This is a genomic window from Streptomyces sp. WAC05374 (assembly GCF_004353505.1).
Classification (GTDB): Bacteria; Actinomycetota; Actinomycetes; order Streptomycetales; family Streptomycetaceae; genus Streptomyces.
In genome coordinates, this window is the sequence record NZ_SMNQ01000025.1 from 1 (window position 1) to 56,889 (window position 56,889).

47 protein-coding genes (1 of these 47 only partly in view) are annotated in these 56,889 nt (G+C 74.2%); 14 read left to right on the plus strand and 33 right to left on the minus strand.

Going from position 1 to position 56,889, the window contains the following annotated elements; all coding sequences use genetic code 11:
- Positions 1-155 precede the first annotated feature (155 nt).
- A complete protein-coding gene (locus E2B92_RS30080; RefSeq protein ID WP_126889014.1) occupies positions 156-578 on the plus strand; it encodes a cobalamin B12-binding domain-containing protein in 423 nt (140 codons plus the stop codon).
- 85 nt (positions 579-663) lie between these two features.
- A complete protein-coding gene (locus E2B92_RS30085) occupies positions 664-1,263 on the plus strand; it encodes an HD domain-containing protein (protein WP_126889013.1) in 600 nt (199 codons plus the stop codon).
- Here E2B92_RS30085 and E2B92_RS30090 read toward each other — a convergent pair.
- The 3 genes from E2B92_RS30090 to E2B92_RS33895 all read right to left on the minus strand — a co-directional run bounded on the left by E2B92_RS30090 (position 1,260) and on the right by E2B92_RS33895 (position 6,595).
- On the minus strand, positions 1,260-3,773 hold the full coding sequence (locus E2B92_RS30090; protein WP_126889012.1) for a DEAD/DEAH box helicase: 2,514 nt from the start codon (positions 3,771-3,773) through the stop codon (positions 1,260-1,262). The two genes, E2B92_RS30085 and E2B92_RS30090, sit on opposite strands and share 4 nt — an antisense overlap.
- Before the next feature lie 408 nt (positions 3,774-4,181).
- Positions 4,182-4,826, minus strand: a complete 645-nt coding sequence (locus E2B92_RS30095; RefSeq protein ID WP_312846105.1) for a response regulator transcription factor — start codon at positions 4,824-4,826, stop codon at positions 4,182-4,184.
- Positions 4,817-6,595, minus strand: a complete 1,779-nt coding sequence (locus E2B92_RS33895) for a sensor histidine kinase (protein WP_268825571.1) — start codon at positions 6,593-6,595, stop codon at positions 4,817-4,819. Before E2B92_RS33895 ends, E2B92_RS30095 begins: the two co-directional genes overlap by 10 nt.
- Positions 6,596-6,702: 107 nt before the next feature.
- Here E2B92_RS33895 and E2B92_RS30105 point away from each other — a divergent pair, with 107 nt between their 5' ends.
- Together E2B92_RS30105 and E2B92_RS30110 are read left to right on the plus strand one after the other, a co-directional pair.
- Positions 6,703-7,149 (plus strand): hypothetical protein, encoded by a 447-nt coding sequence (locus E2B92_RS30105; protein ID WP_126889011.1) that lies wholly within the window; start codon positions 6,703-6,705, stop codon positions 7,147-7,149.
- A complete protein-coding gene (locus tag E2B92_RS30110) occupies positions 7,142-7,912 on the plus strand; it encodes a DUF2637 domain-containing protein (protein WP_133087769.1) in 771 nt (256 codons plus the stop codon). Before E2B92_RS30105 ends, E2B92_RS30110 begins: the two co-directional genes overlap by 8 nt.
- Before the next feature lie 131 nt (positions 7,913-8,043).
- On the opposite strand, the gene E2B92_RS30115 is transcribed toward E2B92_RS30110, so the two are convergent.
- Positions 8,044-8,277, minus strand: a complete 234-nt coding sequence (locus tag E2B92_RS30115) for a hypothetical protein (protein WP_126883319.1) — start codon at positions 8,275-8,277, stop codon at positions 8,044-8,046.
- Positions 8,278-8,564: 287 nt separating this feature from the next.
- Here E2B92_RS30115 and E2B92_RS30120 point away from each other — a divergent pair, with 287 nt between their 5' ends.
- Positions 8,565-8,957 carry a hypothetical protein gene (locus tag E2B92_RS30120; protein ID WP_126883318.1) on the plus strand — a complete coding sequence of 131 codons (393 nt, stop codon included), beginning with the start codon at positions 8,565-8,567 and terminating at the stop codon, positions 8,955-8,957.
- A 7-nt stretch (positions 8,958-8,964) separates the two neighbouring features.
- Here E2B92_RS30120 and E2B92_RS30125 read toward each other — a convergent pair whose 3' ends face one another.
- Both E2B92_RS30125 and E2B92_RS30130 read right to left on the minus strand, forming a co-directional pair.
- Entirely contained in the window at positions 8,965-10,428 is a 1,464-nt protein-coding gene (locus tag E2B92_RS30125) for an esterase/lipase family protein (protein WP_126883317.1), read from the minus strand.
- Positions 10,425-14,927, minus strand: coding sequence for an AAA family ATPase (locus E2B92_RS30130; RefSeq protein WP_133087770.1), 4,503 nt, complete (start codon positions 14,925-14,927; stop codon positions 10,425-10,427). The genes E2B92_RS30125 and E2B92_RS30130 overlap by 4 nt, the downstream gene beginning before the upstream one ends.
- Before the next feature lie 495 nt (positions 14,928-15,422).
- Between E2B92_RS30130 and E2B92_RS30135 the strand changes: the two genes are divergently transcribed.
- The gene (locus E2B92_RS30135) at positions 15,423-16,985 is read left to right on the plus strand and encodes a serine/threonine-protein kinase (protein WP_133087771.1); all 1,563 of its coding nucleotides are present in this window, start codon (positions 15,423-15,425) and stop codon (positions 16,983-16,985) included.
- 34 nt (positions 16,986-17,019) lie between these two features.
- On the opposite strand, the gene E2B92_RS30140 is transcribed toward E2B92_RS30135, so the two are convergent.
- The 3 genes from E2B92_RS30140 to E2B92_RS30150 all read right to left on the minus strand — a co-directional run bounded on the left by E2B92_RS30140 (position 17,020) and on the right by E2B92_RS30150 (position 19,030).
- A complete protein-coding gene (locus tag E2B92_RS30140; protein WP_126883314.1) occupies positions 17,020-17,433 on the minus strand; it encodes a RidA family protein in 414 nt (137 codons plus the stop codon).
- A 109-nt stretch (positions 17,434-17,542) separates the two neighbouring features.
- Positions 17,543-18,268 (minus strand): alpha/beta fold hydrolase, encoded by a 726-nt coding sequence (locus E2B92_RS30145; RefSeq protein ID WP_126883313.1) that lies wholly within the window; start codon positions 18,266-18,268, stop codon positions 17,543-17,545.
- A gap of 54 nt (positions 18,269-18,322) precedes the next feature.
- Positions 18,323-19,030 (minus strand): GNAT family N-acetyltransferase, encoded by a 708-nt coding sequence (locus E2B92_RS30150; RefSeq protein WP_126883312.1) that lies wholly within the window; start codon positions 19,028-19,030, stop codon positions 18,323-18,325.
- A 301-nt stretch (positions 19,031-19,331) separates the two neighbouring features.
- Between E2B92_RS30150 and E2B92_RS30155 the strand changes: the two genes are divergently transcribed.
- A complete protein-coding gene (locus E2B92_RS30155) occupies positions 19,332-20,453 on the plus strand; it encodes an ABC transporter substrate-binding protein (protein ID WP_126883311.1) in 1,122 nt (373 codons plus the stop codon).
- 59 nt (positions 20,454-20,512) lie between these two features.
- Positions 20,513-21,070: a hypothetical protein gene (locus E2B92_RS30160; protein ID WP_126883310.1), complete on the plus strand. Its 558-nt coding sequence runs from the start codon at positions 20,513-20,515 to the stop codon at positions 21,068-21,070.
- A 13-nt stretch (positions 21,071-21,083) separates the two neighbouring features.
- Here the strand turns inward: E2B92_RS30160 and E2B92_RS30165 are convergent, their stop codons facing one another.
- Positions 21,084-22,154: a ferritin-like domain-containing protein gene (locus E2B92_RS30165; RefSeq protein ID WP_126883309.1), complete on the minus strand. Its 1,071-nt coding sequence runs from the start codon at positions 22,152-22,154 to the stop codon at positions 21,084-21,086.
- A 163-nt stretch (positions 22,155-22,317) separates the two neighbouring features.
- On the minus strand, positions 22,318-23,874 hold the full coding sequence (locus tag E2B92_RS30170; RefSeq protein ID WP_126883308.1) for an alpha/beta hydrolase: 1,557 nt from the start codon (positions 23,872-23,874) through the stop codon (positions 22,318-22,320).
- A 127-nt stretch (positions 23,875-24,001) separates the two neighbouring features.
- Between E2B92_RS30170 and E2B92_RS30175 the strand changes: the two genes are divergently transcribed.
- Positions 24,002-24,940: a helix-turn-helix domain-containing protein gene (locus E2B92_RS30175; RefSeq protein ID WP_126883307.1), complete on the plus strand. Its 939-nt coding sequence runs from the start codon at positions 24,002-24,004 to the stop codon at positions 24,938-24,940.
- 51 nt (positions 24,941-24,991) lie between these two features.
- On the opposite strand, the gene E2B92_RS30180 is transcribed toward E2B92_RS30175, so the two are convergent.
- Entirely contained in the window at positions 24,992-25,948 is a 957-nt protein-coding gene (locus E2B92_RS30180) for a GlxA family transcriptional regulator (RefSeq protein ID WP_126883306.1), read from the minus strand.
- A 110-nt stretch (positions 25,949-26,058) separates the two neighbouring features.
- On the opposite strand from E2B92_RS30180, the gene E2B92_RS30185 reads away from it, so the two are divergent.
- Together E2B92_RS30185 and E2B92_RS30190 are read left to right on the plus strand one after the other, a co-directional pair.
- A complete protein-coding gene (locus E2B92_RS30185) occupies positions 26,059-26,991 on the plus strand; it encodes an NADP-dependent oxidoreductase (protein WP_126883305.1) in 933 nt (310 codons plus the stop codon).
- Positions 26,992-27,005: 14 nt separating this feature from the next.
- On the plus strand, positions 27,006-27,680 hold the full coding sequence (locus E2B92_RS30190) for an alpha/beta fold hydrolase (protein WP_126883304.1): 675 nt from the start codon (positions 27,006-27,008) through the stop codon (positions 27,678-27,680).
- Here the strand turns inward: E2B92_RS30190 and E2B92_RS33900 are convergent.
- The 20 genes from E2B92_RS33900 to E2B92_RS30290 all read right to left on the minus strand — a co-directional run bounded on the left by E2B92_RS33900 (position 27,649) and on the right by E2B92_RS30290 (position 53,056).
- Positions 27,649-28,383 (minus strand): 4'-phosphopantetheinyl transferase family protein, encoded by a 735-nt coding sequence (locus E2B92_RS33900; protein ID WP_126883303.1) that lies wholly within the window; start codon positions 28,381-28,383, stop codon positions 27,649-27,651. The two genes, E2B92_RS30190 and E2B92_RS33900, sit on opposite strands and share 32 nt — an antisense overlap.
- Positions 28,380-29,432, minus strand: coding sequence for a C45 family autoproteolytic acyltransferase/hydolase (locus E2B92_RS30200; RefSeq protein ID WP_126883302.1), 1,053 nt, complete (start codon positions 29,430-29,432; stop codon positions 28,380-28,382). The genes E2B92_RS33900 and E2B92_RS30200 overlap by 4 nt, the downstream gene beginning before the upstream one ends.
- Positions 29,429-30,055: a GNAT family N-acetyltransferase gene (locus E2B92_RS30205; protein ID WP_126883301.1), complete on the minus strand. Its 627-nt coding sequence runs from the start codon at positions 30,053-30,055 to the stop codon at positions 29,429-29,431. The genes E2B92_RS30200 and E2B92_RS30205 overlap by 4 nt, the downstream gene beginning before the upstream one ends.
- A gap of 3 nt (positions 30,056-30,058) precedes the next feature.
- Positions 30,059-30,340, minus strand: a complete 282-nt coding sequence (locus E2B92_RS30210) for an acyl carrier protein (RefSeq protein WP_126883300.1) — start codon at positions 30,338-30,340, stop codon at positions 30,059-30,061.
- Positions 30,330-31,865: an AMP-binding protein gene (locus E2B92_RS30215; RefSeq protein WP_126883299.1), complete on the minus strand. Its 1,536-nt coding sequence runs from the start codon at positions 31,863-31,865 to the stop codon at positions 30,330-30,332. The genes E2B92_RS30210 and E2B92_RS30215 overlap by 11 nt, the downstream gene beginning before the upstream one ends.
- Before the next feature lie 14 nt (positions 31,866-31,879).
- The gene (locus tag E2B92_RS30220) at positions 31,880-35,218 is read right to left on the minus strand and encodes a non-ribosomal peptide synthetase (RefSeq protein WP_126883298.1); all 3,339 of its coding nucleotides are present in this window, start codon (positions 35,216-35,218) and stop codon (positions 31,880-31,882) included.
- Entirely contained in the window at positions 35,218-37,488 is a 2,271-nt protein-coding gene (locus E2B92_RS30225; protein WP_126883297.1) for a class I tRNA ligase family protein, read from the minus strand. Before E2B92_RS30225 ends, E2B92_RS30220 begins: the two co-directional genes overlap by 1 nt.
- The gene (locus E2B92_RS30230; RefSeq protein WP_126883296.1) at positions 37,485-38,585 is read right to left on the minus strand and encodes an NAD(P)/FAD-dependent oxidoreductase; all 1,101 of its coding nucleotides are present in this window, start codon (positions 38,583-38,585) and stop codon (positions 37,485-37,487) included. The genes E2B92_RS30225 and E2B92_RS30230 overlap by 4 nt, the downstream gene beginning before the upstream one ends.
- Entirely contained in the window at positions 38,585-39,910 is a 1,326-nt protein-coding gene (locus E2B92_RS30235) for a lysine N(6)-hydroxylase/L-ornithine N(5)-oxygenase family protein (RefSeq protein WP_126883295.1), read from the minus strand. The genes E2B92_RS30230 and E2B92_RS30235 overlap by 1 nt, the downstream gene beginning before the upstream one ends.
- Positions 39,911-40,105: 195 nt before the next feature.
- Positions 40,106-41,530 carry an MFS transporter gene (locus tag E2B92_RS30240; RefSeq protein WP_126883294.1) on the minus strand — a complete coding sequence of 475 codons (1,425 nt, stop codon included), beginning with the start codon at positions 41,528-41,530 and terminating at the stop codon, positions 40,106-40,108.
- The gene (locus E2B92_RS30245) at positions 41,520-42,935 is read right to left on the minus strand and encodes an ATP-grasp domain-containing protein (RefSeq protein WP_126883293.1); all 1,416 of its coding nucleotides are present in this window, start codon (positions 42,933-42,935) and stop codon (positions 41,520-41,522) included. Before E2B92_RS30245 ends, E2B92_RS30240 begins: the two co-directional genes overlap by 11 nt.
- Positions 42,932-44,119 (minus strand): saccharopine dehydrogenase C-terminal domain-containing protein, encoded by a 1,188-nt coding sequence (locus tag E2B92_RS30250; RefSeq protein ID WP_126883292.1) that lies wholly within the window; start codon positions 44,117-44,119, stop codon positions 42,932-42,934. The genes E2B92_RS30245 and E2B92_RS30250 overlap by 4 nt, the downstream gene beginning before the upstream one ends.
- Positions 44,116-45,267 carry a saccharopine dehydrogenase gene (locus E2B92_RS30255; protein ID WP_126883291.1) on the minus strand — a complete coding sequence of 384 codons (1,152 nt, stop codon included), beginning with the start codon at positions 45,265-45,267 and terminating at the stop codon, positions 44,116-44,118. The genes E2B92_RS30250 and E2B92_RS30255 overlap by 4 nt, the downstream gene beginning before the upstream one ends.
- A 58-nt stretch (positions 45,268-45,325) precedes the next feature.
- Entirely contained in the window at positions 45,326-46,465 is a 1,140-nt protein-coding gene (locus E2B92_RS30260) for a cytochrome P450 (protein ID WP_126883290.1), read from the minus strand.
- A 29-nt stretch (positions 46,466-46,494) separates the two neighbouring features.
- Positions 46,495-47,712 carry an acyl-CoA dehydrogenase family protein gene (locus E2B92_RS30265; RefSeq protein WP_126883289.1) on the minus strand — a complete coding sequence of 406 codons (1,218 nt, stop codon included), beginning with the start codon at positions 47,710-47,712 and terminating at the stop codon, positions 46,495-46,497.
- Between the two features lie 56 nt (positions 47,713-47,768).
- A complete protein-coding gene (locus E2B92_RS30270) occupies positions 47,769-50,099 on the minus strand; it encodes an iron-containing redox enzyme family protein (RefSeq protein WP_126883288.1) in 2,331 nt (776 codons plus the stop codon).
- Entirely contained in the window at positions 50,096-51,118 is a 1,023-nt protein-coding gene (locus E2B92_RS30275) for a 3-oxoacyl-ACP synthase (protein WP_200836980.1), read from the minus strand. The genes E2B92_RS30270 and E2B92_RS30275 overlap by 4 nt, the downstream gene beginning before the upstream one ends.
- Positions 51,119-51,127: 9 nt before the next feature.
- Complete coding sequence (locus tag E2B92_RS30280; protein ID WP_126883287.1) at positions 51,128-51,964, minus strand: isocitrate lyase/PEP mutase family protein; 837 nt, start codon at positions 51,962-51,964, stop codon at positions 51,128-51,130.
- 37 nt (positions 51,965-52,001) lie between these two features.
- Positions 52,002-52,826 carry a thioesterase II family protein gene (locus E2B92_RS30285; RefSeq protein WP_235024048.1) on the minus strand — a complete coding sequence of 275 codons (825 nt, stop codon included), beginning with the start codon at positions 52,824-52,826 and terminating at the stop codon, positions 52,002-52,004.
- Positions 52,827-52,870: 44 nt separating this feature from the next.
- Positions 52,871-53,056: a hypothetical protein gene (locus E2B92_RS30290; protein ID WP_126883285.1), complete on the minus strand. Its 186-nt coding sequence runs from the start codon at positions 53,054-53,056 to the stop codon at positions 52,871-52,873.
- A 366-nt stretch (positions 53,057-53,422) separates the two neighbouring features.
- Here E2B92_RS30290 and E2B92_RS30295 point away from each other — a divergent pair, with 366 nt between their 5' ends.
- On the plus strand, positions 53,423-54,169 hold the full coding sequence (locus E2B92_RS30295) for a LuxR C-terminal-related transcriptional regulator (protein WP_160159802.1): 747 nt from the start codon (positions 53,423-53,425) through the stop codon (positions 54,167-54,169).
- Positions 54,170-54,231: 62 nt separating this feature from the next.
- Here the strand turns inward: E2B92_RS30295 and E2B92_RS30300 are convergent, their stop codons facing one another.
- Positions 54,232-55,209 (minus strand): DMT family transporter, encoded by a 978-nt coding sequence (locus E2B92_RS30300; protein WP_126883283.1) that lies wholly within the window; start codon positions 55,207-55,209, stop codon positions 54,232-54,234.
- A gap of 249 nt (positions 55,210-55,458) precedes the next feature.
- On the opposite strand from E2B92_RS30300, the gene E2B92_RS30305 reads away from it, so the two are divergent.
- Positions 55,459-55,872: a YciI family protein gene (locus E2B92_RS30305; RefSeq protein WP_126883282.1), complete on the plus strand. Its 414-nt coding sequence runs from the start codon at positions 55,459-55,461 to the stop codon at positions 55,870-55,872.
- Positions 55,872-56,889: the 5' portion of an RNA polymerase sigma factor gene (locus E2B92_RS30310; protein WP_126883281.1), read on the plus strand. 128 nt of this gene lie beyond the right edge of the window; only the first 1,018 of its 1,146 coding nucleotides appear in the window; the start codon lies at positions 55,872-55,874; the stop codon falls past the right edge of the window. The genes E2B92_RS30305 and E2B92_RS30310 overlap by 1 nt, the downstream gene beginning before the upstream one ends.

The window sequence follows — 56,889 nt, forward strand, 5'->3', positions numbered from 1 at the left end:
CGCCGAAGGCACCGACAACGTCCTCTACCCGATGAAGGACGCCCTCAAGGCCCGCGCCACCGTCGGCGAGGTCTGCAACGCCCTGCGCGAGGTGTGGGGCACCTACGTCCCCACCGACGCCTTCTGACCACCCGCACGCACCCCGAGGACGAACCATGCCGTCAGACACCGCTCCACCGCTCCGCGTGGTGATCGCCAAGCCCGGGCTCGACGGCCACGACCGGGGGGCCAAGGTCATCGCCCGCGCCCTGCGCGACGCGGGGGTCGAGGTCATCTACACCGGGCTCCACCAGACACCACGTCAGATCGTCGACACCGCCGTCCAGGAGGACGCCGACGGCATCGGCCTGTCGGTGCTCTCCGGCGCCCACATGACCCTCTTCGCCGAGGTCCTGTCGGTCCTCGCGGAGCAGGACGCCCGGGACATCACCGTCTTCGGCGGCGGGATCATCCCCGAGACCGACATCCCGGAGCTGCTGGACCTGGGCGTGGCCGCCCTGTTCACCCCGGGCACGCCCACGCGCGCCATCACGGAGTGGGTACGGACCCACGTACGCTCCCTCTCCGCCCTGTCCTAGGGGCGGCCCCGTACCCCTGGAGGACCGGCAGGGCGCCGCTCGAGACACGCGGCGCCCGGTCCCGAGGCGGGAAAGACTCCCCGGCATGGACCTCGACGACCTGAAGGCGCCCGCCACCCCCGCCTGCGCCACCGCCCTGGAAGTGGCCACCGCGTACTGCACGCCCGCGCTGCTGAACCACAGCGTGCGCGCCTACATCTGGGCGGCCGCCCACGGCACGGCGCGCGGCATCGCCTACGACCCCGAGCTGCTGTGGGTGGCGGCGATGTTCCACGACATCGCGCTCATGCCCGAGTTCGACAGCCACACCGTCGGCTTCGACGACGCCTCCGGACACGTGGCGTGGGTGTTCGCCGCCGGCGCGGGCTGGCCCGTGCCCCGCCGCCGGCGGCTGGTGGAGGCCGTCGTCGCGCACATGCTGGACGAGGTCGACGTACGCCGTGACCCCGAGGGCTACCTGCTGGAGCGCTCCACCAGCCTGGACATCTCCGGCCGGCACATGGACGACTTCACCGACGCGTTCAGGGCCGGGGTCCTCGCCCGCCACCCCCGGCTCGGCATCGCCGAGGAGTTCCTCGCCTGCTTCCGCGACCAGGCGGACCGCAAGCCGGACAGCTCACCGGCCGCCGCCCTGCGCAACGACATCGCCGGCCGCATCCTCACCAACCGGCTGGACACTCCCTAGTCCCACATCCCGAGCGCGGACAGTTGCGCCACCCGCTCCGGCGACAGGGACGCCGCCCGGGAGCGCTGGTTGCTCACCCACGTCCCCAGCCGGACACGGTGCTCGCGGACACCGTTCGCGTCCTCCACCATGACCGTCTCCACGTGTGTGCGGGGCACCCGCAGGTGCCCCTCGCGCTCGTGGAAGCGGGTCGCCGCGGCGAGGTTGACGGCCCATTTGTCGGCCTGGGAGCGGCGCGGCGCGGGCTTCTCGTCCTCGGCGGCCGGCTCCATGCCGAGGACCTGCTCGCACATCCAGCGCTGCACCGTGCTCAGGGCGTCCCAGCCCAGCCGCTGGGCCACGACCCACCGGCCGAGGTCCTCGCCCTGCCGGACGGTCTCGCCCGCCCGGGTCGGCAGCGTGCCGCCCGCCTCCAGGTGCTTCCACGTCAGGTGGAAGCACCGCTGCCACGTCACCGGCCACGCCGGGCACCACGAGGGGTCGATGTCCTCCAGTTGTTCACGCCGCTCGGCGGACAGGACCGTGGCGCGGGTCCGCAGCGGCGGCAGCCCCGCGGCGGCCCGCTGCTCGTTCTCCACCGCCCTGCGTGCGGCGGCCCGCGCGTTCTTCAGCCAGATGCCGACCGGCGCGCCCTGGTGGGTGGCGTCCAGCGGCGCCAGCAGGTGGCCCTTCTCCGCCGCCCACGCCCGGGCCGCGGCGAGCCCCTCCTCCCAAGCGACGTCGTGGTGCGACCACACCATGTCCAGTTGCTCGAGCTGCGCCACCCGCTCCTGAGCGAGGCGGCCCCGGGCGTGGGCCCGCCGTGCGTCGGCGATCCACTGCCCCAGCGGGAACCCCGTGAGCGGGACGGGCCACCCCTCCACCTCCGCCCCCTCCCCGGTGGGCACCCGGTAGGTGAACGGCACCCGCAGGTCGCCGTGGAGCCGGCGGTACAGGTGGGCCGCCTCGACACCGCGCCGCCAGTGCCGGTGCTCAGGGTTGAGGACGCGCAGGCTGATGAACGCGGCCAGGGCGGCCGGGTCGCGCGGCGTCGAGAACCGCAGCAGCCGCCGGGCCGGTGCGCTCACGCCCGCCCACGGCCCGTGCTCCTCCTCGCCCTCGGGGCCCGTCTCCCGGCCCTTGGGGGAGCGGCTGGGCGCCTGCCGCTCGGCGAGCTGCTCCACGATGCGCGCGTCGTGGGCGCGCAGGGCCTCCAGCAGCTTGGCGAGACCGCCGTACGCCCGTGACGTCAGCATCGTGTCCGGTGTCTCGCCCGGCCCGAGCAGCACGGGCACCACCAGCGCGGCCGTCTTGCCCTCGCCGGGCCGCATCCGCAGCGCGCGCCCCACCGCCTGCACCAGGTCGGGCATGGAGCCGCGCACGTCCGCCCAGTACACCGAGTCGCAGGCACGGGTGTCGACGCCCTCCCCGAGCACCCGCACGGAGCCCAGGAAGCTCTTGTCCGCCACCGTGCCGTCCGCCGCGACGCCCTCGGCGAACTCGGCGAGCACCCGCCTGCGGTGCGGCGCCTTGTGCTCGCCGCACAGCCAGTCGGCCCACACCCTGCCCGGGTACCGCTCCGGGGCGTCGGCCCGCAGCTTGGCGGCCACCTCCGGCAGGCCCGCCGCGAAGGCCTCCGCCTCCCGCACCATGTGGTGGAAGACCAGCGTGCGCCGGAACCCCTCCTCGGCGGACGCCTTCACCAGCGCCGTCTGGAGGGCCGCCAGCCGCGCCCCGCGCACCTCGTCCGTACGCCCGTCGGCCCCCAGCAGCACGGCGGCCTGGAACCGCGCGTCGGCCACGTCCACGCACACCACCTGGTACGGCGCGCAGATGCCCCGGTCGATCGCCTCCGACAGCGTGAGCGTGTAGCAGCGCGCGCCGAACGGCCCGTCCGGGTCGTCCTCCATGCTCGCCACCAGCTCACCCGGCGCGCCCGGCTCCTGGCCCTCCTCGTCCCCGAGCTGCCACAGCCGGGGCGTCGCGGTCATGTAGAGGCGGCGCAGCGCCGGCACGCGCGTGTTGTCGTGGACGACCGCCCACGGCTTGCCGATCCGTCCCGAGGTGCGGTGCGCCTCGTCCACCACGATCAGGTCCCAGCCGGCCAGGCCCGCCCGGTGCGCCCGCTCCAGCGTGCCGAGCCCGAGCGAGGCGTACGTGGCGAACACCGTGCACCGCGCGAGGCCCCGGGTCCACTCGACCAGTTCCTCGGCGCTCGTGGTGTTGGGGAACGGCACGTCCCCGGCGCGCAGCGAGGAGACGCCGATCACCGGCCCCGTACGGCCGCCCTCGCGCCAGGCGGCCTCCGTCTGCGCCAGCAGGTCCAGCGAGGGCACGAGCACCAGGACCCGGCCCGCCCGCAGCTCCTGTGCGCACGCCACCGCGACGAGGGTCTTGCCCGACCCGGTCGCCATGATCACCTGCGTACGCAGCCCGCGTTCGGGCACGAGCGGCGGCGCGGGGGACTCGAAGGCCCGCAGTACGGCGTCGACGGCCTCCTTCTGGTGGGGCCGGAGCGTCTTCCTCGTCACCGGAGCACCTTCTCACGCACGCCTCGCCTCCATGGTGGCCGAGGCGGCGGGGGGCCGGCGACCCCCATGCACGACGTCCGCGGCGGCCCCCGCCGGACGCCGGGCCCTGGCGGAGCCCGCAGGTTCCTCGGGGAGAACCTGCGGGCACCGCACCTCCCACACGCGCCGGCCACGGCTGGAGGCGACCATCACCGGCAGACCGCGTCTGCCCCCGCCACCCGCCCGCACACTGCGCCGTCCGGGTGATCGTGCGGGGGAGGCGCCGACGGGTCTCAGGGTCAGCCCTGATGTGCCCCGCGCCGGCCGTCCCTAGGGTGGCCGTACGGGGCCAGGACACGGGGGAACGACGGGGGACGTTGTCCTGGGGGATGCGACCGGCTTCCGCCCGCCCGGGCGGGAGCCGGTCCCTCACGACCGGAGGTAGGTGAGCACGGCGAGGACCCTGCGGTTGTCCATCAGGCCGGGTTCCAGGCGCAGTTTGGTGAACACGCTGCGGATGTGGGTCTCCAGCGTCTTCGCGCTGACGCCCAGCCGCCCGCTGATGGCCTCGTTCGAACGGCCCTCCGCCATCAGGGCCAGCACCTGGAGCTCCCGCGCGGTCAGGCCGTCCAGGAGACTGTCGGCACGCCGGCGGGCCAGCAGCCGGGCGACGATGTCCGGGTCGATGGCGGACTGCCCGGCGGCCACCCTTTTCAGCGCGCCGTACAGCTCGTCCGCGTCGGCCACCCGCTCCTTCAGCAGGTACCCGAACCCGCGGGGCTCGCGCGCCAGGACCTCGACGGCCGCGCTGGTCTCGACGTACTGGGACAGCAGGAGCACCCCCGTGGCGGGGTGCCGGGCCAGGATCGCCCGGGCGGCCCGGACGCCCTCGTCGGTGTGGGTCGGCGGCATGCGGATGTCGAGGAGCACGGCGTCCGGCGCGTGCGCGGCCACCAGTTCCGGCAGGCCCTGCGCGTCACCGACCTGCGCGACCACCTCCACGCCGAGGTCCTCCAGCAGCCGGACCAGTCCCTGCCGCAGCAGCGGGGCGTCCTCCGCCACGATCACGCGCACGGCAGCTCCGCCCGGATCAGGGTGCCCTCGCCGCGGGGGCTGTCGACCACGAGCGTGCCGCCGACCGCGGCCACCCGGTCGGCCAGCCCGCGCAGGCCCGTGCCGTGCGACGGCTCGGCGACCGGCGGCATCCGTACGCCGCCGGCGCCGTCGTCCGCCACCTCCACCACGAGACGGCCACCGGTGTCGCGCACCCCGACCCGGATGCGCCGCGCGGCCGCGTGCTTGACGGCGTTGGCCATGGCCTCGCACACCAGGAAGTACGCGGTGGTCTCCACGACCGGCGCCCAGCGGCCCGGCTCCGCCTCGACCGTGACGGGCACCGGGCACTGCTCGGCCAGCGAGGTGAGGGCCGGGCCAAGGCCCGCGCGGCCGAGGACCGCCGGGTGGATGCCCCGGGCCAGGTCCCGCAGTTCCTCCAGCGCCTGGCGCAGGCTCTGCTCCGCCTCGGCGACGGTCCGCCGCAGTGCCGGATCGGCGCCCTGCGGGAGCCGGGCGTCGAGCCGGCGCAGCGTCATCAGGGTGTAGAGCATCCGGGTCTGCGCCCCGTCGTGCAGGTCCCTCTCCAGCTTCTTCCGCTCCTCGTAGGCGGCTTGGAGGACGCGCCGGGGGCTCAGCCGCTCGTGGGGCCTGAGGTCGCGCGACCACAGGGCGACGACCGCGGTGGCCGTGGCCATCAGCCGCGGGTCCTCCCCGAGTGCCCGGTCGTGCTCGAGGACCGCGTCGGCGCCCTCGTCCACCTCGACCCGGGTGACGTCCCGGCCCGTGTCCCCGGCCGCGCCGGGGGCCGGGAGCCGCACGGGGCGGCCGCCCGGATCGGCGTACCCGCCGCCCTCCGCCCGCACCCCGAGCACCAGGGACGGGTCCCCCAGCGTCCGCCGCAGCATCTCCTGGAGGTCCCGCTGCGTGGGCGCCCGGCCGACGCCCGTCACCAGGTCGCCCAGGGCGGCCCGCCGCAGCCGCATCCTCAGCAGGCTCACCAGGAACACGACCGGCACGGCCACCTGGCTGGCGTCCGACAGGGCGGTCATGACGGCGTCGGCCGCACCGAGGGCGTCCGGGTCCAGCAGGTACACCACCTCCCAGCCCACGAAGGCGAACGTCAGCCCGAGCGCGACCCAGGCGGGCAGCAGAACGCGGCGCCTGGCCGGGCTCCCCGTGCGCCACCGCCGGACCAGGGTCAGGGTGACCAGCACGGTCAGCACCACGCCCGCCCACCGGTAGACGAGGTCCACCGCGTCGAAGACCTCGGGGGCGTGGAGGACGAGCAGGGCGTTCGGACCGCAGTCCGCGCACGCCAGGTAGCTGCTGGAGGAGTCCGCCGCCGGGTCGTACAGCAGGGCCCGTACGAGCCCCCCGACGGCGACCAGCGCGTACCCGGCCACGACCAGACGGCGCTCGTTCGCGGTGGCGGCGCGCCCGTCCGGGAAGACCAGCAGCAGATGGGCGAGGACGGCGAGGTTGAGCGCCTCCCCCCAGGCCCCGATCGCGAAGAGCACCGGTACCGGGAAGCCCTGGAGGTTGCCCAGGAACCAGGTGAGCCCTTCGGCGAGCAGCAGCCGCCCGGTGCGGTTGGCCGGGCGCCGCACCCACGCCACCAGCCCGGACACCGCGAAGGCCCACCCCACCGCCAGGTCGCGCACCAGGTCGACCGGTTCGCCCCCGGCCCGGCCGTACCCCCAGGCGCCCAGGCCGCCCATGGCGAACGCCACGGCTCCCCACGGCACGACCATCCGCCACACGGCTCCCCGTGCCGTCTCCCCCTGCATGCTCCTCCTCGCCCGGTGTGTCCGCCCATTCTCACCCGGGTGGCCCACTGCCCCGTGCCGCCGGAGGGCGAATTGCTTCCTATCGCATTTCTCGCCCTTCCCACGAAATGATCCACGAGCGGGCACGAGCGGTCGGCGTGTCGGTCACTGCCGTGTCCTCCACTCGCCACCGGAGCGATAAAAGGCTCGCAAAAACACCCGAATGCCCTGCTGACATCACCCTATTGCCACGCATCGGGCTCAAGATCCACGGCGTTAGGGCGAACGTGACGACAGAACAGGTACCCGGATCGTTTCCCCATGGCCTCGCAGCAACCATCCGCGCGGGAAAGTGGACATTCACGCCACGATTTGCCGCCCTGCCCCTGGGAAAACACGCCACTTTGCACGACGAACGTCATTGCATCCCGCTGGAGTACACCGCATCGGTCCTGGAGGACTTCCTGTTGACGATGAACAGGATTCAGTCCGAATTCCACCGGCTGGCGAGCCGGGCCCGCGGACCCTTCGCGGCACACGGCGGTGAACAGGCGGGGCAGCCCCGTCATGTATGAGTCCCACGGCCGCCATGTCAGGCCGCCCGCCGACCTCCCGCCGTCCGAGCCGCTGTTCCCCTCCTGGGACCCGGCCGAGGAGCTGGCGAGCATGCTCCAGGGCGCCATCCCGCACCAGCACGGCGGCGTCCCCCTGCTGATGGAGGCCCCCGACATCCACGCCGCCACCCCGGGCGGCCCGATGGCCGGGCTGGAGCAGATCACCGCCGAACTGCCGCCCGTACGGCCTCCCATGGCGAGTCACCGCCGGACGGCGGCCAACAAGCGGGTGCTGAGCCTGCTCCAGACGTGCAGCGTCCTCACCGCCGCCATCGCCGCGGCCATCGTCTCGATGGTCAGCCTCTACGGCGGCATGGTCACCTACGACCCCTTGCGCCACATCGCCGAACCCCGCACCTCCGACGCCGTCGTCCAGTGGTGGCCCCTGCTCGTCTACGGTCCCTGGATGGTCGCCTCGCTCTCCATCCTCCGGGCCGCCCTCCACCGCCGCCGCGCGGCCCACTCCTGGTTCGTCGTCCTGCTCTTCTCGACGATCGCCATGCTGCTGTGCGTCTCGCAGGCGCCCAGGACGCTGTCCGACGCCGCGGCTGCCGCCCTGCCCTCGATCGCCGCCCTGGCCTGCTTCCAGCAACTGGTCCGCCAGATCACGCTGACGCGGCCGCCCCGCCAGGCCGCCCCCCGGCACCGCAACGCCCCCGCCCCGCCCCCGCACAAGCCCCAGCCCGCCGAGGAACCGGTCCCGGTCGCTCCGGCCCCCGAATAGCCACGGCGTCACCCCGCACGACCACGAGGTCATCGTCCAAGGAGCCCCGGGAGGGACTTCTTGGACGATGACCTCATCGCCGTGCAGGCCGTCCGACGTGACCGGGCGGGCCCTCGCCGGGGCCCGCCGGCTCACTCCTCGTCGGGGCCTGCCGGGGCGGTGCGCACCGGCTCCAGCCCGCCCTCGGGCTGTGACGGGGCAAAGGCGGGCCGGCTTGTCTGGCTCAGCACCCGCACGAACTCCCGGCGTGCCTTCAGCTCCACGGCGTCGACCCGCCAGGGCCGCAGCATCGCCGGCCCTGCCAGGGCGGACATGACCGTGCACGCGGACGCACAGGCGACAAGCAGCCACAGAGTCGTGTTCATCTGCATGACACTCTTTCTCCACGCTCGGACGCGATACCTCTGTGACGGACGTGTGTCGCAGGGGTCGCACGCATAACTTGCGCGCATATTCCGGGGTCACGGAATTGATTGGCGAATACTCGCCACGCGTGTTTGGAGTGGCAACCGAGAAGCTATGGGCCTATTTTCGCGCGGCGGACACGTCCCAGGGTGAACTCGCCGATAAAGATCACCAATTCGACCGCCGGGGAATGCGATCGGCCCGGTGACGCGGAGTCGCCGGTGCGAGGAAATGATCAATTCACCAGATGGAGAGATCCCGTCGGGAGGCGCACAGCCGTACGGGGGTACGGGGCAGGGGGCCGCTCCCGTCCGGCGGCAGGGGGCGGGCCACGCCCGGCTCCGACCGCTTCTCCGGAATCGTCCTCGCCCTGGTGGGCGCGATGGGTACGGCCTGGGCCGCACCCGCCGCCGCGGACACCTCCGTCAGGGCCGCCGCCGCGGCCGGCGGACACGCCGCGCCCACCATGGTCCACTGCCGGCTCAAGGTACGGGCCGGTGCCACCACCTCGTCCTCGGCGCTGCGCACCCTGTACAACCGCAACGGGAGCTGCCCCGGCTCCAGCGGCCACGACTCCATCCCGTGCTGGCTCGCCAACTGCGGCGGCACCATCAAGTGCGGCACCTACGTCCTGCCGTAGGGCCGTCTCACAGCAGGCGGGTACGGATGAAGTCCGGCAGCCGTCCCGCGTCCAGCTCCGCCTCCAGGGCGGCCAGTTCGGCTGACGTGGGGCCGGTGATGTCCAGGTAGCCGGGGTCCTCCGGCGGCCTTCGCCCCGGCGCCCCGCCGGTCGCGAGGGCGGTGGTCGCCCGCCCGTCACCGGCGAGGTGCCGGCCCATGGCCGCCTCCGGGCTCGCCGGCAGCCGCATCGGCCTGTTCCCCAGGAAGCGCCAGACGTCCTCCTGGACGGCCGGGAGGTTCGGCAGGCTGCCGTGCTCGCCGTTGACGTACCGGGTCTCGCCCACCCACGGCAGCCGGGCGGACGCCAGCGGGACCCGTCCGTCGCCGTCCCGGTCGGGGTGGTGGGGAATCCGGGTGGTGACACGGTCCATGTGCTGCCACAGGAAGCCCGCCCGCTTGTCGTAGGCGAGGCGGAAGAGCGTCCTGAAGCCGGTGCCGGCGATGACCGCCATGCGGTCGCGCCGGTCCTGGCCGAGGGAGCAGTGCCATGCGTGCAGGTCGTGGTGGTGCCGGGCGGCGGCGTCCAGCAGGGCCTGGAGGCGGAGCTGCCGGGCCGGGTCCAGCTTCAGGTGCCAGGCCGCGGCGTCGTACGGGTCGAAGTTGGTGCACGGGTGGTCGTGGAACACCCCGTCCTTGGCGCTGCTCGCCGGGTAGACCCCGGCCGGTGCCGGCAGCAGGTGCAGCACGCCCGCCAGGGAGCGGAAGGTGTCGCGTGAGAGGTACCTGCCGAGCAGCACCAGCCGGTCACGGCCCCACAGGTGGTTCTTGAGGTAGCCGCCGATGGCGGTCGCCCCGTAGTGCGGGGTGCCGAGGAAGACGATCCTGCCGACGTGGTCCCACAGACCGGGGTGGCGCATCAGCGCCGTACGCACGACGAGGCCGCCCATGCTGTGGGCGACGATGTCCACGGGAGGGTGGCGCCGGTCCCCGGTGCGCTGGGCCAGGACGGTGTCGTGCAGCCGGTCCGCGCTGATGTGGAGCGGCTTGCGCCAGTCGTAGGGGAAGGCGAGGGGATGGACGCCGCCGCGCCGCTCCGCCGCGAAGAGGAAGCCCTCGTAGGAGGCGTCCACGGCCACCGGCTCGATCTTGAAGGCGGGGTGGGTGTCGCTGTGGCCGTCCGGGGCCAGGGCCAGGCTGTCGATCCGGCCGCGCGAGCGGACGTCCAGCCACCAGATGCCGCCCAGCCCGGTGCTGGCGAGGATGCTGCCCATGACACCGGGCACGAACAGCAGGTTGGTGGGCCCGGCGCCGGCGAGGTGGGATGCCGGTGGCGGGCCGGCCAGCGCGGCGAGCTCCTCGTAGGCGGCGGCGCCGAGCAGGTCGCGCAGCGCGCCGGCGGCCGCCGCGTCCCGTACCAGCGCCATGCGCGCGGGTGTGTCCCCGGTGAGGAACCGGTGGGCGATGTCGTCCGGGTGGTGCGGTGTGCTCACGCCTGCCTCGCTCGGGTCTGCGGTGTCCGGGGACCGGGACCGGGCCGGTGCATCGCCGCCACCTCGTGCGGCTTGGCGATGAAGACGCGGTCGTCGTTGATGTAGCTGTAGAACAGGCCGCCGATGCTGCGGAACTCGTCCCAGAAGAACTTGCGCGTCTGGGCGAGGGCCTCACCGGCCGCCGTGGGCGCGCCCGCGGCGTCACGGGTGTAGAGGAAGTGGAAGAAGACGCCGGCGAAGCGCGCGGCGAAGTTCGTGGGCACCTTGCACTCGCTGCCGATGTACGCGCGGCTGCCGCGCTCCAGGAAGCTGTTCTGCAGTTCGTTGCTGTACGTGTGCTCGGCGGCGGACGTCTCACAGGCGTTGATGAAGATCAGGGGCTTGTCCGTCAGCGGGTCGTCGCCCATGTCCGTGAGCTGGAGGACGTCGCACGCGTCGCTGGTGCTGCCGAACCGCAGGCTCGGCCTGTTGCCCGCCCCGGTGTCCGCCTGGCAGAAGACGTAGATGAGCGAGACGGGGGAGGGGTCCCACAGGAACGCCGAGAGCTCCGCCTTGGGGTTCTCCTTCGACGCGGGCAGGACCGTGGGCTGCCAGGCGGCCAGTTCCCGCGTGTGCTCCTGGGCCGCCAGCAGGGTTTCGTCGTCCGGCCGGCCGCCCCAGTACATCAGGTGGGCGCGGACGGCGTCGTCGTCCAGCGAACGCGTGGACTCGCACGGGTGTATGACGTGGGAGATCCTCAGGCGCAGCCCCAGGAAGTCCTCCGCCCGCACGGGCTGCCCGGCCCGCGGCAGCCGGCCCCGGTACAGCAGTGGCCAGGGCACGTGCTGGGGCGTGCAGTCCTTCCAGTGGATGGTGAGCCGGTCCCCGGGCTCCAGGTCCTTGACCAGCGTGCTCAGCTCGGTGCCGTCGGGGAACATGGCCCGGAACAGTCGGCTGCCGGCCAGGGCCAGCGTGCGCATCTCGTCGCCGAGCGCGTCCGCGTCCCACGCCTTCTGGTCCTCCTCCCTGACGGCGGGCCGTGCCTGCGCCGACCAGTCCGCGCGCGGGCGGAAGTCGCGCAGGCGGCCGGCGACGTCCGCGGCGGAGATGAGGTTGTAGCGCTGCGCGCACGACTGCCAGTAGGTGTCCAGGGCGACCTGGGCGTCGCGGACCCGTTGCGCGGCCGCGGCGGACGGCTGCCAGGCGGTCAGGTTCGTCTTCTCCCGCGCGCCGGCGACCCGCATGCTCCACCAGGCGCTGGGCGGGTTGACGTAGAGGGACAGCTCGCGCGGCGCCCGCTGCCAGTCCTGCGGGACGTGCAGGGCCGTCTCCCTGGCGGGCACCCGCTGCCGGGCCCGTACCTGCACCGGTGCCCGGTGCCGCTGGCGGGGCCGCGGGGGGCATAACGCGCGGGGCACCGTCACCGCCTCCGGTCTCCTCTCGCCGTCCTCCGGGGCGTCGCCGCCGGCGGGCTCCGCCGTGGCGGGCGGCCGGGGGCCGGGCACGGCGGACGCGGCCGGTGCTCGCGGCGGACCGCCGGCGGGCGCCCGGCCCGGTGAGCCGGCGTCCAGCCCGCCCGGCTCGGACCCGGTGGCCGGGGCCTGGTCCACATCGAACTCGACGGTCAGTTCCCGGTAGGGGTCGCCGTCGACCATCACCATGACGTCGATGCGTGCCCTGCCCGCCCACCGCGGGGTCACGACGACGAAGCGTTCCTCGGAGTGTCCGCCCGGCGGGATGAGCAGGTCGAAGTCGACGTTCCACTGCGGTGCGTCGCCGCCGACCGTGACCGAGGACCGGAACCGCGGGTCCGCGTCGGCGGGCAGGGCCAGTTCACAGGTGGACGACGAGACGATCCAGTGCGTGTGCAGCCCGGCGGCGGGGATCTCGTCGGCCGGGATGACGCGTTCACCGGCGGCCAGGTTGCCGGGGTGGTCGGGCCCCACCTGGAAGCAGCCGGTGTGACTCTCGGCCACCCGCAGCCGGGTGTCCTCCGCGGGGACGTCGGTGAACCAGAAGTTGATGTGCTGGGCGTCGACGGCGTCCAGCTCGTGGACGGGCAGGACGTCGTCCGCGTCGCGCCCGCGGCCCTCGTCGTCGGGGAAGCCCGCCGACGAGGGGGCCGCCGGGGGGTCCCCCTCACCGCCTCCGCCACCGTCGCGCCCGCCGTGGGGAACGTCCGGGCCGGGCTCGCCGACGGGGGTCTCGTCCGGGTCGGAGTCCGCCCACGCGCCGGGCTCGTCGCCGCCGCGGTCCCCGCCGTCCCCGCCGTCCCCGGCGGAGCGCGCCGCGTGCACCCGCAGGCTGAGGTTTTCGAGCTGGGTGAGGAAGTCGTCGGACGCGGGAGTGCTCACCAGGGCGGCCGCCGGGGGCGGATGCGGTCCCCGGGCCCGTACGGGAGCCTCGCCGGCTCCGATCTCGCGCGCGGCGCCCTGCTCCCGCGCCTTGCGCAGGCCCCCTGCGTCGTCCGCCTCCGCGAACAGCTCCGCCGCCTCGTCCAGCGCCGAGACGGCCTCCTCCGGGCGCCCGCTGAGGCGCAGGGCCAGGTACAGCCCGTACACCGCGCGGGCCGCGCCCAGCGTCCAGTTGTCCCCGAGGCTGGTGCGCACCGCCCCTTCGAGGTCGCCCACGGCCCGCGCCAGGTCGCCCTCCGCGATCGCCAGCAGACCCGACAGGTGCGCGAACAGGGCCTGCGCCCGGACGTCCCCCCGCCCGGACATCCGGTGGTGGCCGGCGTCGACGAGCTGCCGGGCCGTGCCGATCCCGCCGTCCGTGCGCTGGAGCAGGTAGGCGATGACGACGGTGACGAGGTCGGCCACCACCTCGGGGTGGTCCGCGGTGTACTGCGTGCAGGCCGCGAGGTTGTCCAGCTCGGCCGCGAGCCACTGCGCCGCCTGGGAGGGCCCGCTGAGGGAGGGCGCGAGCTCGGGCAGGGAGCCGCGTAACGCGTCCGCGGACTGCTGCCGGCTCTGCAGGAGGTAGGCGGCCGTGGCGGTACGGCGGTAGTAGTCGACGAGCCGTCGCCGCACCTCCTCCGGGCCCGCCCCGCCGTCCGGCGCTCCCGTCTCGGCGAACCGCTCCGGGGGAGCGGCCAGGAGGTACGACGACAGCAGCACGTGCATCCGGAAGCGGCCGGGGGAGACCTCGGTCAGCAGGCTGTGCCGGTACAGGGAGTCCAGGCACTGGTCGGCGTACTCGACCGTCGTGTCCGCCAGGACGGCCGCCGCGCGCTTCTCCAGCTCCGGCCCCGGATGCATCCCCAGCCGCCGCAGGAACCGCCGCTGGGTGTCGTCCAGGGTGCGCACCGACGTGTCCAGCACGTCCGACACGGAGGCGCGGCCGCCGCCGAGGCGGGTGAGCCGCCGAGGGGAACTGGACAGGTCGTCGACCAGGTGCGGGACCTGCCAGGTGGGATGGGCGAGCAGGACGCCCGCGGCGAAGACGAGGGCCAGGGGCAGGTTGCCGCACAAGCGGGCCACCTCCTGGGCGTCGCCCGTGTCGCTCCCCAGGCCGCGGTGGCGCAGCAGGCGGTCGAACAGTTGGGCGGAGGCGTCCGGCGGCAGTTCGTTGACGGGGACGGACCGGGTGACCTCGGCCGCCTCCAGCCGGATCCTGCTGGTGACGACGGTGAGGCAGCCGGGGTAGCCCGGCAGCAGCGGCTCGACCTGGCTGAAGTCGGCCGCGTCGTCGAGGATGATCATCATGCGCCTCGACGCCAGCCAGCTCCGCCACATGCCGGCGCGCCCGTGCACGCTCTCCGGCTGGACCGCCTTGGGGAAGCCCGCCGCCGTCAGCAGCGTCCCGAGGAGCTGGAAGGGGGAGGCCGGCTCGTCCCCGGGGTCGTGGCCGCGGAGGTTGATGAAGAGCTGCCCGTCGGGGAACCGGTCGGCCACGCGGTGGGCGGTGTGGACGGCCAGGGCCGTCTTGCCCGCGCCCGGCATGCCGTGCACCAGGCACACGGACGGCTCGCCGGGGGTGTCCACCACCTCGACGAGCTGCGCCACCTCGTCCTCGCGGCCGGTGAACGTCGGCACGTCACGCGGCAGCATCCGCGCGGGCCCCAGCCGGTCGAACACCGTGGGGCCGGGCAGGCACGCGGCCGAGGCGCCGGAGGTGTCGTCCGCCGTCAGGGCCGCGGACGCGGCGGCCCCGACCAGACCCGGAAGCGGTATCACCGGCACACCGGAGACGCCGCCGGCCAGCGTCGTCAGGAGCGAGAGCCCGGCCGTCCGGGACAGCAGGGTGCCCCGCGAGGAGATCAGCAGCTCGTTGAGGAGGCGGACCAGGTCCTCGTCGGCGGAGGACGTCTCGCTCACCAGGTCCTGGAGCCGGCGCTGGAGGGTGACCGTCAGCTCGTGCTCCACCCGGGCGTCGTCGTGGTCCTGCGCGGCGAGAATGAGGTCGCGGGCCTCTTCGAGCTCCAGTGACACGTTCTCGGCCTCGTCGGGCCGTGCGTGACGGAACAGTTCCACCAGCCGGTCGCGGACGTGCTGCCAGGCGTCGGTCGCGAGGGCCCCCACGACGGAGGCTGACGTCGCGGCAAGAACAAGTGGATCCATCAGGCCCCCGCCCAATTGTCCGTCGTCCCCCACTCTACGAGCCGTGAGGGCGGTCAGGGCTCGTTTCGACAGGTTGTCCAGAAGCATGGCGAGGCGCCCCGTTCATTTCGTGCGACCGGCGTCAACGTACGTGTGTCGTACGGGAGTTGTGCGGAGCGGGCAGGGAAGGCGGGAGGGGTGGTCCCGGATCACTGAGCATGCGGAAGCCGTTCTGGGCGAAGTGGGCCGCCCCCGGAAGAAACCCGGCATCGCCCGGTCACAAGCGGACGTCCAGGTGCAGCACAAAGGGGCCGATCGAGGCAGCAACAGACGCTAGGCCCTGGCGGAATCCGCCCTCGGCCGTGTTACCGAATCGCGACAATCCGTCACACGCCCAGGTGAGCGCGGAGGTTGCGCCCCCCGCCGGACCCGCGGCCCGCCCGGCGCGAGGCCCTGGGGGCTGTGCATGATAGGCGCATGAGAGACGACGGGGGACGGCGAGAAGAGCCGACGAGTTACGGACTCCAGCCGCCGGTTCCGGCGGCGCGGGAACCGCTCGACCGGAACGCCGGGGCGGCCGGCGCCGGCCGGCTGGTCGGCGGCCGCTACCGGCTGCTGGAGCGACTGGGATCGGGCGGGATGGGGACCGTGTGGCGGGCCCGCGACGAGGTCGTGGACCGCGATGTGGCGATCAAGGAGCCCAGCGTTCCGGACCACTTCAGCGCCGCCGAGCGCCACACCGCGTACCAGCGCATGCAGCGTGAGGCCCGTGCCGCCGCGCGCATCGACCACCCCTCGGTGGTCGCCATCCACGACGTGGTCACCGAGGGGGACCGCCCCTGGATCGTGATGGAGCTGGTGCGGGGCAAGTCCCTGGCCGAGCTGCTGGACGAGGGCACCCTGCCCCCGCGGGAGGCCGCCCGGATCGGGCAGGCGGTGCTCGGCGCGCTGACCGCGGCGCACGAGGCCGGTGTGCTGCACCGTGACGTGAAGCCCGGCAACGTGATGGTGGGCCGGCACGACCGGGTGGTGCTCACCGACTTCGGCATCGCCCAGATGGAGGGGGAGCAGAAGCTCACCGAGACCGGCTCCTTCGTCGGCTCGCCCGAGTACATCGCCCCGGAGCGGGTCCTCGGGCGCCGCCCCGGGCCCGAGTCCGACCTGTGGTCCCTGGGCGTGCTGCTCTACCAGGCCGTCGAGGGCGTCTCACCGTTCCGCCGCCAGACCACGCCGTCCACGCTCCAGGCCATCCTGCTCGCGGAGCTGCCCCCGCCGCAGCACTGCGCGGAACTGACCGCGGTCGTCGGCGGCCTGCTGCGCAAGGAACCGGAGAACCGGCTCACCGCCCAGGCCGCCCTGCCGATGCTGCGGGAGGCGGCGAACCCCCCTGCCCGGCAGCAGGCGCCCGCGCCCCCGGCCCCCGGGGCGCCCCGCTCCGCCTCCCTCGGGCGCCGCCTCCTGCGGCCCGTGCCCCTCGGCGCCCTCACCGCCGTGGTCGTGGCGCTCGTCGTCGCCCTGGCCCTCCTGCCCGGGGGCGACGACGTACGGGACGGCTGGAAGCGGTACGAGGAGTACCGCATGCGGGTCACCGTCGCCGCCCCGGCCGACTGGACCATCACGACCGCGGACGACACCGACAGTCCGGACGGCGCCTACCTCGCCACCCGGTACACCTCCCCCAAGGGCGACATGTCGCTGCTGGTGGACAAGAAGGAGAAGACCACGGAGACGGCCGTGGCCACGGCGCAGCGCTGGAAGCAGGAGTACGAGACGGCCACCCCGCCGACCGGTGGCGCCGCCGCCGTCGCCTCCGTACGCCCCACCACCGAACAGGGGCGCGACGCCGCGCTCATGACCCTCACCTACAGCAAGGAGGGAGAGGGCACACCGCGCCGCCTGTCCAAGACGCTCGTCGTGGTCAACTCCCGGCAGGAACGCCTCACGGTGAACGTGGACGTGCCCGCCGGCAAGTCGGCCGAGGCCACCGCCGACGACCTGCTCGCCACGGCCCGCGCCCACTACCGCATCGGCGACCTGTAGGCCCCGCCCGCCCGCCGCGCCCCCGCGCGGCGGGTCAGCCGGCCGGGCGGACGGCTGTCGCGTCGATCTCGAAGAGCATGCCCGGCAGGGCGAGCGCGGCCACGCCGCTCAGGGTCTGGGCCGGCAGCCGGTCGCCGAAGGCGGCGTGGAGGGCCTTGCCGAGGATCTCCAGTTTGCCGGGGTCGTGGTCGACGACGTACGAACCGAGCCGGACCACGTGCGTGAAGCCGAGGCCGACGCCTTCGAGGGCGAGCCGGAGGTTGGTGAGCGAGAGCTCCACCTGCGCGGCGAAGTCCCCGGGCACGGGCGCTCCGGTCTCGGTGTCGGAGGCGTACTGGCCCGCGATGAAGACGAGTTCGCCGGGGGCGGTGACGGCGTGGCTGTAGCCGAACGGGGTGGGGTCGTGCAGGGTGCCCGGGTTGGTGATGGTGCGCTGGTCGGTGGTCACGGTGCGGTGGTCCTTCCTCGGCCGGGAGCGGAGCGCGGTGCCCCTCGCTCACCTGTGCCAACACGGCGCCCTGGAAGGTCATTCCGGCTCCGGGGCCTCCGGGCGGAGGTCAGGGCGCCAGTTCGCGGGCGAAGCGGCGGACGGCGTCGGTGAAGGCGTCCGGGGCGTCGAAGTTCGCGAGGTGCCGTGCGCGGGGGATGAGTTCGACGCGGGCCCGCGGGTGCGCGCGGGCGAAGTCCCGCTCGTCCGCGCGGAAGACCGTGTCCTTCTCGCCGTTCAGGATCAGCACCGGGGCCCCGACATGGCGCATCGCGCTCGCGTCGAAGCGGCCCAGGACCTCGCCCCAGGCCGCGGGCAGGGTGTGGAAGGCGTAGCCGCCCCGGATCGTCGCCTCCACCACCCGGGGCGGGTAGAGCCGCCGCAGCAGCCGGTCGTTCCACCGGGCCAGCCGGTCCGCCGGCAGGCGGGGGACCAGCCCGGCCACCCACCGGTAGGGCGCCGCCCACGGGCCCCGGGTGGAGGCGCTGGCGCCCGCCAGGACCAGCCCGCGCAGCCGCTGCGGACACCGCCGCGCGAACTCCAGCGCGGCGTACCCGCCCAGCGAGTGCCCGACGACCAGGGCGGGCCCGCGGCCGAGCGCGTCCACCGCGCCGGCGATGACGTCCGTCGCGGCGCTCAGGCTCCAGGGCTCGTCCGCGCGCTCCCCGTGGCCGGGCAGGTCGACGGCGGCCACCGGGAACTCGTCCTCGAGCGCCGCGAGTTGCACGCTCCACTGCCCCGCGCTGAAGCGCGTCCCGTGCACGAACACCACGGGCACCGCGTCCGCCGCCGTCATCCGTTTCCCCCCGTCGGCATGGTCCTGCGACGGACCCTACCGGCGGCGTTCCGGTCACGGGCTCCCGGGAGTGCGGTATCCCTGGAAGGTCACGTGCCGGCGGGTTGTGAAGCCGAGCCGCTCGTACAGCGCGATCGCGCCCGTGTTCGCCTCGGCGACGTGCAGGAAGGGGCGCTCGCCGCGGGCCACGACGCGCGCGGCCAGCGCGGCGACCAGGCGGGCCGCGTGGCCCCGGCCGCGTGCCCCGGGAGCCGTGCAGACGGCGCTGATCTCGGTCCAGCCCGGAGGCCGCAGCCGTTCACCCGCCATCGCCACCAGCGCGCCGTTGTCACGGACACCGAGGTAGGTGCCCATCTCCAGGGTGCGCGGCCAGAACGGCCCCGGCCGGGTCAGTGCCACGAGGTCGAGCATCTCGGGCACGTCGTCGGGCCCCAGTTCCACCACACCGGCGGTGGACGGAAGGCCGGGCGGTGCCCCGGCGGGCAGGACGAGCTGGCGGCCCTCGAGGAAGAAGACCGGCTCCCAGCCGGCGGGCGGGGGCGCCGCGTTGCTGAACATGTCGGCGAGCTCGCCCGGGCCGAGCAGCTCGGCGAGGTCGGCCCAGTCCGCCGCGTCCGGGTCGGCGGGCAGGGCGCAGAAGGTCGCGACGGCCGGTACGTACCCGGCGGCCCGGCCCACCGTGCGGGCGAGGTGCGCGTGCGGGCCGCGCAGCGACCGGCCCACCGGGTCGTCGAGTACCAGGGCGTCGTCGTGGCCCACCATCGTGCCGTGCCTCTCGGGTCGTCGTGGGGCGGACGGCGACGCGCCGTCGCCGTACACGCGGGGGCGTCGGTCCGCCGCGGGAGACGGCGGCCGGGCCGGCGTCCTTCCCGCTGCCGCAGTCTAGGCACCGGTGATCACGCCGGAGGCACCGGGTACGCGGGGCCCGGCCGCCCATATCCGGTTGCCCGCCCGGGACGGCCGGGGATGCAATGGCCGGCGACGGCCGTCCGGGCCCCCCGCCACGGCGGGAGGGCACCCGGGCACGCCGTGTCCGCCTCGCGCCCACGGGAGACACCGACACATGAACACCACGCCACCGCACCCCTCTTCGCCGCGAGCGGAGAGGGCCGGCGGAACGCCCGTCCGGATCGGCGCCCTCGCGCCCCTGACACGGCCCGGCTGGGCCGAGGCGGGCCACCACCTGCTCGCCGGGCTCGAGCTGGCCGTCGGTGACGTCAACGACGCCGGCGGAATCTCCGGCAGGCCACTGGAGCTGGTGGTACGGGACACCGCGGCCGATCCGGGGAAGGCCGAGGCGGCCGTGGACGAACTGGCGCACCTGGGCGTGGCCGCCCTGGCGGGGGAGTACCACAGCGTCGTCGCCCGCGCCGCCGCCGCCCGGGCCGACGCCCTCGGCCTGCCGTTCCTCTGCTCGTCGGCGGTGCTCGACGCGCTCACCGAACAGCCGGCACCGTCGGTCGCGCGCCTCTCCCCGCCGCAGTCCCGCGGCTGGCGGACCTACGCGGACTTCCTCCTCGGCGCGGGCCACCGCCACATCGCCGTCGCCGCCCAGCCGAGCGTCTACTGGGCGTGCGGGACCCGCGTGCTGCGCGACCACCTCACCCCGCGGGGCGGCACCGTGACCGAGCTGGACCTCGGCGCGCTCACCCCGGCGGACGTGTGCGACGCGCTCGCCGGTCACCGGGCGACCGCCCTGCTCCTCCTGGCCGGCCACCCTGACCCGGCGGTGCCGGTCGTCCGGGCCGTCCGCCGCGACCGGCGCCTCGCCGGGACGCTGATCGGCGCTCCGGCCGGGCAGCCGGAGTTCGCCACGTGGGCGGCGCTGCTGGGCGGCGACGGCGCCGGAGTCCCCTTCCTGCGCTACCTGCCCGAGCGCCTCACCCCGCTCGGCGTACGCGTCGGGGCGGTGCTGCGCGAACGGCTCGCCGCGGCGCCGTCGTTCGTCGCCTACGAGGGCTACGACACCATCACCGTCCTCGCCGAGGCGCTGCGCGCGCACGGCGCGGACCGCGCACACCTCGCCGCGTCCTGGCCGGGTGTGGCGGTCGACGGCACCCGCGGGCGGGTCCGGTTCTCCCGTACGCCGGGCAGCAGCGTGTGGCAGTGGGCCGGGGCACCCGTCCAGGTCGTCGACCGGGACCCGGCCGAACCCGGCCGCTTCCGCGTCCTGCACACCGGCTGAGGGGACGTGAGTACGGGTACTCATGTGGCGGGCCGCGCCCGGTCCGTACGGTCGGCCCCATGAGGAGAACCGTCGCGCTGTGCGCCCTGCTGGTGGCCGTCCTGTCCCAGGCGGGCTGCTCCGTGCTGGAGCCGGACTACCCCTCCGGCGACCCGGCGCGGCTCACCCAGCGCCTGACGGACCGCGCGCAGTGGGCGTACGACGCGATGGACCTGCCGCCCCACAAGGCGGTGAACCCCAGCCACGTCACCCCGGGGTACAACTGCAACGCGGGCGGCTTCACCATCGACGAGATGGCGCCCGACGTCGTCACCTACGGCCTGAGGTGGACGGTCGAGGACGTCCCGGCCGACGTCGCCCGGGCCACGGAAGCGCGGCTGCGCCGCCAGTTCACCGCCGCCGACTGGAGCCTCACCCACGACGGCAACCGCCGGGTCGGGGACCACGTCGAGTTCGGGTTCCGCTTCGAGGACCCGGCAACGGGCGACATGTTCGACCTGCGGTGGAACAACTCGACCACCTCGCTGTTCCTGTCCGGCTACACCCCCTGCGCGCGGATACCCCGGTCCGAGGCCGACACCCCGTCGCCGCGGACCTGGACCCCGCGCGCCTCCTGAGCCGGGCGGCCGGTCACGGCTCGTCCACCACGTAGCGGAACTCCGGTCCGAAGGTCTTCCCGCTGCCGTCGGGCAGCGGCGTGCGCATCAGGGCCTGGGCGGGGGTCCGCAGCCGGAACATCTGCCCGATCGCGTCGCCCAGCAGCTCCTCCGCCGTGGCCGGGTCCTCGGCCTGCCAGGCGCGCTCCAGGAAGCGGAGGAGCTGGCTGAAGTGGCGGTTGAAGGTGTCGAGACGGGTGCGCACCTCGTCCGGGACGGGTACGCCGCCCTGCGCCCAGCCGCCCGCCGGCACCGTTCCCATCGGATGGGCGCTGGGCAGGGGCAGCTCGTCGCCCTGGAAGTCGAACCCCGGTGGATCGTCCGACACGCGGACCAGCCTGCGCCCGTGGAACATCTCCCGGAACGCGTAGAAGTGGGCGAGCTCGCCGGTGGGGCCGGGGAACGGGTTCTCCGGTGACGCGGTGGTGCCCTCGCCCTGCTCCTTGATGATCCGCACGGCCGCCTCGACGCCCTCGAGCGAGGTGAGCGGGACGATGTCGTTCCCCGCGCCGTGGCCCGACATGTCCGCCTCGAGCTGCCGCGTCCCCTTGATCAGCTCCGGCCGGGCCCGGAAGGCCTCCAGGACGGCCTGGTAGAAGGCGCCGATCGAGGTGTGCACGTCCACGTCCTCGGCCACGGGGTCGTCCGGCCGCTCGATGCGGGAGTACATGTCGACGGCTTCCTTGCTGAGCCCCATGAGCGCCACCTCCAGCCCCGGCTGCACCCCGCCGGGCAGCGGTCCCGGGTACGCCGGCACCAGGGCGGCGTCGGCGATGCGCGGCACCCCGCCGATGGTGGTGAGCATGTTGCAGACCAGGCCCATGTGCGACATCTCGTCGAAGACGATGGCGTGGATCGTCCGGGCGACGTCCGAGTCGTCGTCCTCGATCGACCACAGGCCGCACAGGTAGGGCGGAAGTGTGGCGAGTTCCAGCATGATGGCCTGTTGCAGCGCCTGCTTCAGCCAGAGTTCGTCGTGCTCCTCGGCGGGGGCCCGCATGAGCTCGACGATCGCGTTGCTCCGGTGGTTGACGACACTCGACACGCGCGCTCCTCGTCATCGGGGGTACGCGGCCATCATCGGCGGCCCGCCCGGGCGGCCGGTGCCGCACACCGGTGCGATGTTCGAGTCCACCCGTTCGGTCGACGACCCCCGCCGGCCCGGCCGCCCCCCTCGTGGCGGCCGAGCCGGGTCCCCGCGCCGGGGGTCAGCGGGTCAGGTGGGTGATCACCGAGCGCATCGCCCGGCGCATGGCCGGGACGGTGTCCTCGGGCGGGTCGATGGTCTCGAAGCCGTGGTGGCCGTCGGGGACGTCGACCACTTCCAGGTGCGCCGCGCTGTTTCCGGCAGCGGTCACGAACGCCTCGACGGTGGCGGCGATCTCGGGGCTCTCCCGCCCCGCGCGCAGGAGTACCACCGGCAGGGCGCCCGCGTGCGCGACCGCCCGGGCGGGCCGGAAACGGCCGCCGGACAGGCCCCAGTTGGGGAGCGGGGCCAGCACCGGGTAGGAGGCGGCCAGGCAGCGCAGCCAGGCCGGGGGAGCCGCCAGCCAATCGGCGGTGAGCAGACCGCCCCCGGAGAAGAACCACAGGGCGACCCGGTCGGCGTCCACCCGCGGGTCGGCCCGCACCAGTTCCACCGCTGCGGCGACGTCCCCGGCCGCGCGCTCGTAGTCGCCCACGTCGTGCAGCCGGTGGTCGAGGGTCGCGCCGACCATGCCCTCGGCGGCCGCCAGACGGGCGTACCCGACCATGGTCGGCCAGTCGCGCGGGGTCGGCCGGCCACCGGCGGGCACCGGGCCGCCGTGCACGAGGACCACGGCCGGCCGCGGGCCGTCCGCCGCCGGGACGTACAGGTCGACGTGGTCCCTGCGGTCCCGGGGCACCTCGGGCACGTCGAGCGGGAACGGGCGCAGGTGGGCGGGCGTGCCGCCGGCGCCGGCCGGCCGCAGGCGGTGCCCCTCGCCGGCGGCGGCCCGCAGCAGGACGTCCGCCAGGTCGGCGGGGCAGGACAGCATCGGCCAGTGTCCGGTGGGCAGTTCGAAGAAGCCGACCCGCGTATCGGTCAGGGCCGCGAGGGTGGGGTCGCCGAGGTCCACGAGCCGCTGCACCAGCTCGATGGTGGCGCCGTTGCCGGTGCACAGCACCCCGGTCGTGGGCACCGAGGCGAACGCCCCGCCCAGTCGCAGCGGCTGGAGCAGCGTGCCCAGCGGCTGCGGCGCGGCCAGGGCGGTGAGCCGGTCCAGTGCCGCGTCGCCGAGGCCGGCCGTGCTGCCCCAGCGCTGCCACTGCTCCCGCCCCGGCGGCGGCAACTCGCCCGCGTACCCGCCCTGGCGGGCCCGCTCGGCGAGCCGCGCCCGCGTCTCCTGGTCCGGTACGGCGGCCAGGGCCGGGAGCCCGTTCCGCGGCATCCCGCAGTCCAGGTACACCACGCGGGCGACGCGCTCCGGCCGCCGGTCGGCGGCGCCGAGCACCGGGTGGATGCCGTAGTCGTGCCCGACGAGCACGATCTCCCGCCCGGAGCCCCTGGCACCCGCGTCCACCGTGCCGGTGTCGGGTCCCGCGTCCACCGCGTCGATCGCCGCGATCACGTCCGCGATGTGCGTCTCCAGGTCGGCACCGGCCGGCGGGGCGGGCCGGTCCGGGTCGATGCCGGTGAGCGGGACCGCGTGCACCTCGCCGCCCGCCCGAACCAGTTGGGCGGCCGTCTCCCGCCACACCTGGGTGCCGGTGAACACGCCCGCCACCATGAGGAACACGGTCATGGTTCTCTCCTCGGTCCGTCGCATGGCGTCGCGCCGGTCGCGTACGCCGTGGTCCGCGGACCGGACCGGGTGCCCGGGCCGCGCGCCGGTACCGTAGGAACTCCCCCGGAGGGAGATTCAACCGTCCATGTCGCACGAGGCCGTCTGGAGCATCGGAGAGCTCGCCGAGCGCGCGGGTGCCACCGTGAAGACCGTCCGCTTCTACTCCGACCGGGGCCTGCTGCCCGAGGCGTCCCGCAGCGGCGGCGGACACCGCCGGTACGGCCCCGAGGCGCTGGAGCGGCTGCGGCTGATCCGCTCGCTGCGCGCCCTCGACCTGCCGCTGCCCGAGGTGCGCCGCGTCGTCGAGGACGAGGACGCGGCGGGCCGCGTGCTGGAGGACGCCGTGGCCGGCCGGCTGCGGGAACTGGGCGGTGAGCTGAGGGCCCTGCGCTGGCGGGAGGCGGCGCTGCGGCTGGTGCGGGAGTGCCCGCCCGCGCAGCGCGCCGAGCGGCTGCGGCTCCTGGGCGCGGTGAGCACCCCGCCGAGCACGGCACCGCTCGTCCGGTTCTGGCGTGCCTGGCTGCCGCCCCGGACGCCGGCCCGGGCGGCGGCGGCGTTCCTGGAGGTGGCCGTCCCGCAGCCGCCCGACGAGCCGGACCCGGCGCAGGTGCTCGCCTTCGCCCACCTGCACGCGCTGACGACCGCGCCCTGCCCGCCCGGCCGGCAGCCCCAGCCGGACGTGCACCGGGTGGCCGGTGCCGGCGGGGCGGCCCTGCTGTACGCGGGGCTGGCCGAGGCGTACGAGCTGGCGGGCCCGCACCTGCGCCGGGGGCGGGAGCCGTACGCGGGTGAGGCGCTGGACGCCTACGTCGCCGCGTACGCGAGCGCGTACGGCGGCCGGGACACCCGGGACTTCCGCCGTGTGCTGGCCGAGCGGCTCGGCGCACAGCCGCGTCTGGACCGGTACTGGGAACTGGCGGCCGTGGTGTGGACGCCGCCGGGCGGGCCGCCGGAGCCGACGCCGGGCTCCGCGGACGACTGGCTGCGCGCGGCCCTGGAGCGGGACAACGCCCGTGCGGCGTAGCGGTGTTCACCGGTTCCTCCGGAGCCGCGGACGGGCCGGCGGAGGCGTGGCTCACCGGGTGCGGAACGCCTGCCGGTAGGCCGTCGGGGTGACGCCGGTCGTGGCGGCGAGGTGCCGGCGCAGCGAGACGGCGGTGCCGAAACCGGCCCGGGCGGCGACCTGGTCCACCGTCAGGTCGCTGGTCTCCAGCAGCCGCCGGGCGTGCTCGGTGCGCTGCTGGGTGAGCCACTGCCCGGGCGGCATCCCGACCTCGTCGTGGAAGCGCCGGCAGAAGGTGCGGACGCTCATCCGGGCGTGCTTGGCCAGTTCGGCCAGCGGCAGGGGGCGGTGGAGCCGGCCGAGGGCCCACTCGCGGGTGGGGCCCGTGGTGGTGGCCGACGGCTCGGGCACGGGGCGCTCGATGTACTGGGCCTGGCCGCCTTCCCGCCACGGCGGCACCACGCAGAGCCTGGCCACGCGGTTGGCGGTCTCGCTGCCGTGGTCGCGGCGCACCAGGTGCAGGCAGAGGTCGAGCCCGGCGGCGACGCCCGCCGCGGTGAGGACGCGGCCGTCGTCGACGAAGAGCACGTTGGCGTCGACCCGTACCCGGGGGAAGGTCCGCTGGAAGCGGTCGGACTCGTTCCAGTGCGTGGTGGCGGGGCGGCCGTCCAGGAGCCCGGCGGCGGCCAGGACGTACGAGGCAGTGCAGATCGAGACGATGCGGGCACCGGCCGGCAGGAGCCCCAGCGCGGTGGCCAACTCCTCGGGCAGCCAGTCCCGCCGCTCGTCCGGCCCGCAGGTGAAGGGGGGTATGACCAGGGTGTCCGCGGTGCGCAGCGCCTGGCTGTCGTGGGTCACCGCGAGGGCGAAGTCGGCGCTGGTGGTGACGGGGCCACCGTCCAGGCTGCACGTGGTGACCTCGTACAGCGGTGTGCCGTCGGGACCGGTGGCGGTGCCGAAGATCCGCACGGGGATGCTGAGTTCGAAGGGGTAGACGCCCTCGAGGGCCAGAACGACGACGCGGTGCAATGGCAAGATCCTTTCCGGGCATGGCCATCGGGCCACTCGTGCCGGCCGGCGGCGGACGAGAACCTTGATCCAAGCAGGGCACGACAGCCCGTGAGGACAAGGGGGATGCGATGCGCGCGATCGGTCAGGACGGCTTCGGCGGTCCCGAGGTGCTGAAGGTCGTCGAGGTCGAACGCCCACGGCCGGGGCCGGCCGAAGTGCTGGTGCGGGTGCACGCGGCCGGGGTCAACCCGACCGACTCCTGGCACCGGGCGTCCGGAGGGCTGGCCGGTGCGGTCGTCCGGCTCGGCTGGGACGTGTCGGGAGTGGTCGAGGCCGTCGGGCCGGGCGTGACCACCCTCGCCCCCGGCGACGAGGTGTTCGGCCTGCCGCGCCACCCGCTCCCGGCGGGCACCTACGCCGAATACGTGACCTCCCCGGCCCGTCACCTGGTGCGCAAGCCCGCCGGGCTGACCCATGTGCAGGCGGCCGCGCTGCCGCTGGCCGGGCTGACCGCCTGGCAGGCCCTGACGGACGTCGCCGACGTGCGCCCCGGGGCCCGGGTGCTGGTCCACGCGGCGGCGGGCGGCGTCGGCCACCTCGCCGTGCAGATCGCCAAGGCCCGCGGCGCCCACGTCATCGGTACCGCCCGCGCGGCCAAGCACGACTTCCTGCGCGGCCTCGGCGCGGACGAACTCGTCGACTACACCGGGACGGATTTCGAGACGGCCGTCGCACCGGTCGACGTCGTCCTCGACACGATCGGCGGCGCCTACGGGCCGCGCTCCCTGCGCACCCTGCGTCCGGGCGGCACCGTCGTGTCCCTCGCCTCCCCGGCCGAGGCGAGCCTGGCCGATCAGGCCCGCCCGCTCGGCCTGAACGCCGCCTTCATGATCGTGGAGGCCGATCAGGGGGGCATGCGGGAGATAGCCGCCCTGGCCGCCGCCGGTGCGCTCGTCCCCACGATCGACACGGTGCTCCCGCTGGAGCACGCGGCGAAGGCCCATGAACTGGCCGACGGCCGCCGCACCACCGGCAAGATCGTCCTCTCCGTCACCGACTGACCCCGGAGCACCCCGTGACCACCTACGTCCTCGTCCCCGGCGCCTGGCACGGCGCGTGGACCTTCGCGCCGCTGGCCCGGCAGCTCCGGGCGCACGGCCACCAGGCGTACCCCCTCACCCTCACCGGCGTGGGCGACCGCCGGCACCTGCTCACCGCCACGGTCAACCTCGACACCCACATCGACGACGTGGCCCACCTCCTGACGGATGAGGAGATCACCGACGCCGTGCTGGTCGGCCACAGCTACGGCGGCATGGTGATCACCGGAGCCGCCGACCGCGTACCCGGGCGGGTGGCGGGGCTGGTGTACGTCGACGCCGTGGTCCCCGCCCACGGCGACTCCTGCTGGTCGCTCGTCACCGACCGGGAGCGCGCCTGGTACCTCGACGGCGCGGGGGAGACCGGCTACACCAGCGCGCCCCTGCCCTTCTTCGACGCCCGCGCCACCCCGCACCCGCTGGCCTCCCTGCTCCAGACGATCCGCCTGGACGGCGGTCTCGACCGCTTCCGGAGCCTCGACTACGTCCACGCCACCGACTGGGACGGCGAGTCGCCCTTCACCGCGCTGTACGAACGGCTGCGCGACGACCCCGCCTGGCGTACGCACGCCCTGGCCTCCGGCCACAACGTGATGCGGGACGCCCCGGACGAGCTGCTCACCATCCTGCTGGGAGCCGCCCGGGACTGACCGCGCGAGGGCGGCCCGTCACCGGCCAGCGGCGGACCCCCACCGGGTCCAGCGCCATCGGTGCGACGAAGGAGGCCATGGCCGTGGCGGGGAGCCCGGCCGCCGGGAGGAGGGTGGTGCGGGCGTGCCAGGTGCCCGGGGCATGGCCCGCGATGCCCCGCAGCGCGACCCCGCCGCCCGTGGAGAACGTCAGGTTCACCGACTTCGCCCCCCGGGCGAGCCCCTGGCCGGTCGCCTTGACCGCCGCCTCCAGGAGGGTCCAGGCCGGGAAGAAGGACTCCGGCCCGGCCTCCGGGGGGAGGTCGGGGACGACGAACGACAGGACGTCGAGCGCCGAGGGGACCGGGCGGATCAGCTCCACGTCCACACCGATGGGCCCGTCGGCCGCCGCGCACAGCAGGAGCAGCCCGTCCGAGCGCGACCAACTGATGTGACGCCCCGGATGGTCCGGCAGGTAGGGCTTGCCGGTGGGGGTGTGGGCGATGCGGACGTCGGGGGGCGCCAGGCCCAGCCACTCCGCCACCAGGTGCCGTACCGTCCGCCTCGTCCGCAGGAAGCGGCGCGCCGCCTCCTGGTTCTCGAAGGACGCCAGGCGGCGCGCCTCCTCCTCGGTGAGGGCGCCCGGCCGGTGGTCGACCAGCCGCGCCGCGTCGGCCGCGTCGAGGTCCACCAGCCAGGCGTCCAGCCGTGCCGAGCCGGTCACAGCGTGAAGACCTGCGTTCCGGACAGGGCCGGGTCACCGGGCCGCAGGTGCAGCCGTCCCTCGGCGGGCAGCAGCACCACCGCGGCCACGGTGCGTTCGGCCCGGACGTCGCCCCGGTCGGGGACCCGGATCGGCGGCCGGGACAGCACGGCGAAGTGCTCCTCCGGCCCGGCGCCCGCGGTCAGGCCGGCCAACCCCTCGGTGGCCGCCTTCAGGCGCCGTACCGACGAGTTGCGCGCGAACACGTTGATCTCGTCGGCGGCCACGAAGTCCGGGTGCAGGAAGTGGTTCGTGTGAACCGTCCGCCGCGCCTCGTGGACGCGCAATTCGTCGCCGAGGACCTCCAGCCACACGGCCCTCTCCCGGTCGCACAGGGTCAGCGAGCGGGAACTGGCGAGGGGCAGACCGGCGAGGACCTTGAGGGCCTCCTCCACGCTCCCCGCCGTGTCCAGCAGGTGACGGATCGCCAGGTACGGGGGTACGCCCGGCTTCCAGTCGCCGCCCAGCACCAGGTTGAGACCCACGGCCAGGCCGTCGCTGTTGATACCGAGGTAGCCGAGCAGCCCGCCGAAGCTGAGGACGAGGGAGCGGCGCGGCACGTCCGCGCGGGACACCTCCAGGACGCTGATCACCTCGTCCAGGTCGCCGTTGAGGTCGACGGTCTGGGCGAGGGCGGGCCCCGCGGGGTCGGACCCCGCGACCGCCCAGGTCGTGCAGTCACCGGCGGTGGGCACCTTCCGGTAGCCCATGATCTCCCGGCGAACCTGGAGCAGCCACGCCTCCTCCTCGGTGATGCCGGCGCCCGCCGCCAGGCCCGCGACCTCCTCCGCGAGGGCGGGCAGCGCCGCCGTGATCTCCGCCCGGTGCGCGGCGATCACGGGACGCAGGCCGTCGAGGGTCACCGGCTCCGGCAGCACCTTGTTCAGCCGGGCCAGCGAGTCGCCGAGGAAGGCCCGCAGGCCGGGCCCGAGCGCCGCCCCGTGCGTCCGGCCGACGGTGTACGGGTCACCGGCGGCCCGGACGAACGGGACGGTCGTGGGCGCGCTCATGCCTCCGGTGCCTTCCCGCTCACCTTCGGCCACGCCGACAGCTCCCGCTGCACCCGCGGCCACTCGGCGCGCAGCACGCTGTAGAAGACGGCGTCCCTGCGCCGGCCACCCGGCATGTAGTTGAAGCTGCGCAGGGTGCCCTCCTCCACGGCACCGATGTTGGCGAGCCCGCGCCGCGCCTGGACGTTCAGCACGTCCGTCTTGAACTCCACGCGCTCGGCCAGCAGCCGGTCGAAGGCGTGCTCCAGCAGCAGGTACTTCGCCCACCGGTTGACACCCTTGCCGCGGAAGTCGCGGCCGAGCCAGGACCATCCGATCTCCAGCCGGCGGTCGGCCTCGGCCATGTTGCCGTAGCTCATGCTGCCCGCGACCCGCCCCGACTCCTTGTCCGTGATGACGTACACCACGCGCCGGCCCGCTGCCTGGTCGGCGAGGCAGGTGTCGAAGAACTCCTCGAAGCTTGCCTCGTCGGTCACGGCCGCGACGAAGTAGCGCCAGATGTCCGGGTCCATGGCCACGGCCCGGACCGGCTCGCGGTCGGCCTCGGTGACCGGGGCCAGCCGCACCCGGTCGTTCTCCAGGACGGCGGCGGCGTCCGCCGCCCAGTTCGTCTCGGTGCTCATGGGTCAGACTCCCTTGCCGGAATGACGGGTCAGCGCGTCGGTGACGTCGCGCAGCGTCGTCATCCTCGCGAGGTCGTGCTCGGTGAAGTGGGCCAGATCGACGTCGGTGACCTCGCAGACCTCGGTCAGGAAGAGGACCTTGTTGAGCGAGGTCAGCCCGTAGGCGGCGACCATGTCGGCGTCCGGGTCGAGCGCCTCGGGGGCCACCTCGGGGGTGAGGACGGCCGAGAGCTGCTCGCGGGCGGCCGATTCGATCAGGTCGTCGGTGCGCGTGTCAGGGTGCATGGATGCCTTCCGTGCTGTCGTGTACGGCGGTGTGGTGGGCGGCGAGGATCTGTCGCCGCTTCGGCTTGTACTGGGAGGTGAGCAGCCCGTTGTCGATGCTGAACGGGGGGTCCGCGACCACGACCCGGCTGATCCGCTCGTCCGCGGACAGCTCGGCGTTGGTCAGGGCGAGCCGGGCCGCGATCGCGTCCCGGTCGGCGGGCACCGACCCCGGGGACACGACGGCGACCAGCTCCGTCTGGGCGGGGCAGAACAGGACGCACTCGGCGATGGCCGGGTCCGCCTTCATCCGCTCCTCGATCGGCCGGACCACGACCTTCTTGCCGTTGTCGAGGACGATCACGTCGTCGGCCCGGCCGAGGATGTACAGGAACCCGTCCTCGTCGATCCGGCCCAGGTCCCCGGTCCTGACCGTGCCGTCGGGCTCGAAGACCCGCTCGGAGTCGCCCGGCCGCGCGTACGCGTAGTGGGTGTTGACCGGGTACTCGCTGCGCACCCGGACCAGTCCGTCGTCGCCGATCAGCACCTGCTTGCCGGGCAGCACCCGGCCGACGCTGCCCTCCCGGCTCGCGCCCGGGTGGTTCTTGGCGACGATGCACGTCTCGTTGAGCCCGTACCCCTCGTAGAGGGGGAGGCCCGCCTCCTCGGTGAAGAAGCGCAGCGTGTCGGGGTTCGCCGGCGCGGACCCGGTCCACAGGTAGCGGATGCGGTCGCCGAACACGGCCCGCGCGGCCTCGGCGGGCCCCGTACCGTCCTTCGCCCGTGCCAGCCGCGCCTCGATCTGCCGCTTGGCGGTCTCGTAGAGGGCGGGCACCCCCATCACCACGGTCGGCCGCACCCGGCGCAGCGCCGCGAAGGCCGCCTCGTAGGTGCTGATGGTGACGTCGTGGCCGTGCAGCAGCGCCGAGTACACCCAGTACCGCTGCTGGAGCAGGGACAGCGGCAGGAAGACGAACAGGTCGTCGTCCGGCTTGTGCGCGAAGATCTCCTGCACGGCGGCGAGCGAGCTGTTGATGCTGCCCGCCGTCGCGCCCAGGCCCTTCGGCTCCCCGGTGCTGCCGGACGTGAACTTGATGGTGGTCACGTCCCGAGGGCCCCAGGTCACGGGCGGCAGCGGCGCGGAGCCGTCCGCCGTGTCCGGACGCCCGCCCTCGGAGACGGCCCGCACCTCCTCCATCGGCACCGTGCCGGGCGCGTCCGCGCGGTCCGTGAACAGCAGCGTGATGCCGTACCGTTCCGTCAGCTCGGCCGTCGGCTCGAACTTGCCGGGCTCGAACCCGGCCGTCTCCACCTTCAGGCGCAGCGCCGCGAGGTCCAGCACGACCCACTCCAGGCAGTTCGCCGCGAGGATGCCGATGCGGTCGCCCGGGCCGATCCCGCGGCCGCGCAGCCACCGGGCCACCCGGCCGGCCCGCTCGTACAGGTCGGCGAGCGGCAGGCTCTGAGAGCCGAGCAGCCGCGCGACCGTGATCCGGCCGCCGAGCGGCGGGGAGCCGGCCACACGGTCCAGCAGGTTCTCGCCCATCGGGTTCTCCCTCATCACCGGCCGCCCTCCGGCGTCCGCGCGCCCTGCGCCACCACGGGCGCCATGGCGCGGATCGTCTCCAGCTCCGCGAACTGGTCGAGGGTCAGCGGCACACCGAACTGCTTGCGCACGGCCGTCAGGATCCGTGCCGCAGCGATGGAGTCCCCGCCGAGCGAGGCCAGGCCGGTGTGCACACCGACGCTCTCCCGGCGCAGCACCGACGCCCAGATCTCCACCAGCGCCCGCTCGGTGTCGTCGGCCGGCCCGTCGTCGCCGCCCGCGGCACCGCCGGCGGCCGGCTCCTCCTCGTCCAGGGGGGTTTGCGCGAGCCGCGCCCGGTCGACCTTGCCGTTGCGGGTCAGCGGCAGCTCGTCGTGCCACACCAGGACCGACGGCACCATGTAGTCCGGCAGGTCGGCGCGGAGCGCCGTGCGCACCTCCGCCTCCGACGGCCGGCCGGAACCGCTGGGCACCAGGTGGGCCACGAGCCGGTCGCCACGGGCCCCCGGCACCCCGGCGACGACCGCCTTGCGGATGCCGTGCAGGGCCACCAGCCGGGTCTCGACCTCGCCCGCCTCGATGCGGTAGCCGTTGACCTTGATCTGGAAGTCGCCGCGGCCCAGGATCGCGATCTCCCCGCTCGGCAGGTACCGGCCCAGGTCGCCCGTGCGGTACATCCGCTCGCCGCGCGCCTCGTCCAGGAAGAACCGCTCGGCGGTGCGCTCCTCGTCGCCGAGGTAGCCGCGCGCCAGGCCGGTGCCCGCCGCGCAGATCTCGCCGGTCACCCAGTCCGGTGCGTCGAGCCCGTCCCGGTCCAGGACGTACGCCCGGTTGTTGGCGTTGGGCCGGCCGTACGGGATGGACTCGCTGCCGTCCTCGTCGGCGCCGACCGGGTGCAGGATGTTCCAGATCGTCGTCTCGGTCGGTCCGCCCAGCGAGACCACGTCCACGTCCGGCTTGAGGCGCCGCAGCGAGGCGGGCAGCGCGGGCGGGACGCGGTCGCCGCTCATCATCACGAGCCGCAGCGCGGGCGGCACCTCGGCCTGTGCGACGGCCTGGTCGTGCATCAGGTTGACGATCGCGGGCACCGAGTTCCACACGCTGACCCCGAACCGGCGGCACAGCTCCAGCCAGTGGGCGGGGTCGACCGCCTTGTCCCGGTCGGGCATCACCAGCGCGGCACCCGCGGACAGCGCGCCGAACACGTCCCACACCGACAGGTCGAAGTTGAACGCGCTGATCGCGAAGAACCGGTCCGAGGCGGTGATGCCGAACCGCTCGTGGCAGTCGGCCACCACATTGGCCACGTTCAGGTGACTGACCATCACGCCCTTGGGCGCCCCGGTCGTGCCCGACGTGTACAGCACGTACGCCAGGTCGTCCGGGCTGGAACCCGCGGGCCGCGGCGGCACCTCGGCCGCGCCACCGCCCGGCGGGGCCGGGGCGGTCACGTCCAGCGGCAGCACCTCCAGCCCGCCGTCCGGGTCCGTCCACCCGGCGTTGGTCAGCACGCAGCGCACCCCGCCGTCACGCAGCATGTACTGCTGGCGCGCGGCCGGCAGGCCCGCGTCCACGGGCAGGTACGCCCCGCCCGCGAGCACCGTCGCGAGGATGCCGACGATCTGCTCCGGGCCCCGGTGCATGACCAGGCCCACCAGCTCGTCCCGCGCCACACCCCGCTCCCGCAGCCACCTGGCGGCGTGCGCCGCCCGGGCGAGGAGTTCGCCGTACGTCACCGTGCCCGACGAGGTGAGGATCGCGGCCGCGTCCGGCGCGGTGCGGGCCCGCTCGACGATGTCGTCGCCGAGCATCCGCTCCGGCAGCGGCCCGGCCGTGTCGTTGGCCGCCGCGCGCCGCTCCCGCTGCTCGGGCGGCAGCAGGTCGAAGGAGCGCCGGCCCCACGCCGCCTCGTCCGTGAGCGCCTCCAGGAGAGTGCCGAAGCCGTGCGCGAGGGCGTCGGGCAGGCCCTCCGGGAACAGCTCGTCGATCCCGTCGAGCTGGACGACGAGCCCGCCGTGCTGTTCCATCGCGAACGCGTTCAGCCACACCTGCGGGGTCTGGCTGACCGTGAACACCTCGGTGCCGAACAGCTCCAGCGCCGACCCGTCGGCGTCGCCGTGCCCGATGGCGCTGTTGAACGTGAACGGCATCCGGGCTCCGGCCACGCCGCCGCGCCGCCGCGCCAGCTCCTGCATCACCTCGATGCCGGAGAAGTGGCGGTGGTCCAGATCGCTGCGCAGCCTGCTCTGCAGGGCCAGGGCCCGCTCCTCGAAGGTGAGCGAGCGGTCCACGTCCGCCTCGACGAGCATCGTGTCGGAGAACTGCCCGATGGCGGCCGGCATCCGCGGATGGATCGGCGGCCGGTTCGCGACCGTCGTCGTCACCGTGAAGCGCCGGCCGGCGCCCCAGGTGGACAGCGCCTCCGCGTACGCGGCGAACACGACGGCCGACGGGGTCAGCCCGGCCTGCGCGGCCCGCTTCTTCAGCGCCGCCCAGGCGGGCGCGTCCAGCCGCACGGCACGCTGGGTGAAGCGCGACGACGTCAGCGCGGACGGGCTCGTGGCGAGCGGCAGGTCCGGGTGCGGAGCGAGGTCGTCGACCCGGGCGAGCCAGTAGTCGCGCGAGCGGCGGGCGGCGGCCTTGCCGCGGTGGGCCTCCAGGGCGGCGATGTACTCCTCGTACGGCAGCTCGTCGGCGGAGGGCGCGTCGCCCGTGTCGTACGCCTGCCACCAGGCACGGAAGAACAGGAACATGCTCAGCCCGTCCATGACGAGCCCGTCGTGGCTGACGTGGAGCACCATCCGGTCGTCCGCGAGGACCGTCACCTCCGCGGCGATCAGCGGGACGCGGTCCGCTGACAGGACCCGGTGCGAGCGCTTCTCGCGCAGCTCGGCCAGCTTCCGCTCCTGAGCCTGGGGGCTCTCGCGGCGCAGGTCGAGCTGCTCGATGCGCGGCCCGTACAGCGTGTACTCGGTGACCTGCCGCTCGTCGGACACGAACCGCGACCTCAGCGCGCTGTGCGCGTTGACGACCGCCTCCAGCGCCCGCTGGAGCCGGCCCACGTCCCACGCGCCCTCGATCTCGTGGTACACGTGGCTCGCCACGTCACCGATCTCGAAGATGCCGCTGCGGCCCAGCAGGTAGCTGCGCTGGAGCGGGGACAGCGGGAAGCCGGGACCCGCCAGCTCCTCGTTGGCCAGGTGCGCGATCAGCTCCGCCTTCACGCTCTTGACCCGCGCGATGAACTCGGCGTCCATCCGGTCACGGTTGCCGTGCAGCCGCAGGTCGTCACCGGCCAGCCCGAGCGTCAGGCCCCGGGCGGCGATCTCGCGCAGCACGTTGCGGTACGTCATCACACGACCGCCTTGTCCAGCGCGGCCAGCGCGGACGGCTCGGCGCGCTCCTCGACCAGCGCGGCCAGCGCGGCCAGGTCGGTGGCGCCCAGCAGTTCCTCCACGGCGACGTCGACGTCCAGCTCGTCGAGGATGCGGTACTGGACGGTCACCGCCTGGAGGGAGCTCATCGCGAGGTTGGCCAGCGGAAGGGTCTCCACCGGCTCGTCGTCGGCCAGTTGGAGCGCCGCGCGCACGACGCCGGCCAGCCACGGCACCACCGCGGACGTGCCGGCGGCGGGCGCCCCGGCGGCACCGGCCGGACGGAAGAACACCGCGTCGGCGAGGCCGATCGCGCTGCCCGGCGTGACGAGTTCCACGGCACGCGGCCACGCGGTGGGCTCCGGCATGCCGAGCGCGGCCGCGAGACGGCCCGCGAAGCGGGGCATCACCGGCACGGCGACGTGCGCCAGCAGCCGCGCCGCCGCCAGTTCCAGCGCGATCGCGGTACGGGACTCCGACTCCCAGCCCGGGACCTGCGCGAGCCGCCCCTCCTGCGCGCAGAAGCGGACCGTGTCCTCGACGATCCCGTCCAGCACCTCCGCCGCCTGGTTCAGCGAGAACCCGTCGGAGCGCAGCGCGCCCGTGACCGCCTCGAGCCGGGCACCGAGCCGGGCCAGGAACGCCGTGTGCTCCGGCGTCCAGTTCCCCGCGTCGGGCGCGATGCCGTCGTGGTGCTTCGCGACCCGGGCACCGAGGTCGTTCAGCCAGCTCTGCCAGGTACCGATCAGGCGCTCGTCCAGGACCTGCTCGTAGGCGGCCCGGGTGAAGTCGGTGCGGCGGCCCTCGGGGCGGGTGCGGGAGAGGAAGTAGCGCACCGCGTCCACGGAGTCGGGGCCGAGGATCTCCTTGCCCCAGATCGCGTGCCGCCTGCTGGTGGAGAACTTCGCGCCCTCCAGTGTGTAGAACTCGTTGACGTGGTAGTCGATGTCGGGGTTCCAGCCGGGGAACGCCAGCTTGTACAGCGTCGGGTACAGCACGCCGTGGTAGAAGCTGTTGTCGTAGCCGAAGAAGTGGACGATCTTCCAGTCCTGCCGCGGCGCGGCGGCCCGCCAGTCCTCCCCGGTCCGGGCGCCGAGCGCCTGGATGCCGTGCAGGAACCCGTACGACATCTCGGGCCACACCCAGATGACCTGGCCCTCGACGTCCCCCTCGGCCGGCGGCACGCCCCAGTCGGAGGGGTGGCTGACCGGGATGTCGAGGCGGTCACGGCGGAAGAGCCGGTCGCCGAGCTCCCGCAGCCGCGCCGGGACCCGGCCGAGCCGGTGGTGCGCCGCCACCTCGTCGCGGAAGGCGTGCAGCGGCAGCGACCAGCGGGCGGCGGGCGCCCGGCGCGGTGCCGCGTCCGACACGCCGGAGACGGGCTCGCCGAGGTCGGTGACCGTGTTGGGCTCGCCGCACTCCTCGCAGATGTTGCCGCCGGTGCCCGAACCGCAGCCCGGGCAGCGGCCCTTGACGTCGACCTCGTACAGGTACTGCCCGGTCGTCGCGTCGAACAGGGCGTCGTGCTCCTCGACCGTCACCCGGCCCGACGCGACGACACGGGAGAAGAAGTCGCGCAGGCCCTCGCGGTACCCCTCGGCGGTGTCCGTCACCGTGTACTGGTCGAGCGGGATGTCCATGAGCTCCAGCGTCCGCGCGATCTCCGCGCTGTAGTGCGCGGCGGTCTCGGCGGGGGTGCGGCCGTCGCGGCGGGCGGCCGCCACCACATAGCTCTGGTAGTCGTCGCTGCCGGTCAGGTGCCAGGCCCGGGTGCCGTTCATGCGCTGGAACCGCACGAAGGCGTCCGCGCCCAGGTACGGGCCCGACAGATGCCCGAGGTGCAGGTCCCCGTTGGGCGTCGGGGGCGTGGAGAACACGAAGACGGGCCGCTCGCCGAACGACGCGCGGTCCCCGCCCCCGGCGGCGGCGAGCGCACGCCCGGCGTCGCGCCAGTACTGCGTGAGGAACACCAGATCGGTGTCGCCGGTGTTCGTCAGCACGTGCGACTCGAACGGCTCGAACAGCACGACCGTGCCCGGCTCGGCCGGATGCCGCTGCCCGTCCACCTCGAACTCGCCGCGGCCGGCGACGACGACGAAGAACTCGGTCTCGTCGTGGTGGTGGCTGTCGGAGGAACGGCCCGGGGCGACACGGCCCCAGCCCGCACCGACACCGATGCCGTCGATGGAGCTCATGTCGATCCCGAACGCCGCCTGCAGCACTCCGGGGTCGTAGGTGTTGATGATCATGTCAGGGTTCCTTCGGGGAGGCGTGCCGTGGAGGCGGCCGCGGGGGAGGGGAGCGCGAGGGCGGCGAGGACGTCGCCGGCGACGGCCGGTGCGAGGCGGTACCCGGAGCCGCTGGCGGCGCCCGCGAACACCACGCGCCCGTCGTCGGTGACCGGTTCGACCAGCGGGGCGAACTCGGGCCCGTACGCGTCGCAGAAGACCCGCCCCGAGACGCGCTCGCCGGCGAGCTCCGGCGCGTAGCGGCCCAGCACCTCCAGGGCCTCGGCGCGGTGGGCGGGCGACAGGCCGGGACCCGCGTCGCGCGGGGTGACGTCCCACTCCTGGCAGGTGTAGCTGAACAGCCAGTGGCCGCGGTGGTGCAGCGGCAGCAGGAAGGCGTCCTCGTCGTGGAAGACCACCACCGGGGCGTCCGGCGCGGGCGTCCGCTCGATGTGCAGGGCGACGATCTTCTTGACGCGGGCCCCGAGCGGCCGCACGAGGTCCGCCCAGGCGGGCTCGTCCAGCCACGGCCCGGGGGCCAGGACGACCCGGCCGGCGGCCAGGGTGTCACCGGTGCCGAGCGCCAGCCGCACCTCGTCCGCGCCGGGCTCGATCCCGGTCACGGGCGTGGCCTCGCGGAAGTCCGCCCGGGACCGCAGGTCCAGGGCGAGCGCCTGCGTCAGGGCGGCCACGTCCGCGTACTGGCAGCCGTCACCGTCCCAGGCCGCGTGCCCGTCGGGCACCCGGGCGATCCCGCCCGGCACCGCCCCGGCCGGGCGCAGCCGCGCCTCGGGCAGGTACGCCCGCGCCACCTGGTCCGCCGACGACCGCCTCGCCACGACCGTCATGCCGACGGAGGTGATGGGCAGGCCGGGCCGCCGGGCCTGGAGAGCGGCGTAGTACCGCTGGCTGGCGGACGCCATGGCCCGCACCCGGGCCGACGCGCCGCGCGGGAAGTGCAGCCCGGCCGACCTGCGGGTCGCGCCACTGGCGATCATGTCCCGGTCGAGCACCGTCACCCGGGTCCCCGGCGCCTCCTCCAGGATGCGGTGTGCGATCACGCAGCCCAGCACCCCGGCGCCGACGACCGCGACGTCCGTGTCCGTGGGGCGTGCCATCAGGCGCTCCACGGGGACTGCGCCCCGGGGGCGACCTTGGTGGACCACTCGATGAAGGAGGCGAGCTGCTCGTCGCTGCGCACCCCGCACAGCCGGTCGGCGATGCGCCGGGAGCGCCAGGCGATGAGGCTGAGGTTGGGGTCGGCGAGGCCGCGCTGGCCGCGTGCCGCGTTCTGCACGAAGATGCGCCGGTCGCTGGGCCCGTCCCACTGGACCGCGTAGTCCTCGTCGATGCGCAGTTCGTCGCCGTCGCGCTCCAGCCGGCCGGCGATCGGCGCGAGGAAGTCCGTCCGCGCCGGGCGGAAGCCGGTCGCCCAGATGACCACGTCCGCCTCGAACAGCTCCGCCGCGTCGGGCTCGTCGTTGTGCCGCGTGGAGACCTGCCAGCCGCCGTACGGCCCGGCGGCGACCGAGGTCACCTCGCGGTTGGGGTGCAGGCCCACCAGGTCCGGGTTGCCGTCGATGAACCGGTGCACGTAGATGCGCTGGTAGATGTCCCGCAGGGTCGACTCGGAGATGCCGTCGCTGGTGAGGATGTGCCGGGTGTTGAACTCCTCGCGGACCTCGCGGCGCAGGCCGTAGAAGTAGTCGGCGTAGGACGGCATGTAGTAGTCGTTGGTGAAGGGCGAGTCGTCGATGGGGAAGTAGTTGCGGCGGCGCGAGATCCACGACACGCGGCGCGGCAGGTCGCCCGCGGGCCGCGATATCAGGTCCAGGACCGCCTCGGCGCCCGACTGGCCGCCGCCCACGACGACGACCCGCTTGCCCGCCAGGTTCCGGGCCATGGTCATGAACTGGGCGATGTGGAACTGCGTCGGGCCGAGCCGGTCGCCGACGTGCCCGGGCAGCCACGGCTCGCTGCCGACGCCCAGGACCACGTTGTCCGCCGTGACGGTACGGCGGTCGGTGCGCACCGTGAACACGTCGTCGAAGCCGACCTCGAGGACGGTCTCCCCGAAGGCGACGTTCGGGTTGCGGCGGCTCGCCCAGGCCAGGTAGTTGCGGAACTCCAGGCGGGGTACGTCGTCGAACCGGGCGTTCAGGAAGTGGTACACGCGGCCCTGGTCGTGCAGGTAGCTCAGGAACGAGAAGGGGTTGCTCGGGTCGGCGAGGCTCACCAGGTCCTTGAGCATGGACACCTGGAGGCTGCTGCCGGGCATCTGCTGGCCGTCGTGCCAGGTGAAGGACTCCTTGCGGTCGATGAACAGGTTGGGCAGGTCCGGCTGGCCGTGCAGCAGTGAGGCCAGGCTCAGGTTGGCCGGCCCCACGCCGACGCCGACGCACCGGTAGTGCGCGGGTGCGGACCGAGTGTGCTGGTGCCCCATGTCGTACCTCTCTTTAGGGCGGCTGGTGCCGCCGTCGATCGGACGTGCAAGCGTTGGATGGGTGGGGGGATGAAAGCGGGTGAACCGGTAGGAAAAGGGTGGCGTGCGGGCAGGCGCGGCCGGCCGCGTGGCGCCGGTGCGCCGTGCGTGGTGGGTGCGGGGTGTGCGGGGTGGGTGGCCCGTGCGCCTGCCCGGCTAGCCCTGCGTGCGAGCGGCTCCGGCCGGCTCCGGTACGCGGGTGTCCTCGGCCGGCGCCGGGGGTGGTTCCTCCTCGCCGCGCGGGTCGTCCGCCGGCTCGGCCGGGGCCTCGGGACGGGGCCGCACCGCGATCAGTCCCAGCACCGTGGCCAGCAGGGAGCCGACCGCCACGACCGGCCAGACCATCCCGCCGAGCCGCAGGAACAGCCAGCTCCCGAGCATCGGACCCAGGGCGGTGCCCAGCCCGAACATGAACTGGAAACTGCCGATGTAACGGGACCTCAGGTGCTCGGGCCCCGCCTTCGCCGGGTAGGCGAACACCGCCGGACCGCCCAGGATCTCGCCGAGTGACCAGATCAGGGTGCCCACCACGATCGCGGCGGGGCCGATCGGCAGCCCGTAGAAGGCGACTCCGGCGCCGACCAGGGCGAAGCCGAGACCGATCGTGATCCTCAGCGGCCAGTTCTGCGACAGCTTGGTGACGAGCAGTTCGAAGGCGATGACGATGAACCCGTTGAGGGAGACCGCGAAGGTGTACCAGAACAGCGCCATGCCGACCGACGTCATGTACAGCGGCAGCGTCGACAGGTACTGCATGTAGACCGCCGCGTGGCACAGCGCCGCCAGCAGGTACAGCACGTACCTGCGGTCCCGCAGCACCGCCGCGTACCCCGCCGCACCCTTCCCCGTACCGGACCGCTCCCCGTCGGCAGCCCCCGCCGCCGCCCCGCGCGTCCCGCCGGGCAGGGTCGCCCGGGCGAAGCCGGCGTACACCAGGGCGATCAGGGCCTCGCCCCAGAACAGCAGGGTGTAGCTGTGGTCGCCGGCGTTGTAGAGGGCGTAGCCGAGCAGGGGCGCGGCCGTCGCGCCCACGTTCAGGCCGAACCGGTACATCGCGAAGACCATGACCTGCCGGTCGTCGTCCGTCAGCTCGGCCAGCAGCGTGGCCGACGCCGGCCGGAACAACTGGGCGCCCAGGCTGACGAGGGCGACGGTCGCGAGCACCAGCGGGAAGCTCGGCAGGTACAGCAGGGCCGCGGTGAGCACCGCCGTGCTGCCCATCGACAGCACCGTCGCGTTGCGCACGCCCATGCGGTCCGCGAGCGCGCCGCCGACGAGGGTGCCGACGACGGCGCCGCCGCCGTACACGCCGAGCGCGAGGACGGTGTGCTCCTTGGAGAAGCCCTTCGACGTCAGGAACAGCACCAGGAAGACGTGGAGGAAGCCGCTGAGCCGGTTGACCAGCACGCCCGCGAGCACCGTCTTCACCGCGAGCGGCGCGTCCCGGAAGGTGGCCCACACCCGGACCTTCTCCGGCGCTCCCTCACCCGCGCCCGCCGTGTCCGCCGTCGCGGCCCCGGCCGCCCCGCCCGGGCCGGGGGTGCCGCCGGACCGGCCGCCGGGCTCCGTCTCAGCCGACATCGCCGGCCTCCGGCCCCGTCGTGACGGTCACCGCCGCGCGCACCCGCTGCTCCAGCGCGTCCAGTTCAGCCGGCGACGGCGCGTCGATCAGGAAGGTCACGGCACGGTCGTCCGAGCTGGCGAGGGGGGCGAGCCGCGCGCCGCGCTCCTTCAGGACCAGGACCGCGCGCAGCGCCGCGGGGTCCTCGGGCGCGCCCGGGGCCGGCTCCGGCCACATCCTGCCGTCGGCGACCCACACCGGGCGGACGCCCGGCCAGTCGACCGAGACGTCCTCCAGCGTCCCGGTCCCGTGCTCCAGGTACACCTGGCGGGTCCAGCGGCGCGGCGCCGGGTACGCGGCGGGCTCCCCGAGCGCGATGCGGACGATCTCCGGTTCGAGCGGACGGCCCGTCGCCAGGTGGTACAGGGCGAGCAGCCCGTCGCCGGGCGTACGGGCGGCGACCTCCATCAGGTACGGTCGGCCGTCGTCGCCGGTACGCCACTCGGCGTGGGCGATCCCGTCACGGAAGCCGAGCGCGGTGAGCATGCGCCGGTTCGCCTCCAGCAGCCGCCGCTCGGCGTCCGCGTCGGCGTTCGGCACGGAGTGGGACAGCTCCACGAACGTCCGGGCGTGGGACTCGGTGGTCTCCTTGCGGGTCACCGACGCGAAGATCACCTCGCCGTCCTGCACCAGGCTCTCCACCGAGAACTCCTGGCCCGTCACCTGCTGTTCGACCAGGACCGTCTCGTACGCGGGGTACGTGGCCAGCAGCGACCGCAGGGCGGCCGCGTCCGAGACCGCCACCACGCCCGAGCTCGAGTGCCGCGTCGCCGGCTTGAGCACCACCGGGTACGGCAGCTCCGCCAGCGCCGCCTCCTCGCGCCGCGCCGGCGGGATCACCACCGACACCGGGCTGAACCCGTCGAGGTACCAGCGCTGGAGGTACTTGCTGCGGCAGACCCGCGTGGCGCGCAGCCCCGGGCCGCGCAGCCCCAGCGTGTCGCAGAGCAGACCCGTCTGCTCCACCAGCGTCTCGCCGACCGCGTACGCGCCGGTGATCTCGTACCGCTGCTGCCAGGCGCGCACGCCCGACACGAAGCTCGGCGTGAAGGAGCCCTCCTGGTCCAGCGCGCCGTCGACGTACGCGATGTCGTCGATCAGGGACGCCGGGTGTTCCGGGTCCTTGCGGCAGGTCTGCGCCTGCTCCCGGTAGCTCTCCGGGGTGACGAGGAGGATCCTCAGCCCGCGTGCGGCGAGCTCCTCCAGATAGCGGGGGTTGCGGCACACGACCCAGAACGCCCCGGTGAGGACGAAGGCGCGCGGCCTGGCGCCGTCCGTCTCCGTGCCGTGCGCGGCCGTCCGCTCGCCGGTGGCCACGACCGTGCTCCCGTTCGCCTGTATGTCCGTCTGCGTGCCCGTGGTCATCGAGGTGCTCCTGGTTCGGTCGGAAGGGTGTCGACGAAGGCGGTGCGCACGCCGTGGTCCTCGAGGGACGCGAGCCAGCGGCCGGCCTCGGCCGGGGACTCCGCCGCCCGGTTGAGGCCCGCCGGCAGGCCGCCGTCGAGCAGGCGCGTCACGCCGTACGCGAGCGGCAGCGAGACGCACAGGGCCATCGCGCTCTCCGCCTCGTCGCCCGTGAGGTCGAGCAGCAGCGCCCCGCGCCAGTCACGGCCGCCCCCGGCCCCGCTCACCTGAAGCGCGACCGACAGCACCACCCGGTCCCGGTCGGTCTCGTTCGTCGGGTAGCGCTGGGCGAGCTCCTTGGCAAGAGCGCGCAGTTGGTGCTCGTCACCCGTGCGCACGGTCGCGAACACCTCGCTCCAGGCGGCCCGCCAGCCCGCGTTGCGCAGCGTGCCGCGCACGAAGGTGTCCAGGTGCCATCCGGCCGGGATGCCGTACTGGGCGGCGAAGGGCACGCTGTCACGGTTCGGGTAGACCTCGAAGGTCTCCCCGGCGAGCACGAGTTCCCGCGTCGCCTCCCAGGGGCGGGGGGCGGTGCGCTCCGCGCCGCCGTCGATGTAGCGGGCGGGGGAGCCGAGCGCGGCCAGCACGCCGTAGGGGGCCCAACTGAACCGGTAGCGGAAGTCGTTCGGCACGGCCGGGACGCCACCGCAGTACGAGGTGAAGGTCACCGAGGCGGCCGTGTCGCCGATCTCCTCGCGTGCCCGCTCGACGAGCTGATGTGCCATCAGGTGGTCGATGCCCGGGTCGAGCCCGGCCTCCGTGAGGACGACCAGGCCCGCGCCGGCGGCCCGCGCGGCCTCCTCGCGCAGCTCGTCGGAGACGTAGCTCGTGCAGGCGAAGTGCGCCCGGGCGGCGATCGCCAGGCGCAGCAGGCGCGGGTGCTCGGCCGCCGGCAGCATCGACACCACCACGTCACCGGCGCCCACCTCCCTCTCCAGGGCCTCCGGCTCCAGGGCGCGCACCTCGGCGCGGCCCGTGAGGCCGTGGGCCGCCAGGCGGGCGGCGGCACGGTCCGCGGTGCGGTCCCACAGCACCACGCGTGCGGCGCGGTCGCACAGCAGGGCGAGCCCCGAGCGGCCGGTGGACAGGCCGGTGCCGATCCAGTGGACGGTGCCGCTCGCGGGGACGGGCGGGGTCGTGGTCACGGGCGGGTCTCCTCGGTCGTCGACGGGGCCGCGGCGCGGTCGCCGGGGCGGTGGGGGGACGGTCCGGCCTCGCGGGCGCCGCCGTCGTCGCGTACGGCCGCCTCGAACGAGCCCAGGCAGCGCTCCCACACCGGGTCGCCCGTGCCCAGCCTGCCCAGGTGCGGCGCGAGTTCGGCGGAGAACGCCCGGCTCGCCTCGACCGGCAGCAGCGAGGGCAGGTTGTCGATCGCGATCACGTCGACGGGCCGTTCGCCGCCGCGCAGCGCCCGCGCCGGGCGCTCCCAGTCCGTGATCTCGTCGTAGACCGGCAGGACGTTGCACTCCGACGTCACGTCGCACGTCACGTCCGCGACGACGGAGATCCGGCACCGCGGATCGTCCAGGTCCTCGGTGCGCAGGAACGGCGGCACGGGGCGGGTCACCAGGACGGTGTTGACGAGGATGTCGTGGTCGATCAGCGCCGCCCGGTCCAGCTCCCGGGTCTCCGCCACGTCCCACCGCGCGGTCTCCACCCCGGCGACCTCCAGGGCGTCGCACGCGCCCCGGCCACTGCGGCCGAGGGCGCCGATGACCAGGGCGTCGGCCGTTCGGGTGCCGCGGGGGGAGCTGCCGGTGGAGCCGCCGCTCCCGGCGGCGAGGAGGGCGTCCAGTCGCGCCTTGTCCAGGGGCCTGAGCGGTGCCGTCAGCGTCCCGCGCCGGTGCAGCACGGCGAGCGCGGCACCCACGTACCCGGCCCAGTAGCCGAACGCGGCCAGCCGCCGTCCGGCGCCGTCGGTCAGGTACTCCAGGTCCAGCAGCCGCCCGCCGCCCGAGGTGAAGCGGTCGAGCAGTTCCCGGGCGCCCGTCTGACCCTTGTAGGCGTGGCCGAAGAACACGTGCCGGTGGCGCAGCTCCTTCGGCTCGTCCGGCAGCTCCTTCAGGCCGACGACGAAGACGTCGTCCGGGGCGTCGGCCCAGCTCCCCGCGGGAGCGGTGCGGCAGCCCGCGGCGGTGTAGTCGGTGAGCGGGAAGGCGCGCTGCGGCGACTCCTCGACGGTGATGGTCGCACCCTGGGCGACGAGCCTCGCGGCGTCCTCGGGCACCAGGGGCGCGCGGCGTTCGCTCGCACGGGATTCGTGCCGCATCCACAGGTGGGGCATGTCCGGCATCGGTCAGTGACTTCCGTCCGTGATGAGGGTGAGGGATGAGGGGAGTTCGGCGGGGGCGTCAGAGCAGCGGGATACGGGCGTTGGCGAGCGGCCGGTACTCCGGCTCCGCCGGCAGGGTGCCGGGAGCCAGGCCGGCGGCGACCAGCTCACCGACGACGGCCGAGGCGATGGACACCGCGACCTCCTCGCCCGGGCAGCGGTGCGCCCCGGCGCCGAAGGTGAACACCACCGGGTCCACCCGGCCCGGCCGCAGCTCCAGCGGCTCGGTGTTGACGGTCGGATCGAGGTTGGCGGCGGCGAGGACGACCAGCACCTGGCCGCCCGGCTCCACGGTCCGCCCGGCGTACGCGAAGGGCTCGGCGGCGAACCGGCGCGTGTTCTGGACGGGCGCGTCGTAGCGCACGATCTCCCGCACCAGCGCCTCGGTCTCCTCCGGGGTGCCCGGCACCTTCGCGGTGCCGCGCGCCAGGGCGACGAGCGTGTTGCCGATCAGCCCGGCCGTCGCGTCGTACGTCTGCGACAGGAACCCCACCGCGTTGGCGAGCAGTGGCGCCGTGCGGCTCCACGAGGCCCGGGCCGCCGCCCGTACCAGCTCGCCCAGCAGGCCCGGACCGCCCTCGCCCGCCTCGATGCCCGGGCCGAGCAGTTCCCGCAGCCGGGCCGCCGCGAGGGCGGCCTCCCGCTGCTGCGCGGGCGTCGCCGACGCGGGGATGCACTGGACGAAGTCACCGATGGCCCGCGCCGCTTCCGCGCCCGCGCCCCGGTCGAGCCCGCACAGCGAGGCCACGGTCCGCGCCGGCACCCCGAACATCAGGTCCTGGAACAGTCCCTGACCCGGGCCGTCGCCGAGGGCGTCGCGGGTGTGGCCGGCGGCCACGGCATGGGTGTGCGCGGCGTCGGCCGTGCCCAGCGCGTCCACCACCACGGCCTTCAGCCGCTGCTGCACCGACCCGTCCGTCATCCGTACGAGGTCGCCGAACACCTCGCCCGCGGCGCTCCCGGCGATACCGGCGGGCACCGGTTCGGCCGGCGGCCTCACCCGCAGCGCGGGCGAGCCGAGCACGGCCCGCACGGCCGCCGCGTCGGCGGCCACCCACGCGCCGACGCGCTCGTCGAAGGCGAAGGGGCGCGTCCGCAGCAGCGACGCGTAAGCGGCACGGGGGTCGGGCAGCCGTACTGCCTCGATCGGGGTGGTCAACGCTGAACTCCTCGGTGTACTGCGGCTGGTCAGAAGGTGGCGGTCCGTGCGGCGCGGCGCATGTCCAGCGCGCCCGCTATCGCGAGCCGCAGGACGTCCGTCGAGCCCTCGTATATCCGCAGGGAACGGATCTGCCGGTACAGGCGCTCCGTCACCCCGTCGCGGACGACGCCCGAGGCGCCCAGGAGCTGCACCGCCGCGTCGACGACCTCCTGCGCCGCCTCCGTCGCGTGGACCTTGGCGATGTTGGAGTGCCGCGCGTAGCCGCGGTTGCCCCGGTCGCACTCCCAGGCGGCGCGCGCCACCAGGAGCGCCGCCGCGTTCAGCTTGACCTCCATGTCCGCGAGCGACGCCTTGACGAGCTGGAGGTCGAACAGCACACCGCCGTACGCCGAGCGGGACCTGGTGTGCGCCAGCGCCGTGTCCGCGGCCCGGCGCGCGAACCCGAGCGCGGCAGCCCCCACCGTCATCCGGAACCGCTCCAGCAGGTCCACCGCGACGACGAAGCCCTTGCCCGGCCGGCCGAGCACGGCCCCGGCCGGCAGCCGGACGTCCGTGAACGACAGGTGCGCGAACGAGCGGGGCGCGAGCGCGTCGATCCGTTCGGCGGTCACCCCCGGCGTGCCGGCCGGCACCAGGAAGGCGGTGAGCCCCAGGGGCCCCGGGCCCTCACCGGTACGGGCGATCACCACGACGACGTCCGCGATGGTGCCGTTGGCGATCCACGCCTTGCCGCCGTTGAGCACGTACCCGCCGTCCCCGGTGCGTTCGGCGTGCAGGGAGACGGCGGCCAGGTCCGACCCGGCCTCCTTCTCGGAGACGGCGAACGCCCCGATCGCCTCGCCCCGCGCCAGCGCGGGCAGCCAGCGCCGGCGCTGCTCCTCGCTGCCGAACCGCATCACCGGCGTGGCCGCGAGCGCCTGGATGGAGAAGGCGAAGTCGGCCAGGTCCTCGGCGTACGCGAGCGCCTCCCGCATCAGGCACAGCGCCCGCATGTCACCGGGGGCGCCGGCACCGGGCCCGTCCTCCGGCGCGCCGGCCGGGTCGAGCGCGGCGAACCAGCCGGCCCGGCCCAGCTCCGCGGCGAGCGTGCGCCCCGCGTCGTCCGGGTCCATGGTGCGCACCTTCTCCCACAGGGCCGTACGGGTGTCGCACCAGGCACCGAAGTCCTCGGCGAGACGGCGGTGACCCGCGTCGTGGAAGGGCAGCAGCAGGATCTCGGGGTCGAAGCTCGTGGTCGTTTCCACAGGGTGACTCCGTGCGGGGAATCGGGGACGGATGGGCAGGGACGGGCCGGTGGCGCTCAGAGGACGAGCTCGACGCTGTCGCCGGGGGCCCGCTCGGACACCTCGGCGTCCCGCGCGGGTGCGGCCGGACGGGCCGCCTCGTCCTTCAGGGCCTGCTTCACCAGCGCGTGCTCCACGAAGTACGCGAAGGACGCGTAGCCGCGCCAGACACGGCGCCAGGCGCGCTGCACGGCGTCCTCGCCGCCGTCGCGCCGCACCGCGTCGAGGTGGGCGACGATGATGTCGGCCGACTGGCGCGCGTGCCCCGCCGAGAAGTTGTCGATCGACAGGTGCGCCTCCTCGTACGCGATGTCGAGGCCGTGGCGGCGCAGCTTCTGTATCTCGTGCAGCCGCATCTCGCCGAGCCCGAACATCTCGATGCCGAGGTTGTAGCCGAGGATCTCCTCGTACAGGCTGTCCGGGAAGAGCGCCAGGCTGAGCTGGTGCAGCGAGAACCCGTACAGCTCGTCCGGCAGGTCGCGCTGGTCCAGGAACTCCTCGTCCCTGATGTGCGGCAGCAGGATGTCCATGCTGGCCAGGACCTGGTTGATGAGCGTGATGTGGTTCTTGGCGATGTCGCCGCGGCCCATCTCGTCCGCGTAGATCGAGAACAGCATGCCGTCGCCGGGCCGGTGGCGGCGGCCGACGTTGCCGATGCGGTACGCCCACGTGCCGTCGATGAGGCTTCCCAGCGCGAACGTCGACTGGCCGAAGATCACCTCGTCGCGGTCCGGGATCTCGGTCAGCGGCCGGTAGGGGTTGACCAGCTTGTCCCAGTAGATCCGCTCCACCCGGGCCATCAGCGCGTCGGGCGTGTAGTCGAACCAGGAGGCGTCGGTCAGCCGTCCCCCCGCGCCGTGCGTGAACAGCAGCTCGGCGTCGGCGAGCCGGTCCTCGGCGTGGGCGCGGGCCACCGGCAGGATGCCGGGGAAGCGCTCGTGGTTCACCAGTCGGTGCAGCAGCTCCCGGTGGCCGAGCGCCGCGCCCTCGGCGATCAGCTCGCCCTCCTCGGCGACCTCGTCGGCGCAGCGGGCCCGGCCCAGGGCACGGGCCCAGCGGCAGGCCGCCTCGTCGCCCGCCGTGTTGGGCGGGAAGTGCGGGTCGGCCGGCTCGCCCGCCGCGATGGCCTCGGCCCACGCGGTGAACGTCGCCGCCTCGCGCTCGTCGAAGATGCCGAACATGGGGCCGCCGAACTTGATGGCCTTCAGGAACCGGCAGCCGCCGTCCCGCGACGCCCGCATCTGCCGGGACGCCCGGAACTCGGCCATGAAGGCGGCCAGGTCCATCTCCTCGTCGTCCAGCCACTCCGACAGGCGCCGGTCGCCGAGGCGCACGGCACGGTGCTGGCGGCCCGCGAGCGGCGCGTGCTTCGCCACGATCGCGGCGACCCGGGCGTCCAGCGACAGGCCGGAGTGCCAGGCGGCCAGCTCGGTCAGGAGCGCGGTGTGCTCCTCCTCCAGTCGGACCACGAGCCGCACCGCGGCCAGCAGCCGCCGCACGTCCTCCGCGCCGGTCGGGCTGTCCGCCGCCAGCCGCAGGTACGAGGCGAGCAGCTCGCGCACCGCCTCCTCCGGCAGCACCGGCTCGGTGCCGATGAGCAGGTCGTCGACGCCGAGCGCGTGGACGGCGTAGTGGACGCCGACGACCTCGGGCAGGAACGACGCGGGCAGCCGGGACAGCGCCAGGCGGAACGCGCCGTGCAGCGCGGTCAGCGGCCTGGCCGCCGCGTCGTCCAGGAACGACGCCGCCGCCACGTCCGGGAGGTGGACGCCCTGTTCGGCCAGCGCCCGCCGGTGCCGGGCGGTCGCGCCCTTGTCCCAGGTGCCCTCGCCCGTCAGGGCGAAGTGGTGGCCGAACAGCTCGTTGACGATCACGGCCGGCTGGGTGGCCGCCTGCGAGACGGTGTCCAGCCAGCACGCGCCGAGCAGCGCCAGCGGTGCGCGCTGCCGCAGGACGGCGTCACGCACCTCGGGACCGGCCTCCGCGCGGGTCAGCGCGGCGACGGCGGGCGCGATCCGGGCACGGGCGGCCAGCACGTACGCGGCGATGGCCTCCGCGTCGGCACCGGTGGGCGCCGCGTCGGCACTGGTGGGGCGGGCCTCCGCGTCGGCACCGGTGGGCGCCGCGTCGCCGGCGTGGGTCTCCTCCAGGAAGCCGTGCAGCACCTGGCGGGCCGTCAGCAGGGCGGCCTCGCTCTCCTGGTCGGCGAGCAGCCTGCGGAAGAGGTCCGCCGGGGCTCCCGCCACGACGGCCGCGGCCTCGTCGGCCGCCGCGCGTCCGGCCCGTACGGGTCCGGTCGGCAGGGACGTGGTCAGGTCCCGCGGCGGAACCGTGGAACGCGTGCTCATGCGGTGCTCCCGAGGTCGGTGGCCGGCATCCGGTCCGGCGTGTGCGGTGGTCTGCGCAGGAGGACGCCGACCCGTACGCCGGGCACGCTGGAGACCAGCAGGTAGTGCCCGTCGGGCCGGGTGCCGTGGGCGGCGGCACGGTCCACCAGGTTGATCAGGGGGTCGGCGGCGAAGCAGTGACCGGTCCGGGCGATGTTGTCCAGGAACAACTGCTCCTTGGAGAACCCCGCTTGACGCTCCTTCAGTACGACGACCGGGCGGTACAGGTTGGTGTGCAGGACCGCGTGGACGTCCCCCGCCTTCATCCCTGCGGCCTCGAAGATCCGCTCGTTGACGACCCGCGCGAGGTCGGCGCTGATCTCGTGCGACCAGTCCAGCGCGCCCGGGTCCTGCGCGGACGCGCCGCCGGCGATCTCGTACGTGTCCGGTCCGAGGGGCTCGTCGCTCACCAGGCAGCTCGCCGCCCCGTCGCTGAACAGCGCGAAGTTCTCCATGCGGACCGACTCGTCGGTGACCCGGTCGGTCGTGATGACGAGCACCCGGCGGTGGTGCCCGGCGGCGACGAGCGCCTGGGCGGTCCGGATGCCGACCAGCAGGTTGGTGCAGCGGTTGAGCGTGATGCCGGTGAACGCCGCGTCCCCGACGCCGAGTCCGGTCAGGATGTGCTCCACGAACCGGCCGTGCGTCACGGGACCGCCGGGGAACCGCGTCGAGCACAGGATCAGGGCGTCCACGGACCCGGGGTCGGCGCCGCAGCTTCGCAGGGTGGCGGTGCCGCTCTCCACGGCCAGTGTCTCCAGGTCCTTCGCGGTGCGGCGCACCCGGCCCCAGCCCCACAGGGACGCCTTGGCCGGCATGCCGAACTTGCGGGCGCGTTCGGTGAGTCCCTGGACGGTGGTGTGGTCGGCGTCCTGCTCACCGAGGACGTAGGCGGGGCCGCACAGGTGGACGGTGCCGGCGGGGCCCGGGCCCGGATCGTGGGGGCGGGCGGTGGTGGGTGCGGGGGTGGACGGCGTCACGGTGCGGGATCACTCTCCGGTGTCGAGAATGCTGTTGAGGTCGGCATAGGGCAGCGCGTCCGCCCCGAAGGTGAAGGTGCCCCGGTCGCGGATCTCCTCGGCGGCGCGTACGAGGGCGCCGTACGCGGCACGCGACATCGCCGAGCCGACGCTGACGCGGCGCACGCCCAGCTCTCCGAGTTCCGGGACGGACAGGCGCAGGGCGCCGCCCATGAGGACGTTGACCGGGCGGCCGACCGAGGTGCACACGGCACGCACGGCGTCCGCGTCGGGCAGCGCCGGCGCGTACAGGACGTCGGCGCCCGCCTCCTCGTACGCCTGGAGGCGGCGGATGGTGTCGGCCAGGTCGGGGCGGCCCAGGAAGAAGTTCTCGGCGCGTGCGGTGACGGTGAAGGGGAAGTCCAGTTCGCGTGCGGCGGCCACGGCGGCGGCGACCCGTTCGACGGCTTCCTCCAGCGGGCGGACCGGGTCGCCGGCGCGGCCCGTGGAGTCCTCGACCGACGCGCCGACCAGACCGGCGCGGGCGGCGAGCCGGATGGTCGCGGCGACGTCCTCGGGCTTGTCGCCGAAGCCGCTCTCCAGGTCGGCGGAGACCGGCAGGTGGGTGGCGCCGGCGATCGCCGCCGCGTTGTCCAGGATCTCCTCGCGGGTCACGTGGCCGTCCGGCCTGCCGAGGCTGTACGCGAACCCGGCGCCCGTGGTGGCGAGGGCGGCGAAGCCGAGCCCGGTGAGCAGGCGTGCGGTGCCCGCGTCCCAGGGGTTGGCGACGACGAACGGCCGGTCGGCGGCGTGCAGTGCGCGGAACGTCTCGGCCTTGCGGCGCTGGTCGGCGGAGGTGTTGCTCATGGTGGTTCCTCGTGGTCGTGACGGTGGCCTGACCGGCTCAGATAAGTTCAACGTGCTCGGCCGTGTCGAGACCGGCGCCGGACGCCACCCGGACGAGCGATCCGAGGAGTCCCGTCAGGACGCGCGGGTCGTCCTGGAAGTAGAAGTGGCCGCCGTCCACCCAGTGAAGGGCGGGCTCGCCGGCGCACTCGCGCGCCCAGGGCCCCAGGCCCGCGTCCTTCACGTGCGGGTCGTCGGTCCCGTTGACGAGGGTGACCGGCACGGTCAGGGGGGCGTCCTCGCGGTACGCGTAGTGGGCGACCATGCGGAAGTCGGCACGCAGGTGCGGCAGCAGCAGTTCGGCCAGGGCCTCGTCGGCGACCACCTCGGGCGGCAGCCCGCCGAAGAAGCCGACGGCCTCGGTGAACTCCCGGCCGTCCAGCCGTGCGGTCTCCACCACACGCCGGGTCGGCAGGAGTGAGGGCGCGGAGCACCCGGAGGCGACCAGGTGACGCAGTCCCGGCGTGCCGCGCAGCCGGCGGGCCACCTCGAACGCCACGACGGCACCGAAGCTGTGCCCGAAGAGGAGGAAGGAGCCCGCCGGCCCTTCGGCCCGCTCCGCCGCGGCGATGGCTTCGGCCGCGCCGTCGGCCAGTTCGGCGACGGACGCCGCGGCCGGCTCGCGGAAGCGGTGGACCCGCCCCGGAGGGCAGATGGCGACGATCCGGGCGGTGGCCTCCAGGTCCCGCTGCCAGGCGAGGAAGGAGCGGGGGTTGCCGCCGGCGTGCGGGAAGCAGTAGACGCGGACGGGGGGTTCACCGCCGGCTCCGGCCGCGGCGGCGCCCGATCCGGTGGCGCTGATGAGCCACGGTGAATCGATCACGGAAGACGCACCATTCCTCTTCATTGCTCGGGCGGCTCGGCCGGTCAGGCGGCGACGGAGGGCTTGACCACGTTCCAGCCGACGTCCCCGTTGGAAACGATCTTCTCGGCCGGGGAGGCGATCCGGTCGGCGGACTCGGCCAGGCCGGCCACGGCCAGTCCGAGCCCCGCGACGACGGCGCAGGACGCGACACGGATACGGAAAGAGAGAACGCCGATGTTCTTCTGCATGGGAACCCCCGGGCCCTTCTGGGAAACAAACGGAAACGAAAAGGTCTCCGGATCTTGAATGAACCGGTCCGAGGAGCGGATCGACGTACTCCGAATTTCCGTTGCCGGAAGTCCGTCGCCGCTCGGATTGGCCCGGAGACCTGCTGACGACTCCAATGTTGCGTACGCCGACTGGGGCGACAATGATCTATGTGGCTCGGGTTTTCGCACTGCGACAAGCTACGGGGTCCATACCGCATCAAAACGGTCATACGGGGTGACTTGGGAGGGTGGATGAACGGATTACCGCGTGAGGATGGGGACAGATGGCACGAAACGGCGGACCTTCAGGGGGCTACAGGGACCCCTGCGCAGTTTCTGCGGTGGATGGCGGGGCACTTCGACGAACTGGCCCGGCTGACCGAGAAACAATCCGGACGGGCCGATTGTTTCGAGGAGACCGGCACCGACCGTTCCGGGATTCGCTACATCCATGGACTGGCCGCGATCTCGCAGGCCATCGACGAGATGCTCACCGGCGCCCAGCGGGAGATCCTCACCGCGCAGCCCGACGGTCCCCGCCCCACGGCCGTGCTGAAAGACGCACTGGAGGCCGTGCGCCGGCACATCGCGGCCGGCGTCGCGATGCGCACGCTTTATCAGCACACCACGCGGTTCGACGAGGCGACCAAGGCCTATGTTCGTTCCGTTACGGAATACGGAGCGAAAGTCCGAACCCTCGAGGAATTCTTCGACCGGCTGATCATCATTGACGCATCGGTTGCGTTCATTTCGGCCAATGAGGACCGCACGACGGCCGTCGCAGTAACAGAACCGGCCATTGTCCGATTCCTCAGGGACACCTTCGAACGGGCCTGGGACCGCGCGAGCCCCTTCCCTTTCGTGCCCATCCACGCGGCCAAGGCGGCCGACGAGGTCATGCCCGCGATACGGGAGTCGATCGGCAGGCTCCTGGTCGAGGGCTACTCCGACAAACGGATCGCCCGCCGCATGGGCATCAGTGAACGCTCACTTCAGGCCCACATCGCCGCCATGAAGCAGGAACTGGGCGCGCACAACCGCCTCCAGCTCGGCTATCTGCTCGGGCGGAACGAAACCACGTACATCCTCTGAGTACGCGGAAAAAGAAAAGGGCCGGCCGTCATGGGACGGCCGGCCCCCGGGGGAGCGGTGCTTCAGTCCGTCGTGGTGCCCGACGGCGTCCGTTCCCCGTCCGGCCGCCGCAATTCCGGCGCGTCGCCGGGCGTGTCCTCCGGCGCCGCCTTCCGCCGCCCCGGCAGCCGCGAAACGGCCACGCCCGCCAGGCAGATGACACCGCCGAGCAGCGTCAGCGAACCCGGCACCTCACCCAGCCAGACCCACGAGATCGCCACCACCACGGCCGGCACCGCGTACGTGGTCGCGCCCAGCTTCCCGGCACTCGTCCGGGCCAGCGCGTACGCCCACGTGCTGAACGCCAGCGCGGTCGGGAACAGGCCCAGGTACAGCAGGTTCAGCGTCGCCGACCACGGGGCCTTGGGCAGCTCCTGGAGCATCAGCCCGCTGAACGGCAGACACGCCACGGTTCCCGCGAAGCAGCCGAACGTCGTCACCTGCAACGGACTCGCGTACCGGAGGGCCGGTTTCTGCGCCACGACCCCGCCCCCGTACGTCACCGCCGCGAGCAGGCACAGCAGCACACCGGTCACGGAGGACGACCCGTGCCCCGACATGGACCAGCCCACCACGGCCGCGCCCAGGAACGACACGCCCATGCCGGCGAGCAGCATCGGAGGGAACCCCTCCTTCAGCAGCCAGCCACTGAGCAGCGCGATCACCACGGGCCCGATGTTGACGACCATCGCGGCCGTCCCCGCGTCCACGAGCTGCTCGCCCCAGTTCAGGGCGACCATGTAGACGCCGAACCACAGCACCCCCGACGCCAGGATGCCGGGCCACGCCCGCCGGTCGGGCAGGGTGCCGCCCTTGATCAGGAAGATGACGCCGAGCGCGATCGACGCGGTCAGCAGCCGCCCCAGCGCCAGCACTCCGGGGTGGAAGTGCTCCGCCGACGCGCGAATGGAGACGAAGGCCGACGCCCACAGAACCACCGTCACAAGGGCGGCTAAAAGGGCACGACGATCGGTACGGGAACCGCCGGTTGTGTGATCCATTCCCGCATGGTAGCGAGCGCCCATGACCATGGCATGACAACGAACAGCCATGGTGGCCGGATGCCACCACCGCCCGCCGGGCCGGCGCGCCCCGCCGGTCGGGCGGCACGGGCCGGGACCGGGCGGCGGGGGCCGCCGCCGAGGTGACCGGAAAAAATCTTGGGCGGCGATGTCGAGAACCCGTGGCCGGCTCCGTCCCCGGGGTGAAGGCGGCCACAATGGGCCGCATCAGCACCGAGGAGAGACACGATGGCCAAGTACCTGCTGCTCAAGCACTACCGCGGCGCCCCGGCAGCGGTGAACGACGTGCCCATGGACCGGTGGACGCCGGAGGAGATCTCGGCCCACATCCAGTACATGCGGGACTTCGCGGACCGGCTCCGGGAGACCGGCGAGTTCGTCGACGGCCAGGCACTCGCCCCCGAGGGCACCTGGGTCCGGTACGACGGCGAGGGCCGCCCGCCCGTCACCGACGGCCCGTTCGCCGAGACCAAGGACCTCATCGCCGGCTGGATGGTCGTCGACGTCGACGGCCACGACCGCGCCGTCGAGCTGGCGGGCGAGCTGTCGGCCGCCCCCGGCGCGGGCGGGAAGCCGATCCACGAGTGGCTCGAGGTGCGCCCCTTCCTCACCGCGAAGCCCACCACCACGGACTGTCATTGATGGACGAGGTCCTGCTCAGGAGCCTCACCCCGGGCGTGCTCACCGTCCTCGTCCGCCGCGGAGCCGACTTCGCGGCGGCCGAGGACGCCGTCCAGGAGGCGCTCGTCGAGGCCGTCCGCGTCTGGCCGGCCGACCCGCCGCGCGACCCCAGGGGCTGGCTGGTCACCGTGGCCTGGCGCAAGTTCCTCGACCAGGCCCGGGCGGACACCGCCCGCCGCCGGCGCGAGGACGTCGCCGACCGGGAGCCCGCGCCCGGGCCCGCGCCCGCCGGGGACGACACGCTCCAGCTCTACTTCCTGTGCGCCCACCCGTCGCTGAGCCCGTCCTCGGCGGTCGCGCTCACGCTGCGCGCCGTCGGCGGGCTCACCACCCGCCAGATCGCCCACGCCTACCTGGTGCCGGAGGCGACCATGGCGCAGAGGATCAGCCGGGCCAAGCGCACCGTCTCGGGCGTGCGGTTCGACCGGCCCGGCGACGTCGCCACCGTGCTGCGCGTCCTCTACCTGGTCTTCAACGAGGGCTACTCCGGCGACGTCGACCTCGCCGCCGAGGCCATCCGGCTCACCCGGCAGCTCGCGGACCGGGTCGACCACCCCGAGGCGGCCGGACTGCTCGCCCTGATGCTCCTCCACCACGCCCGGCGCGCCACCCGCACGGCGCCCGACGGCAGCCTGGTGCCGCTCGCCGAGCAGGACCGCGGCCGCTGGGACACCGCGATGATCGCCGAGGGCGTCGGCGTCCTCCAGGCGGCACTCGCCCGCGACCGACTGGGCGAGTTCCAGGCCCAGGCCGCCATCGCCGCCCTCCACGCCGACGCGCCCACCGCCGAGGAGACCGACTGGGTGCAGATCGTCGAGTGGTACGACGAGCTCGTGCGCCTCACCGACAGCCCCGTCGTCCGGCTCAACCGGGCGGTCGCCGTCGGGGAGGCCGACGGACCCCGGGCCGGGCTGGCCGCGCTCGCCGCCCTGGACGCCTCGCTGCCCCGGTACGCCGCCGTGGCGGCGTACCTCCACG

What these genes read in the sequence shown, in the direction of transcription:
- E2B92_RS30175 (WP_126883307.1), top strand. Translation starts at nt 24,002, where the DNA reads ATGTCGCACGAGGCCGTCTGGAGCATCGGAGAGCTCGCCGAGCGCGCG.
- E2B92_RS30155 (WP_126883311.1), top strand. Translation starts at nt 19,332, where the DNA reads ATGAACACCACGCCACCGCACCCCTCTTCGCCGCGAGCGGAGAGGGCC.
- E2B92_RS30080 (WP_126889014.1), top strand. Translation starts at nt 156, where the DNA reads ATGCCGTCAGACACCGCTCCACCGCTCCGCGTGGTGATCGCCAAGCCC.
- E2B92_RS30205 (WP_126883301.1), bottom strand. Translation starts at nt 30,055, where the DNA reads ATGAGCACCGAGACGAACTGGGCGGCGGACGCCGCCGCCGTCCTGGAG.
- E2B92_RS30170 (WP_126883308.1), bottom strand. Translation starts at nt 23,874, where the DNA reads ATGACCGTGTTCCTCATGGTGGCGGGCGTGTTCACCGGCACCCAGGTG.
- E2B92_RS30255 (WP_126883291.1), bottom strand. Translation starts at nt 45,267, where the DNA reads ATGCCGGACATGCCCCACCTGTGGATGCGGCACGAATCCCGTGCGAGC.
- E2B92_RS30200 (WP_126883302.1), bottom strand. Translation starts at nt 29,432, where the DNA reads ATGAGCGCGCCCACGACCGTCCCGTTCGTCCGGGCCGCCGGTGACCCG.
- E2B92_RS30235 (WP_126883295.1), bottom strand. Translation starts at nt 39,910, where the DNA reads ATGGGGCACCAGCACACTCGGTCCGCACCCGCGCACTACCGGTGCGTC.
- E2B92_RS30240 (WP_126883294.1), bottom strand. Translation starts at nt 41,530, where the DNA reads ATGTCGGCTGAGACGGAGCCCGGCGGCCGGTCCGGCGGCACCCCCGGC.
- E2B92_RS30120 (WP_126883318.1), top strand. Translation starts at nt 8,565, where the DNA reads ATGGAGAGATCCCGTCGGGAGGCGCACAGCCGTACGGGGGTACGGGGC.
- E2B92_RS30185 (WP_126883305.1), top strand. Translation starts at nt 26,059, where the DNA reads ATGCGCGCGATCGGTCAGGACGGCTTCGGCGGTCCCGAGGTGCTGAAG.
- E2B92_RS30110 (WP_133087769.1), top strand. Translation starts at nt 7,142, where the DNA reads ATGTATGAGTCCCACGGCCGCCATGTCAGGCCGCCCGCCGACCTCCCG.
- E2B92_RS30145 (WP_126883313.1), bottom strand. Translation starts at nt 18,268, where the DNA reads ATGACGGCGGCGGACGCGGTGCCCGTGGTGTTCGTGCACGGGACGCGC.
- E2B92_RS30115 (WP_126883319.1), bottom strand. Translation starts at nt 8,277, where the DNA reads ATGAACACGACTCTGTGGCTGCTTGTCGCCTGTGCGTCCGCGTGCACG.
- E2B92_RS30135 (WP_133087771.1), top strand. Translation starts at nt 15,423, where the DNA reads ATGAGAGACGACGGGGGACGGCGAGAAGAGCCGACGAGTTACGGACTC.
- E2B92_RS30160 (WP_126883310.1), top strand. Translation starts at nt 20,513, where the DNA reads ATGAGGAGAACCGTCGCGCTGTGCGCCCTGCTGGTGGCCGTCCTGTCC.
- E2B92_RS30280 (WP_126883287.1), bottom strand. Translation starts at nt 51,964, where the DNA reads ATGAGCAACACCTCCGCCGACCAGCGCCGCAAGGCCGAGACGTTCCGC.
- E2B92_RS30225 (WP_126883297.1), bottom strand. Translation starts at nt 37,488, where the DNA reads ATGATCATCAACACCTACGACCCCGGAGTGCTGCAGGCGGCGTTCGGG.
- E2B92_RS30295 (WP_160159802.1), top strand. Translation starts at nt 53,423, where the DNA reads ATGGCGGGGCACTTCGACGAACTGGCCCGGCTGACCGAGAAACAATCC.
- E2B92_RS30210 (WP_126883300.1), bottom strand. Translation starts at nt 30,340, where the DNA reads ATGCACCCTGACACGCGCACCGACGACCTGATCGAATCGGCCGCCCGC.
- E2B92_RS30270 (WP_126883288.1), bottom strand. Translation starts at nt 50,099, where the DNA reads ATGAGCACGCGTTCCACGGTTCCGCCGCGGGACCTGACCACGTCCCTG.
- E2B92_RS30230 (WP_126883296.1), bottom strand. Translation starts at nt 38,585, where the DNA reads ATGGCACGCCCCACGGACACGGACGTCGCGGTCGTCGGCGCCGGGGTG.
- E2B92_RS30300 (WP_126883283.1), bottom strand. Translation starts at nt 55,209, where the DNA reads ATGGATCACACAACCGGCGGTTCCCGTACCGATCGTCGTGCCCTTTTA.
- E2B92_RS30305 (WP_126883282.1), top strand. Translation starts at nt 55,459, where the DNA reads ATGGCCAAGTACCTGCTGCTCAAGCACTACCGCGGCGCCCCGGCAGCG.
- E2B92_RS30105 (WP_126889011.1), top strand. Translation starts at nt 6,703, where the DNA reads ATGATCCACGAGCGGGCACGAGCGGTCGGCGTGTCGGTCACTGCCGTG.
- E2B92_RS33895 (WP_268825571.1), bottom strand. Translation starts at nt 6,595, where the DNA reads ATGCAGGGGGAGACGGCACGGGGAGCCGTGTGGCGGATGGTCGTGCCG.
- E2B92_RS30150 (WP_126883312.1), bottom strand. Translation starts at nt 19,030, where the DNA reads ATGGTGGGCCACGACGACGCCCTGGTACTCGACGACCCGGTGGGCCGG.
- E2B92_RS30245 (WP_126883293.1), bottom strand. Translation starts at nt 42,935, where the DNA reads ATGACCACGGGCACGCAGACGGACATACAGGCGAACGGGAGCACGGTC.
- E2B92_RS30215 (WP_126883299.1), bottom strand. Translation starts at nt 31,865, where the DNA reads ATGGGCGAGAACCTGCTGGACCGTGTGGCCGGCTCCCCGCCGCTCGGC.
- E2B92_RS30085 (WP_126889013.1), top strand. Translation starts at nt 664, where the DNA reads ATGGACCTCGACGACCTGAAGGCGCCCGCCACCCCCGCCTGCGCCACC.
- E2B92_RS30220 (WP_126883298.1), bottom strand. Translation starts at nt 35,218, where the DNA reads ATGACGTACCGCAACGTGCTGCGCGAGATCGCCGCCCGGGGCCTGACG.
- E2B92_RS30290 (WP_126883285.1), bottom strand. Translation starts at nt 53,056, where the DNA reads ATGCAGAAGAACATCGGCGTTCTCTCTTTCCGTATCCGTGTCGCGTCC.